This is a genomic window from Lysinibacillus sp. BF-4, from assembly GCF_000743635.1.
GTDB lineage: Bacteria > Bacillota > Bacilli > Bacillales_A > Planococcaceae > Metalysinibacillus > Metalysinibacillus saudimassiliensis.
Genome location: NZ_JPUW01000018.1, coordinates 1 through 45,446, shown reverse-complemented (window position 1 = coordinate 45,446; position 45,446 = coordinate 1). Strand labels below are relative to the sequence as shown.

At 41.3% G+C, this 45,446-nt stretch carries 42 protein-coding genes, 1 pseudogene and 2 riboswitches; of the genes and pseudogenes, 28 read left to right on the top strand and 15 right to left on the bottom strand.

The genetic code is table 11. The features are described from left to right. The first annotated feature begins 82 nt into the window (after positions 1 to 82). The 4 genes from CH76_RS07655 (at position 83) to CH76_RS07640 (ending at position 5,230) form a co-directional block, all read left to right on the top strand. Positions 83 to 1,063, top strand: a complete 981-nt coding sequence (locus tag CH76_RS07655) for a LacI family DNA-binding transcriptional regulator (protein WP_036144886.1) — start codon at positions 83 to 85, stop codon at positions 1,061 to 1,063. 163 nt (positions 1,064 to 1,226) lie between these two features. After that, a complete protein-coding gene (locus CH76_RS07650) occupies positions 1,227 to 2,627 on the top strand; it encodes a hypothetical protein (RefSeq protein ID WP_036144885.1) in 1,401 nt (466 codons plus the stop codon). Continuing rightward, on the top strand, positions 2,620 to 3,804 hold the full coding sequence (locus CH76_RS07645; protein ID WP_036144884.1) for an iron-containing alcohol dehydrogenase: 1,185 nt from the start codon (positions 2,620 to 2,622) through the stop codon (positions 3,802 to 3,804). Before CH76_RS07650 ends, CH76_RS07645 begins: the two co-directional genes overlap by 8 nt. 1 nt (position 3,805) lies before the next feature. Further along, on the top strand, positions 3,806 to 5,230 hold the full coding sequence (locus tag CH76_RS07640; protein WP_036144883.1) for an NAD-dependent succinate-semialdehyde dehydrogenase: 1,425 nt from the start codon (positions 3,806 to 3,808) through the stop codon (positions 5,228 to 5,230). A gap of 165 nt (positions 5,231 to 5,395) precedes the next feature. On the opposite strand, the gene CH76_RS07635 is transcribed toward CH76_RS07640, so the two are convergent. After that, positions 5,396 to 5,839, bottom strand: a complete 444-nt coding sequence (locus CH76_RS07635) for a Dps family protein (RefSeq protein ID WP_036144882.1) — start codon at positions 5,837 to 5,839, stop codon at positions 5,396 to 5,398. A gap of 277 nt (positions 5,840 to 6,116) precedes the next feature. Here CH76_RS07635 and acnA point away from each other — a divergent pair, with 277 nt between their 5' ends. From acnA to panF, 10 genes and pseudogenes are all read left to right on the top strand, one after another. Continuing rightward, positions 6,117 to 8,816, top strand: a complete 2,700-nt coding sequence (gene acnA, locus CH76_RS07630) for an aconitate hydratase AcnA (RefSeq protein WP_036144881.1) — start codon at positions 6,117 to 6,119, stop codon at positions 8,814 to 8,816. A gap of 139 nt (positions 8,817 to 8,955) precedes the next feature. Continuing rightward, entirely contained in the window at positions 8,956 to 9,939 is a 984-nt protein-coding gene (locus CH76_RS07625; protein ID WP_036144880.1) for a diaminopimelate dehydrogenase, read from the top strand. Positions 9,940 to 10,103: 164 nt separating this feature from the next. Continuing rightward, positions 10,104 to 11,789, top strand: coding sequence for a methyl-accepting chemotaxis protein (locus CH76_RS07620; RefSeq protein WP_051910281.1), 1,686 nt, complete (start codon positions 10,104 to 10,106; stop codon positions 11,787 to 11,789). Between the two features lie 371 nt (positions 11,790 to 12,160). Beyond that, positions 12,161 to 13,903, top strand: a complete 1,743-nt coding sequence (locus tag CH76_RS07615; RefSeq protein WP_036144877.1) for an ABC transporter ATP-binding protein — start codon at positions 12,161 to 12,163, stop codon at positions 13,901 to 13,903. Further along, a pseudogene (locus CH76_RS07610) lies at positions 13,900 to 15,638 on the top strand (ABC transporter ATP-binding protein). The gene CH76_RS07615 and the pseudogene CH76_RS07610 overlap by 4 nt, the downstream one beginning before the upstream one ends. Beyond that, positions 15,631 to 16,062, top strand: coding sequence for a hypothetical protein (locus CH76_RS07605; protein ID WP_036144876.1), 432 nt, complete (start codon positions 15,631 to 15,633; stop codon positions 16,060 to 16,062). The pseudogene CH76_RS07610 and the gene CH76_RS07605 overlap by 8 nt, the downstream one beginning before the upstream one ends. Further along, a complete protein-coding gene (locus CH76_RS07600) occupies positions 16,041 to 16,340 on the top strand; it encodes a GNAT family N-acetyltransferase (protein WP_036144875.1) in 300 nt (99 codons plus the stop codon). The genes CH76_RS07605 and CH76_RS07600 overlap by 22 nt, the downstream gene beginning before the upstream one ends. Positions 16,341 to 16,410: 70 nt before the next feature. Continuing rightward, positions 16,411 to 17,514 carry an S-layer homology domain-containing protein gene (locus CH76_RS13480; RefSeq protein ID WP_051910280.1) on the top strand — a complete coding sequence of 368 codons (1,104 nt, stop codon included), beginning with the start codon at positions 16,411 to 16,413 and terminating at the stop codon, positions 17,512 to 17,514. An 85-nt stretch (positions 17,515 to 17,599) separates the two neighbouring features. Next, complete coding sequence (locus tag CH76_RS07590; RefSeq protein WP_036144874.1) at positions 17,600 to 17,863, top strand: YhdT family protein; 264 nt, start codon at positions 17,600 to 17,602, stop codon at positions 17,861 to 17,863. Next, entirely contained in the window at positions 17,863 to 19,311 is a 1,449-nt protein-coding gene (gene panF / locus CH76_RS07585; RefSeq protein WP_200877341.1) for a sodium/pantothenate symporter, read from the top strand. Before CH76_RS07590 ends, panF begins: the two co-directional genes overlap by 1 nt. Before the next feature lie 90 nt (positions 19,312 to 19,401). Here panF and CH76_RS07580 read toward each other — a convergent pair whose 3' ends face one another. Next, complete coding sequence (locus CH76_RS07580) at positions 19,402 to 20,442, bottom strand: NAD(P)/FAD-dependent oxidoreductase (protein WP_036144891.1); 1,041 nt, start codon at positions 20,440 to 20,442, stop codon at positions 19,402 to 19,404. 223 nt (positions 20,443 to 20,665) lie between these two features. On the opposite strand from CH76_RS07580, the gene CH76_RS07575 reads away from it, so the two are divergent. Next, the gene (locus tag CH76_RS07575; protein WP_051910279.1) at positions 20,666 to 21,250 is read left to right on the top strand and encodes a GTPase domain-containing protein; all 585 of its coding nucleotides are present in this window, start codon (positions 20,666 to 20,668) and stop codon (positions 21,248 to 21,250) included. Beyond that, entirely contained in the window at positions 21,234 to 22,343 is a 1,110-nt protein-coding gene (locus tag CH76_RS07570) for a GTPase (RefSeq protein ID WP_036144872.1), read from the top strand. Before CH76_RS07575 ends, CH76_RS07570 begins: the two co-directional genes overlap by 17 nt. Before the next feature lie 17 nt (positions 22,344 to 22,360). Here the strand turns inward: CH76_RS07570 and CH76_RS07565 are convergent, their stop codons facing one another. Both CH76_RS07565 and CH76_RS07560 read right to left on the bottom strand, forming a co-directional pair. Beyond that, positions 22,361 to 23,287 carry a bile acid:sodium symporter family protein gene (locus tag CH76_RS07565; RefSeq protein ID WP_036144871.1) on the bottom strand — a complete coding sequence of 309 codons (927 nt, stop codon included), beginning with the start codon at positions 23,285 to 23,287 and terminating at the stop codon, positions 22,361 to 22,363. Between the two features lie 45 nt (positions 23,288 to 23,332). Continuing rightward, on the bottom strand, positions 23,333 to 23,707 hold the full coding sequence (locus CH76_RS07560; protein ID WP_036144869.1) for a nucleotide excision repair endonuclease: 375 nt from the start codon (positions 23,705 to 23,707) through the stop codon (positions 23,333 to 23,335). Positions 23,708 to 23,817: 110 nt separating this feature from the next. Beyond that, a riboswitch (SAM riboswitch) is annotated at positions 23,818 to 23,909 on the top strand. 72 nt (positions 23,910 to 23,981) lie between these two features. Between CH76_RS07560 and metA the strand changes: the two genes are divergently transcribed. Then, the gene (metA, locus tag CH76_RS07555; protein WP_036144868.1) at positions 23,982 to 24,890 is read left to right on the top strand and encodes a homoserine O-succinyltransferase; all 909 of its coding nucleotides are present in this window, start codon (positions 23,982 to 23,984) and stop codon (positions 24,888 to 24,890) included. 43 nt (positions 24,891 to 24,933) lie between these two features. On the opposite strand, the gene CH76_RS07550 is transcribed toward metA, so the two are convergent. Continuing rightward, a complete protein-coding gene (locus CH76_RS07550; protein WP_036144867.1) occupies positions 24,934 to 25,221 on the bottom strand; it encodes a HesB/YadR/YfhF family protein in 288 nt (95 codons plus the stop codon). Between the two features lie 10 nt (positions 25,222 to 25,231). Further along, complete coding sequence (plsY, locus tag CH76_RS07545; protein WP_036144866.1) at positions 25,232 to 25,837, bottom strand: glycerol-3-phosphate 1-O-acyltransferase PlsY; 606 nt, start codon at positions 25,835 to 25,837, stop codon at positions 25,232 to 25,234. Positions 25,838 to 26,042: 205 nt separating this feature from the next. Here plsY and parE point away from each other — a divergent pair, with 205 nt between their 5' ends. The 8 genes from parE to CH76_RS07505 all read left to right on the top strand — a co-directional run bounded on the left by parE (position 26,043) and on the right by CH76_RS07505 (position 34,945). Then, positions 26,043 to 27,995 (top strand): DNA topoisomerase IV subunit B, encoded by a 1,953-nt coding sequence (gene parE, locus CH76_RS07540; RefSeq protein ID WP_304412723.1) that lies wholly within the window; start codon positions 26,043 to 26,045, stop codon positions 27,993 to 27,995. A 2-nt stretch (positions 27,996 to 27,997) separates the two neighbouring features. Next, entirely contained in the window at positions 27,998 to 30,403 is a 2,406-nt protein-coding gene (gene parC, locus CH76_RS07535) for a DNA topoisomerase IV subunit A (protein ID WP_036144865.1), read from the top strand. Between the two features lie 35 nt (positions 30,404 to 30,438). Beyond that, positions 30,439 to 30,544, top strand: a riboswitch (TPP riboswitch). A gap of 58 nt (positions 30,545 to 30,602) precedes the next feature. Further along, positions 30,603 to 31,604: an ABC transporter substrate-binding protein gene (locus tag CH76_RS07530; RefSeq protein WP_036144864.1), complete on the top strand. Its 1,002-nt coding sequence runs from the start codon at positions 30,603 to 30,605 to the stop codon at positions 31,602 to 31,604. An 11-nt stretch (positions 31,605 to 31,615) separates the two neighbouring features. Further along, positions 31,616 to 31,906 (top strand): thiamine-binding protein, encoded by a 291-nt coding sequence (locus CH76_RS07525; protein ID WP_036144863.1) that lies wholly within the window; start codon positions 31,616 to 31,618, stop codon positions 31,904 to 31,906. After that, the gene (locus tag CH76_RS07520) at positions 31,906 to 32,661 is read left to right on the top strand and encodes an ABC transporter permease (RefSeq protein WP_036144862.1); all 756 of its coding nucleotides are present in this window, start codon (positions 31,906 to 31,908) and stop codon (positions 32,659 to 32,661) included. Before CH76_RS07525 ends, CH76_RS07520 begins: the two co-directional genes overlap by 1 nt. A gap of 2 nt (positions 32,662 to 32,663) precedes the next feature. Beyond that, complete coding sequence (locus CH76_RS07515; protein WP_036144861.1) at positions 32,664 to 33,404, top strand: ABC transporter ATP-binding protein; 741 nt, start codon at positions 32,664 to 32,666, stop codon at positions 33,402 to 33,404. Further along, on the top strand, positions 33,401 to 34,132 hold the full coding sequence (locus CH76_RS07510; RefSeq protein ID WP_036144860.1) for a TatD family hydrolase: 732 nt from the start codon (positions 33,401 to 33,403) through the stop codon (positions 34,130 to 34,132). The genes CH76_RS07515 and CH76_RS07510 overlap by 4 nt, the downstream gene beginning before the upstream one ends. A gap of 12 nt (positions 34,133 to 34,144) precedes the next feature. Next, positions 34,145 to 34,945: a GNAT family N-acetyltransferase gene (locus tag CH76_RS07505; RefSeq protein WP_036144859.1), complete on the top strand. Its 801-nt coding sequence runs from the start codon at positions 34,145 to 34,147 to the stop codon at positions 34,943 to 34,945. Between the two features lie 273 nt (positions 34,946 to 35,218). Here CH76_RS07505 and CH76_RS07500 read toward each other — a convergent pair whose 3' ends face one another. The 6 genes from CH76_RS07500 to CH76_RS07475 form a co-directional block, all read right to left on the bottom strand. Next, on the bottom strand, positions 35,219 to 36,760 hold the full coding sequence (locus CH76_RS07500; RefSeq protein ID WP_036144857.1) for a cation acetate symporter: 1,542 nt from the start codon (positions 36,758 to 36,760) through the stop codon (positions 35,219 to 35,221). Next, positions 36,757 to 37,098 (bottom strand): DUF485 domain-containing protein, encoded by a 342-nt coding sequence (locus CH76_RS07495; RefSeq protein WP_036144856.1) that lies wholly within the window; start codon positions 37,096 to 37,098, stop codon positions 36,757 to 36,759. The genes CH76_RS07500 and CH76_RS07495 overlap by 4 nt, the downstream gene beginning before the upstream one ends. A 419-nt stretch (positions 37,099 to 37,517) precedes the next feature. After that, on the bottom strand, positions 37,518 to 38,240 hold the full coding sequence (locus tag CH76_RS07490) for a hypothetical protein (RefSeq protein ID WP_036144854.1): 723 nt from the start codon (positions 38,238 to 38,240) through the stop codon (positions 37,518 to 37,520). Further along, on the bottom strand, positions 38,227 to 38,703 hold the full coding sequence (locus CH76_RS07485; protein WP_036144853.1) for a hypothetical protein: 477 nt from the start codon (positions 38,701 to 38,703) through the stop codon (positions 38,227 to 38,229). Before CH76_RS07485 ends, CH76_RS07490 begins: the two co-directional genes overlap by 14 nt. 81 nt (positions 38,704 to 38,784) lie before the next feature. Beyond that, complete coding sequence (locus CH76_RS07480; protein ID WP_036144852.1) at positions 38,785 to 40,338, bottom strand: cation acetate symporter; 1,554 nt, start codon at positions 40,336 to 40,338, stop codon at positions 38,785 to 38,787. After that, entirely contained in the window at positions 40,339 to 40,683 is a 345-nt protein-coding gene (locus tag CH76_RS07475) for a DUF485 domain-containing protein (protein WP_036144851.1), read from the bottom strand. It abuts the gene before it with no gap. Between the two features lie 488 nt (positions 40,684 to 41,171). Here CH76_RS07475 and CH76_RS07470 point away from each other — a divergent pair, with 488 nt between their 5' ends. Continuing rightward, positions 41,172 to 41,756 carry an alpha/beta hydrolase gene (locus CH76_RS07470; RefSeq protein WP_036144850.1) on the top strand — a complete coding sequence of 195 codons (585 nt, stop codon included), beginning with the start codon at positions 41,172 to 41,174 and terminating at the stop codon, positions 41,754 to 41,756. Between the two features lie 9 nt (positions 41,757 to 41,765). Here CH76_RS07470 and CH76_RS07465 read toward each other — a convergent pair whose 3' ends face one another. The 3 genes from CH76_RS07465 to CH76_RS07455 all read right to left on the bottom strand — a co-directional run bounded on the left by CH76_RS07465 (position 41,766) and on the right by CH76_RS07455 (position 43,827). Further along, positions 41,766 to 42,374, bottom strand: a complete 609-nt coding sequence (locus tag CH76_RS07465; protein WP_051910277.1) for a pentapeptide repeat-containing protein — start codon at positions 42,372 to 42,374, stop codon at positions 41,766 to 41,768. Between the two features lie 181 nt (positions 42,375 to 42,555). Beyond that, on the bottom strand, positions 42,556 to 42,939 hold the full coding sequence (locus tag CH76_RS07460; protein ID WP_036144849.1) for a PH domain-containing protein: 384 nt from the start codon (positions 42,937 to 42,939) through the stop codon (positions 42,556 to 42,558). Positions 42,940 to 42,981: 42 nt separating this feature from the next. After that, positions 42,982 to 43,827 carry a patatin family protein gene (locus CH76_RS07455; protein WP_036144848.1) on the bottom strand — a complete coding sequence of 282 codons (846 nt, stop codon included), beginning with the start codon at positions 43,825 to 43,827 and terminating at the stop codon, positions 42,982 to 42,984. Between the two features lie 128 nt (positions 43,828 to 43,955). On the opposite strand from CH76_RS07455, the gene CH76_RS07450 reads away from it, so the two are divergent. Both CH76_RS07450 and CH76_RS07445 read left to right on the top strand, forming a co-directional pair. Next, the gene (locus tag CH76_RS07450; RefSeq protein ID WP_036144847.1) at positions 43,956 to 45,005 is read left to right on the top strand and encodes a 2,3-butanediol dehydrogenase; all 1,050 of its coding nucleotides are present in this window, start codon (positions 43,956 to 43,958) and stop codon (positions 45,003 to 45,005) included. A 123-nt stretch (positions 45,006 to 45,128) separates the two neighbouring features. Further along, positions 45,129 to 45,425, top strand: a complete 297-nt coding sequence (locus CH76_RS07445) for a hypothetical protein (protein WP_036144846.1) — start codon at positions 45,129 to 45,131, stop codon at positions 45,423 to 45,425. Positions 45,426 to 45,446: the final 21 nt, after the last annotated feature.

Genomic DNA, 45,446 nt, shown 5'->3' with positions numbered 1-45,446 from the left:
ATACCAAAATAGAGCTCTCTTTTTTGTAGGCAAATCCTTTAGGGTCGTAGTATACTTAACAAATAGAGAGGGAGGGGTATTTATGGTTTCATCTAAAGATGTAGCGACCCAGGCAGGTGTCTCGCAGGCGACTGTGTCACGCGTGCTCAATCACCCTGACCGCGTGCAAGAAAAAACACGTCGCAAGGTAGAGGCGGCTATTGAAGCATTAAAGTATGTGCCTAACGCTCATGCGCGTTCGCTCGTACAGGACACAACCAAGCTGATTACCTTATTATCGGGTCCGTTATACAATCCATTTTTTGTTGAGACAACATCAGCGATTGTCACGTATGCTAATGAGCGAGGCTACCAAGTGAATGTGCAGTTTGTACAGGATGATGAATTAGCCGAGGCGTACGCTACGGCAATTCAAACGAAGATGGCAGGGATGATTTTATCCTGCGTATTTTTAGAGGATGCGATTTTTGAGCAGCTTACGCACATGTCTATTCCGTTTATTACGTATAACCGTAAGCATGCGCGCAATGAGTATTTTGTGGAAATTGATAATGTGCAAGCGGGGTATTTAGCTGCAAAGCATTTGCAGGACTTAGGTCATACGCGTATTGCCTTTATTGGTGGCTCACAAAAGGTGAGTACTTTTCGTGACCGCTTCATAGGCGTACAGCAAGCATTAGGTGAATTACCACAAGAGCTTATTGTTCATGATACGGCTTCTAAAGCCGAAGTGTTAAAGGCACACGCCAAACTCAAGACGTTAAGTGCGCCGCCAACTGCCATTGTTTGTGGTGCTGATTCTATCGCGTTAGAGGTGATGGATGTTGCGTATAAGGAGCGCATTCAAATTCCAGAGGAGTTAAGTATTATTGGGATTGATAATGTGGAGCGCAGTCGCCATGGGGCAATTGAACTAACTACAGTAGGTAGTATTTCGGAGCGTAATTTAGGGCTTGTGGCCATTCAAGAGCTGATTAAAATGATTGAAAGTGAAAAAAAGCCTTGCATCCAAATTACGGAGTCTGTTAAAGTATTTTGTAGAAGCACGACGCAACCTTGCTGAGTTGCTTCTACTTTTTACCATCGAATGTATACGTATTCATTTCGTGACATTATTTTTTTGTTGTGAAATGTATACGTATTCATTTGCGTAGATTTTTCAGAAAAGTGGAAGTAGTGTAGCAGTAGCCACGTGTGGATTAGCTATTCATTAAGGGGGATAACCTATGTTGTGGAAGAAAAGGGAGTATGGCCAGGAGGCACCACATATTCCAGCAGGACCGTTCAAAATTCGATTACCGTTTATTCATTATCGTTTTGAGTGGCCCGATTATGTACAAGGGCTGTTAATGTGTGCAGTCGATTTATCGGCGATTCCGTTATTAACAGAGTTACTCGGCATGCCATTTGAAGTGGCATTAGCTATTGTTATGTTGAATGGTTTATTTTACCTACTACATCACTTACTCGGCGACCCAGCCGTGCCAGGTTGGATTACACCAGCCGTACCATTAATTATGCTGTATGTACAGCAGTTCCCTGAAGGACCAGAGCGCGTCCATGCGTTGATAGCCTTTCAGCTGACCCTCGGGATATTGTCCTTGTTCTTAGGAGCAACCGGACTTGCCAATAAGGTCATTCGTTTAATTCCACCAGCGCTTAACTCAGGTATCATTTTAGGTGCAGGTTTTGCGGCAATTATATCAGTATTCCAATTAGGCGGACGTTTTGACCAATTCCCTTGGACAATTACTATCGCAGTTGGCTTAGGTTTTTATTTAATGTTCTCGAAGCATTTTGCACAAGTGCAAACGCGTCATCCACTGCTTGGCTTAGTAGCAAAGCTTGGCGTATTCCCTGTAATTATTTTAGCGGTAGTGATTGCGCCACTATTTAAAGAGGCAGCATGGCCAACAATTGAGTGGGGCTTTTCAAAACCTGACTTTGTAACATTATGGAATGAGTACACAGTATTTGGTTTAGGCTTACCGCCACTTATGATGTTTATTTCGGCACTACCTACTGTATTTGCGGCTTACATTGTACTATTTGGTGACGTAATTCAAACACGCATCTTAGTAGAAGAAGCTGACGCATCACGCGATGACGAAAAGCTAGATTATAGCCCAAGTCGCGCACACTTAGTATTTGGTTTCCGTAACGCAGCTATGAGTATTTTAGGGCCAGACGTTACAATGGCAGGTCCATTATGGTCAGCTATGCAAGTTGTTATGGTTGAGCGCTACAAAAAAGGGCGTGCAGCAATGGATTCATTCTTTGGCGGTGTTGGTTCATTCCGCTGGGGTACAAATACAGGTTTATTATTATTACCGATTGTTGGGCTTGTACAGCCAATCCTTGGTGTAGCCTTAGCTTTAACTTTATTAATTCAAGGTTATGTAAGTGTTAAAGTAGGTGTGCTTGAGGCACGTAGTCAACGCGACCTTGGGATTGCCGGTATTATCGGCGGTGTGCTAGCGATTAAAGGCGCAGCATGGGGCTTCGGCGTTGGTATCTTATTAGTATTCTTAATTTATGGTAAAGACTTCTTCCGCGGTGAAGTAGACGATACCTTCGTAAAAAATCAACCAGAATTTAACGCAAGAAAGGAAAATGAAAATGTCTGAAAAAATTACATTACCACCACTTAGTTATACAGGATGGGGTGCAATGGAGCACCTACCAGCAGAGCTAAAACGTTTTAATGCACGTCATATTTTAATCGTGACAGATCCATTTTTACACCAAATCGGCTTAACAAACCATGTGATTGCCCCGTTAGAGGAGCTTGGCATGACATACGAGGTCTACACAGAAGTAGTACCTGAGCCGCCACTTGCGGTTGGTGAAAAACTTGTAGCGTTTACACGCGACAATAATTTTGATGCCGTTATCGGTATTGGTGGCGGTAGCGCCCTAGATTTAAGTAAACTTGCGGGTGTACTATCACAGCATGAAGGTTTAGTAGCGGATTACTTAAACTTAACAGGCTCACGTCAAGTAACGCATAAAGGTTTACCAACAATTTTAATTCCTACAACATCAGGTACTGGCTCTGAGGTAACAAATATTTCGGTATTAGCGCTTGAAACAACAAAAGACGTTGTGGCACATGATGCATTAATCGCTGACGTCGCAATTGTTGACCCTGAGTTAACAATGTCTTTACCACCTAAAGTAACAGCAGCTACAGGTGCAGATGCGCTAACACACGCAATTGAGGCGTATGTATCAAAATTTGCGAGCCCTGTTTCTGACGCATTAGCACTACAGGCGATTCGTTTAATTAGCTCATCTATCCGTACAGCTGTACACCAAGGTGACAATAAAGAAGCGCGTACAAAAATGAGCTATGGTAGCTACTTAGCAGGTCTTGCTTTCTTTAACGCAGGCGTTGCAGGTGTACATGGTTTAGCTTACCCATTAGGTGGTCAATTCCACTTAGCGCATGGTGAGTCAAACGCGGTATTATTACCATATGTAATGGGTTATATTCGTTCAAGTTGTGAGGAGCGCATGAAGGATATTTACGAAGCAATGGGCTTCAGTCCATCAGGCATGTCACAAACCGAAGCATCACAAGCTTGTGTGCGTGAGCTTAAGCGTTTAGTAGAGGATATTAATATCCCTTCAACATTACAAGAATTTTCGATTCCTAAAGAAGCCATCCAATCATTAACGGATGATGCGATACTGCAAACGAGAATTTTAGCAAGAAGTCCGTTAAAATTAGAGTTGGAAGATATTTTTACCATCTACGCAGCAGCTTACGAAGGTAAAGTTGTTGAAAAGGGAGAGAAGTAAAATGAAAAACTACGAACTTTTAATTAATGGTGAATGGGTAGGTAAGGACTGGAAGCAATACGAGGTCATTAACCCAGCCACAAAACAACCAATGGCATCTGTACCATACGGTGGTGAAGCGGAAGCAAAAGCAGCAGTAGATGCAGCAGCTGAAGCTTTCACAACATGGAAAAAGAAAACCGCACAAGAGCGTTGCGACATTTTATATCGCTGGTACGAGCTTGTAAAAGAAAACGAACAAGAAATTGCGGCTTTAATGACAGAAGAACAAGGTAAACCATTAGCAGAAGCACTAGGTGAAGTACGCTATGCGAATGCTTATATCCAGTGGTATGCCGAAGAGGGTAAACGCGTATACGGCGAAACAATCCCAGCTTCTGCACCAGATAAACGCATGCTTGTACTACGTCAACCAATCGGTGTTGTAGCGGCAATCACGCCTTGGAACTTCCCAGCGGCAATGATTACACGTAAAATCGCACCAGCTTTAGCAGTAGGTTGTACAGCTGTACTTAAACCTGCTAGTCAAACACCACTAACAGCGATTAAATTAGTGGAATACGCAGAGCAAGCAGGCGTACCAAAAGGCGTTATTAATATCGTAACAGGTTCGGCACGTGAGATTGGCGGTGCTTGGACAAGCGATAGCCGCGTACGTAAATTAACATTTACAGGCTCAACAGAAGTTGGTAAACAGTTAATGAAGGACTCGGCAGATACAATGAAAAAGGTATCACTTGAATTAGGCGGTCACGCACCATTTATCGTACTAAAAGACGCTGATCTTGAAGTAGCCGTTGCAGGTGTACTGGCATCTAAATTCCGTAATGCGGGTCAAACATGTATTTGTACAAACCGTGTTTATGTGCATAAAGATATCGAAGAAAAATTTGTAGCATTAGTAGCAGAAAAAGTAAAAGCAATGAAGGTTGGTAACGGTTTAGATAAAACAACAGACATCGGTCCGATGATTGATGAAAATGCAGTTGACAAAGTAAACGAACACGTAGAAGATGCACGTGCTAAAGGTGCAGTCGTTGAAACAGGCGGTAAGCGTGCAACAGGTGATGGTTATTACTACGAGCCAACCGTAATGTCTGGTGTAACAGACGACATGCAGTGTATGTCAGAAGAAACATTTGGCCCATTACTACCAATCGCTACGTTTACAGATGTTGATGATGCCATTGCGCGTGCTAATAACACACCATTTGGTTTAGCAGCCTATGTTTTCACAACTAATCTTTCTGAGGCGTTTTATGTAAGTGAAGCGCTTGAATACGGTATCATCGGTTTAAATGACGGTGGTCCTTCAGCAGCACAAGCACCATTTGGCGGTTGGAAAGAAAGCGGTACAGGACGCGAAGGCGGACGTCAAGGTATGGAAGACTACCTTGAAACAAAATATATTTCGATTAAATTATAAGAGCAGAACAGTCACTTCGGTGGCTGTTTTCTTTTGTACTAATACAACAAATTAAGCGACATTACTTTTATTAAAAATAAAACAAACAAGCTACTAAAAAATTATACCTAAGCCCAACAAAAAAGCAGCGTCCTCATTTAAAAGGAACACTGCTTTTCATCAAATTTATTTGCCTAAGTAGGCGTTTAACATCCACGTATGTTTTTCTAAACTTTGGAACTGGGCATTTAATAAGTCTTCTGTGCGATCATCACCAGCATCTGATGCAAGCGTCATACCATTGTCTAACGCCTTCATAATTGTTTTAAAGTCAGCGACTAGTTTTTCAACCATCTTCGTTGCATCCTCTTTACCTGATGCCTCTTTAATTAGTGACAACTCAAGGTGCTCTTTTAATGTAGCAACAGGCTTGCCACCTTTTGATAAAATACGTTCGGCTAAATCATCCAAGTTTAATGTTACTTCATTATATAACTCTTCAAATTTAACATGCAGTGTGAAAAATGATGGGCCACTTACGTACCAGTGATAATTGTGTAGCTTGGTATAGAGTACTGACCATGTTGATACTAACTCATTTAACTGTTTGTCTAAGTTTTCCGTTTTCATTAGTAAATCACTCCGTTTCATAATTAACTTTACCCTTACAAAATCGTGCATAAACCTATTTTTATGCTAAAGATTAATAAATTAACGCAATAAGAAATTATCATACTATTGAGAACGTTTCGCAAGTGTAATTTATCATCAGTGATAAGTTTAACTTATAGTAAAATATAAAATTAATGTAATTTACTTATGTCGCAAAATCGGGTATCATAGGTGTTGGAGGAAAGTAGCTGAGACATCAGCCTTTTCAATAAGAATTATTAGGGGGAAACCGTAAATGGCAAATTTACACAACAGCCGCGCTTCATTTGATGTAAACGGCAAAACGTATAACTACTTCCGTTTAGGCGCAATCGAAGAAGCAGGTATCGCAAAGGTATCAAACCTTCCTTACTCAATTAAAGTATTATTAGAATCAGTTTTACGTCAATATGATGGTTATGTAATTAATGAGGCTCACGTTGACAACTTAGCAAAATGGGGTAAAGACGCTGACGCAGAAGCAGAAGTTCCTTTCAAACCATCTCGCGTAGTATTACAAGACTTCACTGGTGTACCAGTAGTAGTTGACTTAGCTTCATTACGTTCAGCAATGAAAGAAATGGGCGGAGATCCAGCTAAAATCAACCCAGCTATCCCAGTTGACCTTGTAATTGACCACTCTGTACAAGTAGACAAGTATGGTAACCAAGCAGCTTTACAAGCGAACATGGACTTAGAGTTCGAACGTAACGCTGAACGTTATAACTTCCTTAAATGGGCGCAAACTGCTTATGATAACTTCCGCGCTGTACCACCTGCAACAGGTATCGTACACCAAGTTAACTTAGAGTATCTTGCACCAGTTGTACACGTTTACGAAAATACTGACGGTACTTTCGAAACATTCCCAGACTCAGTAGTAGGTACTGACTCACATACGACAATGATCAACGGTCTTGGCGTACTTGGATGGGGCGTTGGTGGTATCGAGGCTGAAGCAGGTATGCTTGGTCAACCATCTTACTTCCCAATTCCTGAAGTAATCGGTGTTAAATTAACTGGCGACCTTCCTAACGGAACAACAGCTACTGACTTAGCACTTAAAGTAACTCAAGTTTTACGTGCTAAAGGTGTAGTAGGTAAATTCGTAGAGTTCTTCGGTCCTGGCGTTCCACAATTACCATTAGCTGACCGTGCTACAATTTCAAACATGGCGCCTGAATATGGTGCTACTTGTGGTTACTTCGCAATTGACGAAGAATCACTTAACTACATGCGCTTAACTGGCCGTGACGAAGAGCACTTAGCAGTTGTTGAAGCTTACCTTAAAGCTAACGACATGTTCTTTGATCCAGCATTAGAGCCTGTATACACTGACGTAGTAGAAATTGACCTTGCTGACATTGAGCCAAACCTTTCTGGCCCTAAACGTCCACAAGATTTAATTCCACTTTCAGAAATGCGTGCACGCTACAAAGAAGCAGTTACAGCGCCAATGGGCGTACAAGGCTTCGGTTTAACTGAAGATGAGTTCGCTAAAACATCTACAGCTAAATTCGCTGAAGGCGACGTAGAAATCCCAACAGGTGCAGTAGCAATCGCTGCTATTACATCTTGTACAAATACATCTAACCCATACGTTTTAATCGCTGCAGGTCTTGTAGCTAAAAAAGCGGTTGAGTTAGGCATGGAAGTTCCTAAATGGGTTAAAACTTCTTTAGCACCAGGTTCAAAAGTTGTTACAGGTTACCTAGAAGATTCAGGTCTTCAAGAATACCTAAACAAAATTGGCTTTAACACTGTAGGTTACGGCTGTACAACATGTATCGGTAACTCAGGTCCTTTACTTCCAGAAATCGAAGACGCGATTAAAGATAACGACTTATTCGTAACTTCTGTACTTTCTGGTAACCGTAACTTCGAAGGCCGTGTTCACCCACTTGTAAAAGCTAACTACCTTGCTTCACCACCATTAGTAGTAGCATACGCATTAGCTGGTACTGTAGACATCGACCTACAAACAGATGCTATTGGTAAAACAGCTGACGGTAAAGATGTATTCTTCAAAGACATCTGGCCTGCAACTGAAGAAGTAAACGAAGTATTAAACAAAGTAGTTACTCGTGAATTATTCCAAAAAGAATATGAAACAGTATTCACTGCTAACGAAGCTTGGAATGCAATTGAAACGTCAACTGAATCTCTTTACACATTCGATGACAAATCAACTTACATCCAAAACCCACCATTCTTCCAAGGTCTTGCAAAAGAGCCAGGCTCAATCCAAAGCCTTGACAACATGCGTGTAATCGCTAAGTTTGGTGACTCAATTACAACTGACCATATTTCTCCAGCTGGTGCAATCGGTAAAGATACACCTGCAGGTAAATATTTAATCGAGAATGGCGTTGCGATTCGCGATTTCAACTCATACGGTTCACGTCGTGGTAACCACGAAGTAATGATGCGCGGTACATTCGCTAACATCCGTATCCGTAACCAAGTTGCTCCAGGTACTGAAGGCGGCTTCACTACGTACTGGCCAACTGGCGACGTAGAGTACATCTACGACGCTTGCATGAAGTACCAAGCAGACGGCACTGGCTTAGTAGTATTAGCTGGTAACGACTACGGTATGGGTTCTTCACGTGACTGGGCTGCAAAAGGTACTAACCTTTTAGGCATTAAAACAGTTATCGCACAAAGCTACGAGCGTATTCACCGTTCTAACCTTGTAATGATGGGTGTTCTACCTCTTCAATTCATGGCTGGCGAATCTGCTGAAACTTTAGGCTTAACTGGTAAAGAAGAAATCTCTGTTAACATCGCTGAAGGCGTTAAACCTCGTGATATCCTAACAGTAACTGCTAAATCTGAAGACGGTACAGTTAAAGAATTCAAAGCTTTAGCTCGTTTCGACTCAGAAGTAGAAGTAGACTACTACCGTCACGGTGGTATCCTACAAATGGTTCTTCGCGCGAAAGCTGCAGAATAAGCAACCAATTAAAGAAGAGCTGTCCTTTATGGACGGCTCTTTTTTTGTTTAAAAATACAGAAATTTTTGTATTCTGCGCATAAAGTATTGTGAATTTTTTGTATACACCGTATGATACTAACGTAGAGGAGGCGTTAAGATGAGTAAAATTAAAGTAGGCATTGTCGGATACGGCAATTTAGGTCGCGGTGCAGAGCAGGCGATTACACAAAACGATGATATGGAGCTAGTGGCAGTATTTACACGTCGTGATCCTTCAAGCGTAGCTATTGCGACAGATAGCGCGCAGGTTTGCCATTTAGATGAGGCCGTACAATTTAAAGGTGAAATTGACGTAATGTTATTATGCGGTGGCTCAGCAACTGATTTACCAGAGCAAGTACCTGCATTAGCTAAGCACTTTACAACAGTAGATAGCTTTGATACACATGCTCTAATCCCAAAATTCTTTGATGAGGTGGATGCTGCTGCGCAAGCAGGTGGCAATGTATCCGTTATTTCAGTGGGTTGGGACCCAGGTTTATTTTCATTAAATCGCTTACTAGGCGAAACCGTACTGCCACAGGGCGAGACATACACATTTTGGGGTGAGGGCTTAAGCCAAGGTCACTCTGATGCTGTACGACGCATTGAGGGCGTTAAACGCGGTGTTCAATATACATTACCAATCGAAGAAGCAGTTAACCGTGTGCGCAACGGTGAAAACCCAACGCTTAGCACGCGTGAAAAGCATGCGCGCGTTTGCTATATTGTAGCTGACGAAGGAGCGGACCAAAAGGTTATCGAAGAAACAATTGTGACAATGCCAAACTACTTCGCAGATTATGATACTACGGTTCATTTTATTGATGAGACAACGTTCGAAGCAGAGCATACAGGCATGCCACATGGTGGTTTTGTCATTCGTAGTGGTGAAAGCGCACAAGGAGACAAGCAGATTGTCGAGTTTTCATTAAAACTTGGTAGTAACCCTGGCTTTACCTCAAGCGTACTTGTAGCATACGCACGTGCAGCTCACCGTTTAACGCAAAAAGGTGCGACGGGTGCACATACCGTATTTGATATTCCATTTGGTTTATTATCACCTAATGACCCTGCAGAACTTCGCAAGCGTTTATTATAAAATTTTTAGCATATTACCTCGTGTAATGTGCTTTTTTTGTGTCTTTGTTTTATGGTTATTTTGTAAACATCCGTAAATGTATTGAATTAATATACCTAATAATGTTAAATGAAGTTATAGGTACTTTTTCATACATTTTGTTCAATGAGAGGATGCAAAAGCGGATGTCATTACGTATTAAACTGAACGCGCTAGTCATGTCATTTATTTTACTTATCAGCTTAATTTTAGGCGTAGTAACCTATATACAGTCTGACAAACTTATGCGAAACAGTTACGAATCAAGCGTCACTAAGCTTTCTACATTAGGCTATAGCTTGCTTGACGCAAAGCTACCAGGTGACTGGTCAATTAAAAATAACGAGCTTTATAAAGGCACAGAAAAAATGACCGACCATGTTGATATAATCGACGATCTAGGCAAACAAATGGACGGTGGGGTTACGGTCTTTCAAGGGACTAAGGGATTAGTAACCAATTTACAACTTGAAGGCAAGCGCCTAACAGGGAAGGATGCCGACCCTATTGTGATTGAGGCCGTTATGGCTCATGGCGAGACCTTTGTAGGCGAAGCTGATGTTGTAGGCACTAAATACTTAACACTCTACACCCCTATTAAAAATGCTGAAGGTGAGATTATTGGTATGTGGTTCGTTGGCGAGGGTATTGACGAAATCCGCGGAGTACTGATTAGTTTCATTACAAAAATTGTGCTGATTATGCTTGTTGTACTAGCCATTGGTTTTGTGGTGAGCTCACTATTAACAGCGCGCATCATTAGCCCGCTCAGCCGCATGAAAGAACAAATCCAAACCATTGCAGCAGGTGAGGGCGACTTAACCAAACAGCTTGATAGTACGTCAAAAGATGAGATTGGCGAAATGGCTCAAAGTTTTAATCAAATGCTTACTAGCCTACGCACAATGATGACACAAATTGCACAAACGGCAACGACGGTTACTACTGCATCACAAAGTTTAACAACAAGTGCCTCGTCTACTTCTCAGGCAACTGAGCAAGTTACGACTACGATGCAACAAGTCGCAGGGGGTGCAGAGCAATCTGTAACGAGTATTGCAGAGAGTGTAACTGCCCTGCAAGAAATGGCGATTGGTGTACAACAAGTTGCCGAAACTACCTCAACCATTTCAGATGCTACAAGCGTTACAAGTGAGGAAGCACAAGAAGGTAACGAAGCGTTAAATCGCGTGATGCACCAAATGAGTGCAATTAATACCTCATCTAATGAAGTTACCAAAGCGATTGGTAAATTAGATGAGCAATCCATTGAAATTGGTGCGATTGTTGAAGTTATTACAGGCATTGCTGATCAAACTAATTTACTCGCGTTAAATGCGGCAATTGAAGCAGCGCGTGCGGGTGAGCAAGGTAAAGGCTTTGCCGTTGTAGCAGATGAAGTACGCAAATTAGCGGAGCAATCTAAACATTCTGCTGACCAAATCTCACAATTAATTGGGCATATCCAAGCAGATACTACTTCTGTAATCCAAGCAATTGAGGGTAATGCACGTGAGACAGCAGCAGGTATGAAGGTCGTGGTGGAAACACAACAAGGCTTTGCTAAAATTAAAAATTCGATTGATAATGTTAACACACAAATCCATGAAGTATCAGCCGTGACAGAACAAATGTCTGCAGGTGTAGAAGAAATTACCGCATCTACAGAAGAAGTCTCACGTATTTCTGGTACGATTTCTGATAACATGATTCATGTTGCATCTGCTTCTGAGGAGCAGTTAGCAGCCATGACAGAAATTGACGAGGCCGCAAAAGAAATGGCTCGTATGTCTGCCGAATTACAATCATTAATCAATCGCTTCACTTATTAAAATGAAAGGGGTAGTGCTAAGGCGCTACCTCTTTTTTAAAAATAGATTGACAATTTTCAAAATATTGTGGTAGCCTAAGGGAGCATTATAAAACGAGGAGGTAAGGGACATGACAAACATCACAGCACACACAACTACGAAACTTCATACACTTACCACACGTTTATTACTCCGTTAAATTACAGATAGGATAGGTGTGGAAGCTTATCCTTTTTTACGGCGCATGCTCTAAAAGAGTATGCGTCTTTTTTATTCGTTTTTTCGGAATAATGCTAAAAATAAGAGAAGGAGTGCGTGTTATGAACATCACAGTACAACGTAAAACATTACAAAAGGAATCTACAGACGACGGTTAGTGAAGGAGCAAATGTATGTTTGAAGTATTAAGGAAGCTCAGTTGGTTTTACAAAGCCTCATGGAAAAAGTATACGATCGCCGTATTACTACTTTGTATTGCCAACGTTTTAGGGATACTACCACCCTTATTGGTAGGTAAAACGGTAGATGCCATTCATCAAGGTACACTGACACAAGGATATTTAACACAACAAATTGTCATTTTAGGTATGGCAATTATTGTGATGTATAGTGTGAGCTTTGTGTGGCAATACCAATTATTTAGCGGGGCTAACAGCTTAGAGAAGCAATACCGCTCACGCTTAATGAAAAAATTTTTAGCGATGACGCCCTCTTTTTACGAAAAAAATCGTACAGGGGACTTAATGGCGCGTGCTACAAATGATTTGACTGCAGTAGCTGATACGGCAGGCTTTGGGATTTTAACGCTCGCAGACTCCACCATTTATTTATTAACGATTATTGTGACGATGGGGCTTATGGTGTCATGGAAGCTAACATTACTCGCGATTTTACCACTACCTATCTTAGCGTTTGCGATGAAGGTGCTAGGTAAAAAAATACACGAGCGCTATATGAAGGCACAAGCAGCGTTTGGTGAAATGAATGATGGTGTACTAGAAGCAGTTGAGGGCGTGCGCGTTGTACGTGCCTACGTACAAGAGCGTGACATGGAAGCGCAATTTGCCCAAATGACGGAGGATGTATACCAAAAAAATATTCAGGTTAAGCGTATTGAGGCGCTATTTAACCCGCTTACTAAAATTGTCACGACACTTAGTTATATGATTGGGCTTGGCTACGGGGCAGTACTCGTTTCTCGTGGTGAAATGACCGTTGGTGGACTTGTGATGTTTAACGTTTACCTTGGCATGATCGTATGGCCAATGTTTGCGATTGGTGAGCTTATTAATGTTATGCAAATGGGCAATGCCTCACTTGACCGTGTAGAGGAAACCCTCAACACTAAAGAAGTAGTCGTTGACCCAATGGACACTATCCTAACAGGTGCACCACAAACGATTGATTTTACTAACCTTGCGTTTACCTATCCACAATCTGACCGTGTAAACTTAGCGGCTATTAATTTGCGTATCGCACGTGGCGAAACCATTGGCGTTGTAGGTAAAACAGGCAGTGGTAAAAGTACATTTGTTAAACAGCTACTACGTGAGTACCCAAAGGGCAGTGGTGACCTTGCCTTTGGTAACCATACAATTGAAGCCTACGCTAAATCACAAGTACGTGATTTGATTGGTTATGTACCACAAAGCAATGTGCTATTTTCACGTACCGTACGTGAAAACATTTTATTTGGTAAACCTTCTGCTACAGAGGAAGAACTACAGGAAGCTGTGCGCCTAGCAGACTTTGACAAAGATGTTGAGCGTTTACCTGAAGGCATGTACACGCGCGTAGGTGAAAAGGGTGTAGCGTTATCAGGCGGGCAAAAGCAACGGATTTCTATTGCACGTGCTTTAATTCGTGAGCCAGAGATTTTATTATTAGATGACGCGCTTTCAGCAGTAGATGCTAAAACCGAAGCACGTATTATTACTAATATTCGTGAGGTGCGTGCGCATAAAACAACAATCATCGTTACGCACCGTCTTTCTGCCATCCAACACGCAGATACCATTATCGTACTAGAGGATGGCAAAATTATAGAGCAGGGCACACATGCATCACTGCTTGCGCTAGGTGGTTGGTATAAAGACCAATATGACCGCCAGCAACTAGGGGAGGTGACGTCATGACAACGACACAGCGTTTAATCAAGTACGCCCTTCTGTATAAAAACACATTACTACTCGGTATTTTTTTATTACTGATTGCCGTTGCAGCGGATGTATCAGGACCATTTATTGCAAAAAAAATTATTGACGAACATATCGTGGATGCTACGACAATACAAGCAAGACCGTTAATTATGCTACTTGGGCTGTTTTTCGGCTTAGCTATTATTGCCGCTATCTTCCGCTACTTTCAAGCGTTGCTACTACAAAAGGGCGCAAATCGTATTGTGCAAACAATCCGTAATGATGTATATGAGCATGTTCAAACTTTACCGATTCGTTATTTTGATAATTTACCAGCAGGAAGGTAGTATCTCGTATTACGAATGATACGGAGACCATACGTAACTTATTTGTCACAGTGCTCGCTAACTTTGCGGCAAGTGGCATGACGATCATTGGCATTTATATTGCGCTCTTTATTTTAGATTGGCGCATGGCAATGATTGCGCTACTGCTTATCCCAGTTTTACTTGTTTGGATAGTGCTTTACCGCAAAATTGCATCTAAGTATAACTATATCGTACGCAGTAAGCTTAGTGATATGAACGCACGTATTAATGAAGCCATTCAAGGTATGACGGTCATTCAAGCTTTCGGGCAAGAAGAAAAAATGCTAAAAGAGTTTGAGGACAGTAATGAGGAGCACTTCCGCTACCAAAATAAGCTCCTAATACTTGACTCAGCCACTTCACATAACTTGGTAGATACGTTACAATCACTCACTTTAATGGCGTTTATTATTTACTTTGGTAATCAAGCACTAGGAGCTGAGAGCGCCATTTCTGTTGGTTTACTATACGCTTTTGTGGATTATATTACGCGTATTTTTAGCCCTGTGATGGGGATTGTTAATCAGCTACCTCATTTAGAGAAGGCTAAAGTTTCGGCTGAGCGTGTATTTGAGCTCCTTGACGAAACAGGCGAGGCAGTAGATGACACAAAGTTACCGCGCTATGAAGGTAATGTACGCTTTGACCACGTATGGTTTGCCTACAACGAACCCGAATACGTCTTAAAAGATATTACCTTTGAAGCAAAAAAAGGTGAAACAGTGGCACTTGTAGGACATACAGGCTCAGGTAAAAGCTCTATTATGAATGTGCTCTTTCGTTTTTATGACCCTACCAAGGGGCAAATTACGATTGATGGTAAGCCAATTACAGCAAGCTCACGCCAAGCCATCCGCCAACATATGGGCATTGTATTACAAGACCCGTATTTATTTACAGGCACGATTGCGTCTAATATTAGCTTAAATGACCCACGCATTACGCGTGACAAAATCGAAGCAGCACTAACAGCAGTAGGTGGCGAGCGTGTAATTCAGACTTTACCAAATGGTTTAGACGAACCTGTAATCGAAAAGGGCAGTACGCTTTCAGCAGGGCAACGCCAGTTAATTTCCTTTGCGCGTGCACTTGCCTTTGACCCTGCGATTTTAATATTAGATGAGGCAACGTCTAATATTGATACTGAAACCGAACAAATTATTCAGCATGCGATGGATGTACTAAAACAAGGGCGCACGACATTTGTGATTGCCCACCGTCTATCTACCATTAAGCAAGCGGATAAAATACTTGTACTAGAAGCTGGCGAAATCGTAGAGAGTGGCTCACATCAAGCGCTACTTGCTCTTGATGGACGCTATGCCGAAATGTACAAGCTACAGGCAGGTGAAAAACATGATTGATTTTTGGTCCGTTAATCGCTATGGCACTGTTACAACTTGTACAGCGCGCTATAACCGCTTTATAGACAACGAAATGCCCAGCCGCTTCGATAGTAACGGTATGCTCATTAAAGAAAATATAAGTATACCCACGTTAGAAGCACTGGCTGCAGAACAACTACAAACACAAGCACATGCTAAATTTGTATTTGCACCTGAAGTAAATGTCCCAAGTTTAGCAGGCTTTACACTAGGCGAGTTAGAGGTGTATGAGCTCGTTGCACCGCAATTTAGAGTAAATGAAGCCGTAGAAGTACGCTTCGTTGACACTACAACGCAGGCTGACTTTTTACGTATTAAATATGAGGATGCACTTGCTTTTGGCGAACAATACGCTAAGGAACGTGACAGCTGCTACGCCGTGTGCTTACAACGCAAGAGTTAACAGCTGTTATCGCTTACCTTGATAACGAAGCGGTTGGTGCAGTGGAGCTGATTGTACAAGATACAATAGCTGAGCTTGATCAATTTTTTGTTAAGCCTGCGTATCAGCGTCGTGGCATTGGTAGTACCATACAGCACTTTATCGAAACTAAATACCCATTTCACGTGATTTTTTTAGTGGCAGATGCTGACGATACCCCGCGTAATATGTACCAACGCCAGGGCTATGAGCACCGCACTACCTTTTATGAACTAGTCAAACAGTCCCCTTCTTTGTGAGGGGCTGTTTTTTTATGCGTAAATCAGATATCATAAATTGGTAAAGAAAATAAATTTTAGGAGGATGAACATGAAGAAATTATACGGGGCAGTGCTAGCCTTCTTACTAGCCTTTGCTTTAACTGTAACACCTGCTAGTGCGAGTAACTTTAAAGACATACCGACTAACCATTCATTAAAAATTGAAATTGATTACCTTGTTCAGCAAGGTGTGATTGGAGGTTATCAAGACGGTACGTTTAAGCCGAATCTTTTCATTCAAAAAAAGCATATTGCGAAAATGATGGCTAAAGCACTCGATTTACCAAAAAATAATTTAAAACACCCTAACTATAAGGACGTTAGCCGTAACCACCCTTATTACGAAGACATCGCAGCACTTTATACAGCAGGTATTTTTAGTGACGCGCCTTACTTTAAACCTGACTCTTACATCTCACGTGCCTTTATGGCTAAAATACTAGCGGAAGCCTTTGACCTAAAGTCTATTGCACAAAACTCCGTTACGTATAAAGATGTCAATCAAAGCAACCCTTTTTATCGCTATATTCAATTAGTATCAATGAATCAAGTAGCGACAGGGTATACACATGGCTATAATGATATGAGTTTCCAACCAAATAAAATATTAACACGCGCACACTTCTCAGCCTTTTTAGCACGTGCTATGACATTAAAAAAGGATACTTATACGCCTAACCCATCTTATACGTACTATTACGATACAGGCTCATCTTCTCAAGAACGCCTTGTCTTTGAGTCTAATAATAGCGGAAGAGATAATATTGTAGAGACTTTTTGGAAAAGCTATCAAGGGTCTGAAGTTGGGAAGCGCGTATATAACGTACGTGATGGACAATGGGCTTATGGTATACCAAACACTGGTATAGGGACATTTATTCCTCACCCTTTCACAATAGGTGTGAAGCGTGATACGTTAAGATCTAATGGTTATTCAAACGAAAAAATCGAAGTACTTGAAACTAACGCTACCATTAAAGTAGGAAAAACAACATTTGATAATGTAGTTGTTATTCAAGAAACAACTTTAAATAACAATGGTTCATTAAATGCTATTAAAATATACCTTGCGCCAGACTATGGAGTTATTGGTTCTTCTTCAAACCGTACTAATAAATTCTTGCAATCATTTAGTCAACGCGTTGCACGTTAACTACCAAGAGCCGCTTCCTTTGTGAAGTGGCTCTTTTCTTTGCCCTCCCTTATTAGTACAATAAACAAATAAGGAGGGGGATGTTTTGCAGGATAAACGATTTAAAGTGGCTAATCGTGAGGCGCTTATTGGGGTAGGGCTAGTTGTGATTAACTTTGCCATTTGGTTTGGCTTTGCTTATGGGCTAGGGAGTGGCGATCCAACAGCGTACAGCTATGTACTAGGCTTCCCTGCTTGGTTTTTTTATAGCTGCATGGCAGGCACGATTTTTATGATAGTACTATTATGGTTTGTTATTAAAGTCTTTTTTAAAGATGTACCATTTGATGATGAGGAGGATGCACAATGATTCATTGGCAAGTCATTGTACCACTCGTCCTTTTTCTTATTGTAATATTTATGATTGGCATTTGGGCCAATCGCAAGGTACGCACGACTGACTCCTTTTTACAGGAATATTTTTTAGGTGGACGCGAAATGGGTGGCTTTATTTTAGCCATGACGATGATTGCCACTTATGGTAGCGCAAGTAGCTTTATTGGCGGGCCTGGGGTAGCGTATACCAAAGGCTTAGGCTGGGTGTTGTTAGCGATGGCACAGCTACCCGCAGGCTACTTTGTTTTAATGGTACTTGGTAAAAAATTTGCGATTATTGCGCGCAAGTTTCAAACCATTACCTTAATTGACTTTTTACGTGTACGTTATAAAAGTGATTTCATTGTCATTATGTCCGCAATTGCGATTATTGTCTTTTTATTTTCATCTATGATGGCACAGTGGGTAGGCGGTGCGCGCTTAATCGAATCATTAACAGGTCTTAGCTATACAACCGCACTCTTTATTTTCGCTAGCTCCGTACTTATCTATGTCGTTATTGGTGGTTTTAGAGCCGTAGCATTAACAGATGCCGTACAAGGCTCCATTATGGTCATTGGTACGGTAATTTTACTCATTGGTACGATTATTGCGGGTGGTGGTATTGACGCGATCATGAGTGCCCTCGTTGCCGAAAACCCTAACTTTATTTCGCCTTACGGAGCAGAAGGTGAACTAACTCCGTTATATGTATCCACCTTTTGGATTTTAATTGGGGTGGGCGTAGTGGGGCTACCTCAAATTGCGGTACGTGCGATGAGTTATAAAGATGCTAAAAGTATGCATAGCGCAATTTTAATTGGCACAATTGCTATTGGTACAATTATGTTTGGTATGCATTTAATAGGTGTACTTGCGCGCCCTGTATTACCAGGTGTGGAAATTGGCGATAAGGTAATGCCGCTTCTTACACTCAAAGTACTACCGCCAGCTGTTGCAGGTTTTGTACTTGCGGCTCCTATGGCAGCAACGATGTCTACCGTAAATGCGCTACTCATTTTAGTTAGCTCGACTGTAGTAAAAGACATTTACTTAAATTACATTAAGCCTGAAGCAAGTGATGCTCAAATTAAAAAGGCGAGCTTCATCGTAACAACAACCATTGGCTTAACCGTCGTGTTTTTTGCGATGAACCCACCTGATCTTATTGTATGGCTTAACCTTTTTGCCTTTGGTGGGCTTGAAGCGGTATTTATTTGGTCCGTAGTACTTGGGCTATATTGGCCAAAGGCTAACCGTTACGGGGCCATCGCCTCTATGATAACAGGGATGACCCTCTACATTGCGATAGACCGACTAGCACCTCATATTTTTGGGATGCATACTGTAACGCTGCCTATCCTCAGTTCACTTGTCGTTTTTGTACTTGTGAGCTTAGCAACCCATCATAAAGTAGCACATGAACCAAACTGGTTAGAGTAGAGATTGACATACGTCAGTCTCTTTTTATATGTATACAGCGCTTTAAAAAACCAGATGTCGTTAACTTATCGACATCTGGCTAATTAAAGCTTAAGCATTAACTAAGTATTTTTTTAAGACCTCTTTATTTTTTTCCTTAAACACTTCATTATGACTTGATACACGCCCGTTATCATACGCTTCTGGCTCAATATACTTTTTAGCTAAGTTAGCCGCATTCGCGCCGTCATTAAATGCGCTCGCAATTAAATGTACCTTTGCCTCATGCTTTAAAATATCACCACAAGCAAAAATGCCATCTACTGAACTACGTGCGTTACCTTGACCTTGAATATAAAAATCATCATGGCGGGCTAAACGTACTGTCGCATTATCCACCAAAGCAGAGTCGCGGTTAAAGCCGTGGCTAATAATTACTTCGTCTACTGCTAGCACTTCTTCTGTGCCATCCTCTGTACTTACAAGCACAACCTCTTTGATTTTTTTACCACACTCATCGCCAACTAATTGCTTAATCGCCGTTAGCTTTTTCTCTACAACGCCAAGTGCCGCAAGCTCGTCCTTCATATGTTCATGCCCCGAAATCTCGTCCTTACGGTAACAAAGCGTTAAGCTTTTGGCGTGGGGCGCAAGATCAGCTGCCCAGTCCAGTGCCGCATTACCAGCACCAGAGATTAACACATGTTTATCCTTATACTTTTGTACAGACTGCACGACATAATTAAGGTTCGCTACCTCATAGCGCGCTGCACCTTCAATATCAAGCGTCATTGGCTTAATAATACCGCCACCTACAGCAATAATAACTGCCTTTGAGTGAAACACTTCACCACTCTCAGTTTCTACAACAAAATGTTGCTCCTCTAGCTTTTTAATATCAATTACGCGCTCATTTAACTTAACCTCAGGGGAGAAGTGCAACCCTTGAGCTACAATATCTTGGATTACTTCATAACATGGTTTAGGTGCTACACCACCAATATCCCAAATGATTTTTTCGGGGTAAACGTGCATTTTACCACCCAATTTATCTTGAAACTCCACAATTCGTACGCTCATACCTCGTAAACCGCTATAAAAACTAGCAAACATCCCTGCAGGGCCGCCGCCAATAATTGTAATATCCTTCATGTTTTCCATGTTGTTGTCCTCCTAGTAATACCGCAATCTGTTCTGCCTCTACCTTAACGCAAATGAAAATCATTATCAACACAATTGAGAAACAACTGATAAAAGTCCATAGCCAAACGTTTACTTTTAGCGCCATTCATTATATGTTTAACAGTAGAGGGAGAGGGGCATTTAGGAGTAGATGGCCTGCCTTAATCTTACGAAAGTCTATAGGAGGGATTGGATGGCAAAGCAACAACACTTCCATATTGTAGTGCTTGGACAAACAGGTGTGGGGAAGTCTGAGCTCATTAATTACCTCACCAATGAGCCGCTTCGCGCAACAGGCGCAGGATTGCCTGTAACAGAGAAAGGCTTTCATGCGCTAGATACCAAGATAGAAGATATGGTAGTAACCATTACCGACGCATGGGGCATTGAGCAAGGGCGCTTAGCAGAATGGCAGAAATCCTTTAACAAATTTCAAAAAAATCATAGCATTGACCTTGTGTTGTATTGCATTGATGCAAGCACAGCGCGCGTACAGGCAACGGATCAGCACATCATAACTGAAATGACACAAACCTTACCTGTGATTGCTGTATTAACAAAGGCAAACACACTAACACAGCAACAAATTTATGATATGGCACAGCTTATACCATGTCGTACAATAGCCGTAAATAGTAAGGCAGAGCGCTATTTTGACGGTACAGCAAGCACTAGCTTTGGTCGCGAGCGTGTTATTGATGCCATACGTACATACTACCAAGCACCAACACAAAAACGCCGCTTTTTAGGAGGGATTCGATTTGGTAAAAACAAGTGATGTTATTGTTAATCAAGCAGTAGAAAAAGCGATGGAAGGCTTTTTAGAGGAACAGGGCAAGACTAATATATTAGTCGTAGGGGCAACAGGCAGTGGTAAAAGTACGCTTGTTAACCATGTATTTGGTGTAGACTTTGCGGCTACAGGTGTAGGTACACCTGTAACACAGGCAACAACGAAGTACGAAGTTGAGGATTTTCCGATTACGTTATTTGATACCAAAGGTTACGAGGTTGCAACAGAGGAGCATGAGCGCTTTATAGCCGAAATGGAAGGCTATATGAAGGATGCTACAAAGCATATTGAGCAACAAATCCATATGGTATGGTACTGCATCCCAGCAAGTGGGCATCGTATTACACCGATGGATATTGCGATGTTAAAAAAATTCCGTGCTACAAACAAACCCGTTTGTGTAGTGTTTACTAAAGGCGATATTGCCTCTGTCGAAACAGTAGATGCGTTAATGAAAGTTGTTGCGGATGAAGGTTTTGCGAGTTTTGTAGTATCGCAAAAAATGCCGCTTCAGCTACCTAAGCTAATGGAGTGGACATATAACCATCTCGACACAGCAGTACGCTTTTCGTTTTTACGCGCGCAGCAAGTGAATGTTGAGCTAAAGCGTAGCGAAATTAATAAAGCCATTCGTCAGCACGCTACAGTATCCTTTGGCGTAGGTTTTACACCCATTCCCTTTGCGGATGGTCCGATTTTGCTTGCCAATCAGGGTGTTATGATTAACCGTGTGCTAAAGGGCTACGGCTTAGACGGGCTATTTGGCAACTTCGAAAACTTAATCGGCACGCTTGGTATTGGCGAGATTGTTAGCCAACTTGGTCGCTACCTAGTTGCACAAGTATTAAAGTTCATTCCAGGTGTAGGGACTATTGCTGGTGGTATGATTAACGGCTCTGTCGCTACTTCTATTACAATCGCGTTAGGCTTAACGGTTTCCGAAATTAGTTACCGCGTAGCACTCGCTAAGCTACAAGACGAAAATCTCGATGTCGAAAGCTATATGAAAAACAATATCCCAATTGACGAAATCAAAGGACTTTTTGAAAAGTTTGTAAAAGAAGAATTAAAAAAATAGGATGCCCACGCGGCATCCTATTTTTTAGTGAGTTTACTAAAACTCGAAGCCAATACTTGCTGAAACAACATACCAAACACTACTGGCATCGCCACTTTAGCAGGGAAGTAACTCGTCGCAATGACCACACCAACGGAAATATTACGCATACCGCCAATAAACATAAAGGTCGTCGCCACATCCGTTTGCTTTTTATAGAGCAAACGCCCCAGCAAATAAGCAAACGTATACCCTGTAACAGATACAACAAATACCGTAGCAATAATACCAACAAGCTCCCATGTTGGTTCTTTAATATACGGCGAAATCGCACTACCATTAATCAACACCACTGCAAAGAGTGCTAATTTCGAAAAAGGTGCAAGTGTAGGCGACCACTTTTGTTGAATGCGCCCTTTGGTCACTTCGTTTAAGATAATCCCAAGCAGCGTTGGCAACACAATCATCCATAATAAATCAACTAGCAGCCCCATCGTATCCACACTAATCGTTTCGCCTACAGTAATGTGTAACAACCCTGGCATAATAATAGGTGCAAGCAATGTATCAATCAAAATAATCGCCAGTGCAAGCGGTAGATTACCTTTACAAACAGATACCCAAATCACACTCGTTACCCCTGTTGGTACAGCTACCGCCATTACAAAACCAACTGTTAGCATAGCATCGTTAAAGAGCGTTGTAGCAATAATATACGCCCAAAGTGGCATTAAAATATGTAAAAAAACAATACTGAGTAAAATGGTTTTAGGGTAGCGTGCAAATACTTTAATATCACGCGCGCGCATACCAAGGCTACCAACAAAAGTCATAAAGGCAAATAATAACGGCACCATAAATAATAGTTGTTCGCCTACTTGATGTACCATCACACCTATAATTAAGCTAAGCGGCGTTAAAATGGCAATATATTTTTGAAGAAAGACATTTAGCTTAGCAATCATCTTATACCCTTCTTTCTGCAAAAAAAGATGCCCTTAGAGGACATCTTAATCGCGATAAAATACTTTATCAATATTATATTTTGCTTGTAGCGTGTTAATCGCATACGTTTCGTAAATTTCACGATCCATTGGTGTTTCAACTTCAAACACTTCAATTTTGTGAATTTCGTCACGGTGCTTCACCATTAAGCCATTGTCATTAAAATGCTTTTTAATGCGTTGACGTAATTTACGTGCTTTACCTACAAATAATAAATCGTTTTCTTTATTGAAGAACATAAAAATACCGCCTTTTTCGCGTGTAATTTTATCTAAATCAATGAAGCCATAGATTGGTGTAATTTCTACATCACCGTCTTGCAATTTTTGCTCGCGTTGACGAATTACTAAGTCTGGTTTTGGTAATTCAATTTTAATCATTTTTTCACGTCCTCATTCTTTACTAAAGGTATATGCTACCACAAATTTACGCATAAAGCTATGCATTGCAATAAAATACCCTGCATGCTATTATAGCAATAATCTAAATATTCTTATCGAGAGAAGCCGAGGGAAAGGCCCTACGACGCTTCAGCAACCTCTTGCCTAGGCAAGAAAGGTGCTAATTCCTATGAGATAAGAGAGCAAACAACCTTACTCTCATTCTCTAAAAGAATGAGGGTTTTTTTATTACTTAGGAGAGGAAGACTGCATAATGCCAATAAACATCCCTAAAAATTTGCCTGTCGGTGAGCACCTTCGTGCGGAAAAAATCTTTGCTATGGAGGCAGACCGTGCTTCTACACAGGAGATACGCCCATTAAATATTATCATTTTAAATTTAATGCCCGAAAAGGAGAAGGCGGAGCTACAGTTGTTGCGCTTGCTAGGCAATACACCGCTTCAGGTGAACATTACCTTTTTAAATACGGCGACCTATGTGTCAAAAAATATTAGTAAATCGCATTTAGATGCCTTTTATACCACATTTGATGCTATTAAGCATAAGCGCTATGATGGCATGATTATTACAGGCGCACCTGTCGAAAAATTTGCCTTTGAAGATGTGGATTACTGGCCAGAGATGCAGCAAATTATGGATTGGTCAGAGACGAATGTTACAAGCGTACTGCACATTTGCTGGGGCGCACAAGCTGCACTCTACCACTATTACGGCATTGGTAAGTATGAGCTAGAAGAAAAGTGCTCAGGCGTTTATGACCATGTTATTACAGATTTTACCCATGACTTAGTGCGTGGCTTTAGTGACCATTTCACAGCACCGCATTCTCGCCATACATCTGTTTCTATCGATGAAGTACGCAACCACCCAGCGCTTGAGCTATTGTCCTACTCTGATGAAGCAGGTGTATTTATTGTAGCTTCTAAAAACCACCGCAATATTATGGTAACAGGGCATTTAGAGTATGATGCACATACCTTAGCTGAGGAGTATGCGCGTGATGTAGAGAAGGGCATGCATCCGCAAGTACCTGCACACTACTTCCCAAATGATGACCCAACACGTACACCGCAAAATACATGGCGTGCCCATACCCATCTTTTATTTTCGAACTGGTTAAACTACTATGTGTACCAGCTAACACCGTACGACTGGGCATAAAAAAAGTAAAACGTGAGCGTATCACGTTTTACTTTTTGTTTGGTTATTTATAAGCATACGCTAGCTCATCTAGCGCGGTATTTACAGATACATGGAGATCATGGTCATTAAAAAACCATAAGTCATCCTGCTCAATAAAGTACGTAATGTCATCAACTTGCTTTGTTACACCTGCATGTACAGGCTCATCACGCGTCATACCAAGCGAAAAACCTTCGTGAAAGGGACTTGATCCACCGTAGCGTGCATAAAAACGAATCGTGTCGCCCGCTTCAACTTCCATTTCTTCAATAAACCATTTTACGGCCTCATCTGTTACAATAATTTGCATGCTCTCACTCCTATAGCCATTTGACTTTTGGTTCTGTGCCGTCTTTAATGCGCTGAATATTGGCGCGGTGACGGTACATAATAAAGCTAAACAAAAAGAAAATTAAAATGAACAGCGCATAATCGCCTGTAACAAAATAATAAACGATACTGTAAATTAAAGCGACTGAAGCGGCTACCATAGAGGTAAGGCTCACAATTTTAGATAATTTGAGCGTTGTAAAAAATACAACAAACAAAATAGCAAACAAAATAGGGGCATAACCTAACACCACACCAGCTGATGTAGCAACTGCTTTACCACCGCGGAAACCTGCAAATACAGGGAACATATGCCCAGTTACTGCGATAATACCTAAAATGAGTGGGTGAACGCCTGTGTTTGCGAAGAACGGAATAAGGGGTAAGAGTACAGCAGCCGTCCCTTTGAGGACATCCATAATAGTGACCACAAGCCCAGCCTTTTTGCCGAGTGTACGAAATGTATTCGTAGCGCCTAAATTACCGCTACCATGTTCGCGTATGTCCGTATTAAAAAACAATCGTCCAATCCATAAACCTGATGGGATTGAGCCGATGAGATATGCACTAAGTAGTACAAGAATCGTGTTTACCATAGAAAACTCCTTTATTATGACGTGGTACTAAAATCTATTGTAAGCTACGGATGGCATTATGAAAAGGTGATAAGTGTAACTTCTTGCAGAGATTTTTGCTAAAATAGTGGCGGTATACGGATTTTCATTGACTAATGGTCATTGAGGGATTACGATTAATTGTAGGATTCAACAAGAACGAATGTTCTCTTTTGGAGGGATTTTTTTGACAAATAATTATAGTGATGATGATATTCAAGTATTAGAGGGGCTTGAGGCCGTACGAAAACGCCCAGGTATGTACATAGGTTCGACGGATAACCGTGGACTTCATCACCTCGTATACGAAATTTTAGATAACTCGGTCGATGAGGCGCTTGCTGGCTTCGGTAATCGCATCGTAGTAACAATTCATAATGACCAAAGCATCAGTGTGCGTGACTATGGACGCGGGATGCCTGTTGGTATGCATAAATTAGGTAAGCCTACACCAGAAATTATTTTAACGGTATTACATGCAGGTGGTAAATTTGGTCAAGGCGGCTATAAAACGAGTGGTGGTTTACATGGCGTTGGTTCGTCAGTTGTAAATGCACTATCTCGTTTTTTAACGGTTACCATTTACCGCGATGGGCAAATTTACGAGCAACGTTTCGAAAACGGTGGTAAGCCTGCCACTACGCTTGAAATCAAAGGTAAGACGCGTGAAACAGGTACGAACATTCACTTCCTACCAGATGACAGCATTTTTTCAACGACGAAATATAACTATGATACGCTAGCAGAGCGCTTACGCGAGTCAGCTTTTTTATTAAAGGGCTTAAAAATTGAGCTTATTGATGAGCGTGGCGACGAGGTTAAGCATGAAGTGTTTTTCTACGAAAATGGTATTGAAGCCTTTGTCGAATATTTAAACGAAGAAAAAGATACGTTGCACCCTGTGCGTTACGTTGAGGGCGAGCATCATGCGATCGAGGTAGAGTTTGCCTTCCAGTATAACGATGGCTATGCCGAAACCATTTTATCTTTTGTTAATAATGTGCGTACACGCGACGGTGGTACTCACGAAACAGGCGCAAAAGCGGCGATGACACGTGTGTTTAACGAATACGCGCGTAAAATTGGCTTATTGAAGGATAAGGACAAAAATCTTGACGGTGCTGATATTCGCGAAGGCTTATGTGCTATTGTATCTGTACGTATTCCTGAGGGGATTTTGCAGTTTGAAGGGCAAACTAAAAGTAAATTAGGTACATCTGAGGCACGCTCTGCCGTAGATACGGTAGTAGCGGAGCAAGTACTATACGTACTCGAAGAAAACGCCGAGTTATCCGCTTCATTGGTACGTAAAGCGATTCGTGCGCAACAAGTACGCGAGGCAGCACGTAAGGCACGTGAGGATGCACGAAGCGGCAAGAAAAATAAAAAGTCAACGCTCTTGTCAGGTAAATTAACACCTGCACAATCAAAAAATGCGGCAAAAAACGAGCTATATTTAGTTGAGGGTGACTCAGCAGGTGGCTCCGCAAAACAAGGGCGTGACCGTACTTTCCAAGCGATTTTGCCACTGCGTGGTAAAGTCATTAACACCGAAAAAGCTAAGCTTGAAGATATTATGAAAAACGAAGAAATTGCCACAATTATTCATACCATCGGTGCAGGCGTAGGTAGTGATTTTTCGATAGATGATGCAGCGTACGATAAAGTTGTGATTATGACCGATGCCGATACTGACGGGGCGCACATTCAAGTATTATTATTAACGTTCTTTTACCGCTATATGCGCCCATTAGTGGAAGCAGGTAAAGTATATATTGCACTGCCACCCCTTTATAAAATCAGTAAAGGTTCAGGCAAAAAAGAGGTTTTTGAGTACGCTTGGACAGAACGCGACTTAGAAGAGGCCATTGCACGCATTGGTAAAGGCTACGTCATTCAGCGTTATAAAGGTTTAGGTGAAATGAATGCACCGCAGCTATGGGACACTACAATGAACCCTGCAACACGTACATTAATTCGTGTACGTATCGAAGACGGCGCACGCGCAGAGCGTCACGTAACGACATTAATGGGTGATAAAGTAGAGCCTCGCCGTAAATGGATTGAAGCTAACGTAGATTTTGGTATGGAAGACGATGCCAATATTCTCGAAAACGAATTCATTAGTGAGGAGGACTAATTATGCAAGAGAAATTTCAAGATTTACCGTTAGAAGAAGTAATGGGTGACCGTTTTGGTCGCTATAGTAAATATATTATTCAAGAGCGTGCGCTACCTGACGCACGTGACGGGTTAAAACCTGTACAGCGTCGTATTTTATATGCGATGCATACTGAAGGCAACACACAAGACAAGCCTTTCCGTAAATCAGCTAAAACCGTTGGTAATGTTATTGGTAACTATCACCCACACGGTGACAGCTCCGTTTATGAGGCAATGGTGCGTATGAGCCAAGACTGGAAGGCACGTCATATGTTAATTGAAATGCACGGTAATAACGGTTCCGTTGATGGTGACCCTGCCGCAGCTATGCGTTATACAGAAGCGCGTCTTTCTTCTATCGCAGGTGAACTACTGCGAGATATTACGAAAGATACGGTTGATGTTGTACCTAACTTTGATGACCAAGATACAGAGCCAACCGTATTACCTGCGCGCTTCCCTAACTTATTAGTAAATGGCTCAACGGGGATTTCGGCGGGGTATGCAACTGACATTCCACCGCATAACTTGTTTGAAGCTATAGAAGCCGTACTTATGCGCCTAGATAACCCTAAGGTAACTGTTGATGAGCTAATGACGGTAATTAAAGGGCCAGACTTCCCGACGGGCGGTATTATCCAAGGTACAGATGGTATTAAAAAAGCCTACGAAACAGGGCGCGGCAAAATTGTCGTACGTGCCAAAACTGCGATTGAGCAATTAAAAGGTGGCAAAGAACAAATCGTTGTAACTGAGTTACCGTATGATGTTAATAAAGCTAATCTCGTAAAGCGTATTGATGAGCAACGCCTCGACAAAAAATTAGATGGCATTGCCGAAATCCGTGACGAATCTGACCGCACAGGGCTACGTGTCGTGATTGAACTAAAAAAAGATATCCCCGCACAAGGGATTTTAAATTATTTATTAAAAATTACGGACCTTCAAGTGACGTATAACTTTAATATGATTGCCATTCACCGTCGTCGTCCTACAATGATGACGTTACCACTGTTATTGGATGCTTATATTGAGCACCAAAAGGAAGTCGTTAAACGTCGTGCTACGTTTGATTTAGCGCGTGCTAACAAACGTATGCATCTCGTAGAAGGGTTAATCAAAGCATTATCGATTTTAGATGAAGTGATTGCGAAAATTCGTGCCTCTAAGGATAAACGAGACGCACGACAGGGCATCATGGACGCATTCGATTTCTCTGAGGCGCAAGCTGAAGCAATCGTTAGCTTACAACTTTATCGTTTAACGAATACAGATATTACAGAGCTACGTGCAGAGCATGAGGCATTACAAAAAGAAATCGCGCTATTAGAGGGTATTTTACAAAGCCCTGCCAAGCTTATCGCTGTCATTCGACGTGAGTTAAAAGCTACGCAAAAACAATTTGCTGAGCCACGCCGCTCTTTACTACAAGCTAAAATCGAAGAGCTAGAAGTAACGCTCGACGTACTAGTACCAAGTGAGGAAGTCATTGTAAGTGTAACGAAGGATGGTTATATTAAGCGGACTTCGCCGCGTTCATATAGTGCATCAAGCGGTAAAGATTTGGCGATGAAAGAGTCGGATTATGCGCTCTTTGAACAACCAATGAACACGCAACATCACTTACTGCTATTTACCAACCGCGGGCAATATATTTACCAACCTGTACATGAGCTACCTGACATTCGTTGGAAGGACCTCGGACAGCATATTTCAAGTATCGTACCACTTGAAGCTGAAGAAGAAATTATTGCTGTACATGGCTTTGCGTCAATGGATAGTACTACTGACTTTATGATGACCGTGACCGAAGCGGGGCAAGTTAAGCGTACCGTAGTAGCAGATTATAAAGTTTCGCGCTACTCACGTGCGTTAAAAACAATGAATGTTAAAAAAGAGGATGCTATGATGGCAGCCTTTATTGTAACGGATAAAGACGAGGTAACACTTGTCACAACAGAAGGACAAGCACTGCGCTTCCGTGTAGACGAAGTACCGCCAACGGGCTTACGTACTGGTGGGGTTAAAGGTATGACATTAAAAGACGAGCGTGTTATTTGGGCAGATACTGTAGATGCCAACGAACGTTTAATTATCGTAACGCAGCGTGGGGCAGTTAAAAAAATGGGCATCGAAGAAGTTACCACAAGCAACCGTGCTAAACGTGGTGTACAAATCCTAAGCATATTAAAATCCAACCCTCACCAAATTGTAGCTGTCGAAAAAGACCGCAAAGAAGCACTACTCGTTATTGAAACTGAAAAACATCAAGAAGAAATTGCGATGGGCGATTTACCGAAAAATGATCGCCTATCCAATGGTTCCTTTAAAGTAGATCCAAAAACAGACGGTGCTATCCGCGCAGTCTATCATAAAATGCCATAGTATAACGATGCTATAGCTGTTATAATGAACGTTGAATAGTAATGTAGGGGAGCTCAAACATGAGCTGAGAGACCGAATTGTAGGAATACCCTTAGAACCTGATATGGTAAAACCATCGTAGGGAACATGTACAAATGCCTCAGTAGGGTGATACATGCCTACTTGAGGCATTTTTTTATGCAGAGGAGGCGATTTTCGCGTGAAGAAATGGTTCGTTACACTAGTATTGGCAACGATGGTGCTTGCACTTGCAGCCTGTCAAGCCAAGGACAAACCAAAGGAAGATGCAGCGGAAGATAAGCTTGAAAAGGTAACAATGGTGCTCGACTGGACACCTAATACCAATCACACAGGCTTATATGTTGCAGAGGCACAAGGATTTTTTAAAGACCAGGGCTTAGACGTTGAAATCATTCAACCAGGCGATGCAGGTGCAGATCAATTGGTTGCATCAGGCAAGGCAGATTTCGGCATTAGCTACCAAGAGGGTATTACACTAGCACGTACGCAAGGTGTACCACTTGTATCAGTAGCCGCAATTATTCAACATAATACATCAGGCTTTGCCTCACCAAAGGCAAAGGAAATTACCACACCTAAAGATTTTGAAGGTAAAACTTACGGGGGCTGGGGCTCACCTATCGAAAAAGCAGTCATCGAAACCATTATGAAAGCAGACGGTGGCGATGTTGCCAAAATGGATATTATTAACGCAGGTGACGCAGACTTCTTTACAATGACTGAAAAAGACGTAGACTTTGCATGGATTTACTACGGCTGGACAGGTGTAGAGGCAGAGCTACGTGGCAAAGATATTAATATGGTCTATTTAACAGATTATAGCGATAAGCTAGATTACTATACACCTGTACTATCAACTAGCGAAAAAATGATTGACGAAAAATCAGACATCGTTAAAAAAATGGTCGCAGCTGTTGCAAAAGGCTACGAATATGCGATTGAAAACCCAGAAGACGCAGCAAATATTTTACTCGTTGCAGCGCCTGATTTATCGCAAGACCTTGTGATTAACTCACAAAAATGGCTAGCTGACAAATACCAAGACGACGCTGAGCAATGGGGCGTACAAAAACTAGACGTATGGAAAAACTATGCGGACTGGATGACAGAAAATGGCGTGCTAGAGGGCGATTTTGACCCAGAGCAAGCATTTACTAACGAATTTTTACCAAAAAAATAAGAGGTGACATCATGACAAACTCATTAATTAGTGTACAAATCATTCCTAAAACCGAGAACGTAGCAGATGTAATTCCAGCAGTAGACGCAGCAATCGCTGTAATTGACGCTTCGGGCGTTAAATACGAAGTACATCCACTCGAAACAACGATGGAAGGCGATTTAACAACATTGCTTGCTATCATCGAAAAAATGAATGTAAAAATGGTTGAACTCGGCTGCGTCAACGTTATTACACAGGTCAAAATCCTATACCAACCATCAGGCATTACGATGGATACATTAACGGAGAAGTACCGCTAATGCATAAGGTGATGAAACGAGGCGGAGCAGTAATGTTCCTCCTCGTTTTATTTATCATTTGGGAAGCTGTTGTATGGTGGCGCGACATCCCGATGTGGCTATTACCCGCTCCGAGTGCGATTTTAGCTGAAGGGTATCGTTCATTTGGCGACTTTTCTGTGCATATTTTAGCTACAACTAAACTTACATTGCTAGGGTTAGCCATTGGCGCAAGCATTGGTTTTATTATTGCGCTCCTTTTGCACCGTATGCCACTTGTTAATCAAATGGTATACCCCTTACTCATTTTATCGCAAAACGTACCAACCATCGTATTAGCACCACTATTAATCATTTGGTTTGGCTTCGGGCTATTACCTAAGCTTATTATTATTAGCTTAGTATGCTTTTTCCCTATTGTAGTGGCGATGATGGATGGCTTAAAAAATACCGACCCAACATTAAAGCACTATATGCAAATGATTGGCGCAAATCGCGGGCAAACCTTTTGGAAGCTAGAGCTACCTTATGCCATGCCATCTTTGTTTTCAGGCTTAAAAATCGCGGCTACGTATAGCGTAATGGGTGCTGTAATTTCCGAATGGCTGGGTGCTAAGCAAGGCATAGGCGTATATATGACCTATGCGCAGTCATCCTTCCGCATTGACCGTGTGTTTGTTGCCATCTTTACGATTATGTTGTTGAGTATGGCATTATTTGCGCTCATACAGCTACTCGAGCGTATTATTGTAAAAGGACAAACAAGGGAGGTATAATTATGTTACTGCAAATTACAGACTTATCTAAAAACTTCGGTGAGGTTGATGTGCTTAATCATATTTCCTTACAAGTAGCAGACGGTGAGTTTGTTGCTATTCTTGGCCCTTCAGGTAGCGGTAAAAGTACATTATTTCAGCTAGTTGGTGGTATTACCGCACCTACAGCAGGTGAGATTTTATTAAATGGCAAAAATATTAGCGGCGAAAAGGGGCATATTAGTTATATGCCACAGCAAGCGTCGCTATTTCCGTGGCGTACGGTTTTACAAAATGTAGTGCTTGCTCAAGAGGTGCAACATAAACCAAATTATGAACAAGCAACCGAGTGGCTTGAGCGCGTGGGGCTTTCGCAATTTGCCAAAGCCTACCCATCAGAGCTATCAGGCGGCATGAAACAACGAGTCGCTTTTATTCGTGCGTTGTTAAGTGACCAAAATTTGCTATGTCTTGACGAACCTTTTTCGGCATTGGATGAGTTTACACGTCTTGATATGCAAAACTGGCTGCTGTCTGTATGGGAGGAACATCGCCGCTCCGTATTATTTATTACACATAGCATTGAGGAAGCCATTTATTTAGCCGACCGCATTGTTATTTTATCCAAGCGCCCTGCACACATTAAAGAGGAGATTACTGTCCCTTTTGCGCGACCACGTAATCAAGCAATGTTAGCAACGCCAGAATTTGTGGCGTTAAAGCAGCATATTTTCAGTCAAATGGAAACGAGGGATAGTGAATGATTGACGCACATATCCATTTAGATCAATACAACAAGGAAGAGCAAGCAACCTTGCTTGCGAGTGGTGCGTCGTTTATTACAGTATCTACAGATTACGCATCTTGCTTAGCTAATTTACAACTGGCTAAGCATCCTGCCGTACATAGTGCCCTTGGTTTTCACCCTGAGCAACCTGTCGCAAGTGCTGAGCAACAAGCGGCAATTTTTACACTTATCCGCAAGCATGCCTTTGATATCGTAGCGATTGGCGAAGTGGGCTTGCCCTATTATGAGCAAGTTGACCGCGATGCGCATATCGCTTTACTTGAGCGCTTTATTGCGTTAGCAAAAGAGCTAGACAAACCAATTATTTTGCATGCTGTCTATGAAGATGCGCAAGTAGCTTGTGATCTACTCGAAAAGCATCAGCTAACACGCGCGCACTTCCACTGGTTTAAAGGCGATGCTGCAACTATCACACGTATGATTGAAAACGGTTACATGGTATCGATTACGCCTGATGTATGTTATGAGCCTGAAATACGTAGCCTTGTTGCACGTTACCCGCTCTCACAGCTCATGGTCGAAACAGATGGTCCGTGGCCTTTTGAGCAGGAGTTTTCGGGTCAACTCACAACACCTGCTATGATGGCACGTAGCATTGAAGAAATTGCACACATTAAACAATTGCCAAAAGAACAAGTCGCAACACAACTTTACAACAACACCACAACATTTTACCGACTATAGGGAGGGTTTAGCATGGCATTTTTATCACTACAACAATTACCATTACCACAGGTTACTAAGCTATGGAACGGAGCCTTTGTTAATTATATGAAGCCAATGGGCATTACAGAGGATGTATTACAAGCGCGTATGAAACAGTACGCTATTTCGCCAGAGTATTCCACAGTAGCGACGATTGAGGATGAGTATGCGGGAGTAATGCTGTTTGGCTTAAAAGGCAATCTTGCTTGGATTGGTGGCATGGCAACATTACCAAATTACCGAGGCTATGGCATTGGCCGCTCATTAGTGGCACATGCGATTTCCTTAGCACAAAGCTTACATGTTAAAGAGTTACGTCTAGAGGTTATTGTAGGTAACGAAAAAGCCGAGAACCTTTACCGTTCGACAAACTTTACGATCATTAATACACTAGCTGTAGCTAAAGGCACGCTAGCGCATTACCGTGAGTCACCCATTCAATTAAAGCCAACACGCGTCAATGATTGGCATTTAGCTACGCAACCTAATAGCACCTCGTGGGAAACACGACTAGAGGCTAGCGATAATGTACATGACATTTATTTAAAGGAGCAGCGCCTTGGTTATATTTGTTTCCGTGAAGAGGGGAAGGGGCTATACATCCAGCAGTTTGTACTAGTAGAGCCAACACAAGCGCTTGTAGAAGCGGTGCTTACTGAGCTTCACACACTCTATGGCAATGTAAGTTGTAAAGTGCACCAAATGGATGCAGAGAGTGAGCTCTATAGTTATTTACAAACGCTCGGCTTTGAAGAACTGTACCAGCAACGTCAAATGACTTATCAATTATAATAAAAAAGGCATTCCGCTCATCATAATGCTTGAGGGAATGCCTTTTGTGTTTAGTAAATTGTTTACGTTCTTTACCTTGCTTTGTTAAGGTTGTGCGTTCATGCAAGCTCATACTTGCTGTGCCGCGTGCTTTTGTTACATCTTTACCTGTCGTACGTAAACGCGCACGACGTTTTTTTAGCTGCTTGTGATAATGCCATCATCATCCACTCCTTTATCCTAGTGTAGCAAATGATAATAAAAAGCGCACCGATAACGGCGCGCTTTTTTGTATTAATGTGATACGTCTTGTACTGAAATCCCTGTGTTTGCTTTAACATTAACTTCGCGGTATTTTTTATCGTCTGATTCTTTAGATAATAATGTACCTACGATACCTGCAATAAAGCCAAGTGGTACAGAGATTAACGCTGGGTTAGATAGCATAAATAATGGCTCGCCTACAAAGATAGCTTTACCTTCAGGACCCCAAACGTTTGGTGAAGCGGCAACTAATACTAATGCGGAAATTAAACCTGTAAGCATTGCCGCAATTGCGCCTGTTGTATTGAAACGTTTCCAGTAGATTGTGTAAATGATTACTGGAAGGTTAGCCGACCCTGCGATACAGAAGGCTAATGACACTAAGAACGCTACGTTAAGCGTTTGTGCACCAAGTGCTAGTACGATAGATAACACTGAGATTGTGATAGAGCCAATACGAGCGGCTAATACTTGCTCGCGGTCAGTCATTTTACCTTTTTTAATAATTTCGCCGTAAATGTCATGTGATAGGGCAGATGCGCCTGATAGTACAAGACCTGCTACTACAGCTAAAATTGTTGCGAAGGCTACAGCTGATACGAATGACATTAAAATGTCGCCGCCTAGTGCTTCAGCTAATAATGGTGCTGCCATGTTACCTGCTGGGTTTTCTGCAATAATTGCGTCAGCGCCAACGAAAGCTGCAGCTCCAAAGCCTAAGAAAATTGTTAAGATGTAGAAAACACCTACAATCCAAGTTGCCCAAATAACAGAAGAACGTGCTGTTTTAGCATCCTTAACCGTAAAGAAGCGCATAAGGATATGTGGTAAGCCCGCTGTACCAAATACTAGAGCAATCATTACTGAAATTGTATCTAAGCCATTTGTATAACGTAGACCAGGGTTTAAATAAGCCTGACCATGTTCTGTTTCTGTTGTCATTTGTGTAAACATTTGTGAAATACTGAAGCCAAACTCTTTTAAAACTAAGAAGGAGATAATAACCGTACCAAGCATTAATAAACATGCTTTAACAATTTGTACCCAAGATGTTGCGGTCATACCACCAAATAATACGTAGATTGTCATCATAAAGCCTACAAGTAATACGGCAATCCAGTAGTCAATGCCAAGTAGTAATTTAATTAGCGCACCCGCACCTACAAGTTGAGCAATCATATAAAATAAAACGATAGTAATAGTGCTTAAAGCTGCTGTGCCACGAACTTTAGATGTGTTAAAACGCGCTGTAATCATGTCCGCTAATGTAAATTTACCAAGGTTACGTAATGGCTCGGCTACGATGTAAAGTACCACTAAGTAAGCAACCAGATAACCAATAGAGAAGAAGAATCCGTCAAAACCGAAGAGGGCAACAGCGCCCGCGATACCTAGGAATGAAGCGGCTGATAGGTAGTCACCTGCGATAGCCAGTCCATTTTGCCAGCCTGTTAAGCCGCCACCTGCTGTATAGAAATCACTTGCAGAAGAAGTCTTTTTTGACGCCCACCACGTAATAACTAGTGTTAAACCTACAATCCCTACGAAAAACGAAATCGCAACAATGCTCATACGCGTCCGCCTCCTTCTTTATACTCTGCAATAATAGCTTGCGCTGCCTTATCGTAGCTATTTGCTTTGGCTACGTATAGGTGGCATAAACTCCACGTCATAATAAATAGTCCTGCTGAGTAGAGCCATACTGCTGTAATATCACCAATCACTGGCTGGTGAAGAATTTTTGTGTACGATGTCAAAATTGGTAGTGTGATGTAAGCGATTAAGAAAATTGCTGTTACTGACCATAAAAATGCATTTTTACGTTTCACTAGCGCTTTGAATGACGGTAGCTCCGCAATTGCGTCGTAGTCAATGACATCGACTTTGTTATTATTTGCTGCCATAGTCATTACCCCTCTCTGTTTCAGTTTATTTTTTTCTGTTTAGTGTCTCCTAAATGCTCACTATGTTGCATTTGGTAATTTCATTCTATGAGAGTGTTCACAAAATTGCAATAGTTTTTTATAAAATTATTCGGAAAATTTATATAAAAAAGTAGTTTTAAGAACAGAAAAAACAACATTTTGCAGAATTATTCTACTATCATATCGTCATAAACCTTGATTTGACAACGTTTCAAGTACTAAATTAATGACATAGGCGACAAGATTATGTTGTGTAATTTTTACGAGAAAAAATAAAATAATTTTTTGTAACATAACTAAAAAAACAAAATCTTTATGCTGGGATATGTTTTTTTGCTATCAATTGTCAGAAAACTGGAGAGAAAAACGTAAAAAAAGAGGCCTAACCCATAGGTTAAACCTCCTTACATTTGTATAAATCGTAGCGTTTCTCGCATTTTTTCGTTGGCTTTTTCCAATTGTTGCGTATGTTGTTGTGCGCCAATATGTGCAATCGCTTCGTCCATACGGTTAAGCGCAATACGAATGAGTTGCAACGTATACGTATGAGCTTCGGTTGGCTTGCGCGGAAAACTATTAGGTAACGACAAGGCACGCTCTGTAAACTCTGCTCCGTGCACTAAATGACTATGCAACATAGTTACTACACCTAACGCCTCTGCAATCAGTAAATCAGGGCTTGTACGATAAGCTGTAGAGAGGGTATGATACTGCGTTTTTGCCTGTAACATGAGTTTATAAAAGTCGTTATTCTCCTCGTTTTCGGCTAAAAACAGCGCAGCTAGTTGTTGTTTACTAGCAGTAGCCATTATAAATTTTCCTGCTTTACAATCTAATGTCACCTCAGCCATCAAGGATTGCTGCTCATTATCAAAATTATAAACCGTAACAGCTGCCTTGCTTTCAATAGGTAAAAAGTGTGCTGGTGATGTTAACTTTTTCGTATAGTAGAAGGTTAATAAGGTAATGCCAACAAGGGCAAGCACAGCCATAGGGATGCTGTCCGTCAATAAAGTCGCTAACATAACGTTAATAAAGCATACGACATATAATAAGGAAAAAACACGATATTTGTATAGCGCTTGCTTTTGAAGTGCTATGCGGATAAAGGTATTAAAGAATCGCATGTGTTTGCTCCTTCCATAACATATGTACATCACGATAATACGTGCGGAACAACGCATGCTCTTGCTGTGCGTCATAGTCCTCAGGACGACGATAGTTTTTGCGTACTTCTGTATGTTCCTTTACAAAGCGTTGTGTAATGGCGAGAAGCGGCTCATGTGCCATTACTTGTAGGGTAGCTGTATAACGTAAAAAGTCGTCTGCTTCTTGCTCGCTAAGCGCTCCCTCTGAGATAAAGCGGGGGATGCGCGGTAAAATATAACTTACAACTTTATGGTGGGATTGCAATTGTACATCCGTAGTGACTTGCATTCGCATTAACAAATCACGCAGTAGCTCACTTTGTACGTCGCGCTGGAGTTGCAACTGTAAACGTAGCATGATGCGTTGCCATACAGCCAGTGACTTCCGTGCTAATAGAACGGGGAGTAGTATGCTTAAAATGATTAAGGCAATGGTATACATAAATAACCTCCTTGAATCTTTAGTATAGCAAATGACTAGACAACAAAAAAAGCGCCACTCCTAAGAGTAGCGCCTCATGTATTAATGTGATACGTCTTGTACAGAAACACCTGTGTTTGCTTTTACGCGGATTTCTTTGTAAATGCGCTCTGCGTCTGCTGTGTTATGTTTACGCGCACCAATCATTGTACCCACATAGCCTGCAAGGAATCCAAGTGGGATAGTGATAATAGCTGGTACTGCTAAGTTAACAAGTGGCTTACCAACGAAGATGGCTGCGCCTGGTACTTCTGACCAAATGTTTGGTCCCATTGCACCTAAGATTAAGCAAGATAGTACACCTGTTGTAATTGCAGCTACAACGCCTGTTGAGTTAAACTTCTTCCAGTAAATTGTGTAGAGGATAACTGGTAAGTTAGCCGATGCACCAATACAGAAGGCAAAGGATACTAGGAAGGATACGTTTAAGCTTTGTGCGAATAATGCTAAGAAGATTGAAATAATCGCAATTGAGATTGAACCAATACGAGCCGCTAATACTTGTTGCTTCTCTGTTAGGTTACCATCTTTAATGATTTCGCCATAAATGTCATGCGAAATTGCTGATGCACCTGTTAATACTAATCCTGATACTACAGCTAAAATTGTAGCAAAGGCTACTGCACTAATGAATGACATTAATACATCGCCACCTAAGTACTCTGCTAATAATGGTGCTGCTGTGTTACCAGCTTTACTCTCAGCCATAATATTTTCTGCGCCTACTAGGTGTAGGGCACCTAAGCCTAAGAAAATCGTTAATGAGAAGAAGATTGCAGTAATCCAAGTTGTCCAAGAAATTGAAGAACGTGCTGTTTTAGCATCTTTAACGGTAAAGAAGCGCATAAGGATGTGAGGTAAGCCTGATGTACCTAATACTAGTGCCATCATCATTGATACTGAGTCAATAGAGCTTGAGTACTTCATGCCTGGCACTAAGTATTGCTCTCCGTGTTCAACTGCAATTGTGTCAAACATATTCATAATCGAGTAATCAAATTTTGCAAAGACAAGTACAGCAAGTAGCCCTGTACCAAAGAGTAACAGTCCTGCTTTAATGATTTGTACCCAAGATGTTGCAGTCATACCACCAAATAATACGTATGTCGTCATCATAACGCCTACAATTAATACAGCGATCCAATATTCAATACCAAATAATAATTTAATAAGTGCGCCTGCACCTACAAGCTGTGCAATCATATAAAGGATAACGATAACAATCGTACCTGTTGCTGCTACGCCACGTACGCGCTTTTCATTAAAACGAGCCGTTAACATATCTGCTAATGTGTATTTTCCTAAGTTACGCATTGGCTCTGCAATGATATAAAGTAATACAAGGTTAGCTACAACATAACCTACAGAGAAGAAGAAACCATCAAACCCTGTTAATGCAATCGCACCAGATACCCCAAGGAATGCCGCTGCTGATAAGTAGTCACCCGCAATAGCAAAACCATTTTGCCAGCCTGTTAAACCGCCACCTGCTGTATAGAAGTCACTTGCTGATGAAGTACGTCTTGCCGCAAAGTACGTAACAATTAACGTTAGACCTACAATACCTAAGAAGAAACCAACTGATACTAAATTCATTTAATTACCACCCTTCGCACGGTACTCCGCAATTACGGCTTCCGCTTCTTTATCAAATTTTGCTGCGCGTTTAATATAAATCGTACAAAGTACAATTGTCATAATAAACAGCCCTGCTGAGTACACCCAAACCCCTGTAATATTTCCGAACCACTTTTGTTGTAGAACAGGTTTGAACGCCAAGATTGGAAGTAAGATATAAAAGAATAGGAAGCCTGCTGTCATCGAGAATAAAAATGTGTTTTTCTTACGTACAAAGGTGTTAAAGCTGTCCATTGCTTCAATTGCCGCGTAGTCCTTACTGTCGAATGTAGGTGACTGCGCCTTGCCCTTTTGCTCTGTCATAGAATTTCCCCCTAACGATTAATATTTCTGTTTTAAACATGATATTACTGTTCCTCTTTGTGAGGCATGTCATCATTCTATGCAACAAAAACCTATAATGCAATACTAAATTTTTAGTTTTTAGAAAATTCACCCTTCGTAAGCGATGTGGAAATAGCGAGAAATAACAAGCTTTATGTAGAGAAATTCGCTATGAATAAAAAACAATATTATATACTCATACTATTACTCAAATAACTAATTAAAGAGATTTTGGTTTAATCGACAAGAATCTTACAAGAGCGATAAAAGCAAATTATGTGTAGAAAAGTGATAATTGGTAAGTTAACATTTATGCCCAGCAGGAAGTTGTTATATAACATAGCGGAATAAAGCTGGGAAATAATTAAACTAATTTCAAATTTTTTTTTACGAAAAGTCGTTTTTATTGCAAATTTTGTAGGGTTTTGTATAATTACTTTGAATTCGAGATAAAAGGGGCGTTGAAAATGGAGCACATTTTTCATAAAGGTACGGGTACACGTACGTTCATATTTTTACATGGCACAGGTGGCAATGAGCATGATTTGCTTGGTTTAGGGGATATTATGGATCCTACAGCTAATCGCTTAGGCATCCGCGGGGAAGTGCTAGAGAATGGTATGCCGCGCTTTTTCCGACGTTTGGCTGAAGGGGTATTTGATGAGGCTGATTTACGTGCACGTACAGCATCGCTTTATACGTTTATCCTAGAATCGGCTAAACGTTATGACTTTGATATGGAGCAAGCGGTAGTTGTTGGGTACTCGAACGGGGCAAATATTGCGGCAAGTATGCTGTTTCATTATAGTGATGCGTTTGCAGCGGCGATTTTACATCATCCTATGGTGCCACTGCGTAATCATGTTTTACCACAGCAGGCAACACGCGTGTTTATTGCGGCAGGGGACAATGACCCACTATGCCCTAAAGAGGAAGCAATTGAGTTAGCCTCGTTATTAACGGCGGTAGGCGCTCAGGTTACAACCCACTGGGAGCATAATGGACATCAGTTAACGCGTAGTGAGGTCGAAGCGGCTAGAGATTGGCTATAATGCCAGTCTCTAGTTTTTTATATGGAGTTGTAATAATTGAAGGAATTGTTGGGCTTGCTGTTCATTAACGGTACAGCCACGCAAGTTGTCAATTTCGAGTGTCAGTTGCTCAAATTGAGATTGGTGTAAATCAACACCAGCTAAAGGCGTTTTGCTAAAGTTAGCACCTGTTAGCTCACAAGCTATAAAATTTACGTCCTTACAAATGGTTTCGGCAAAATCAGTATCACGCAGCAAGCAATCCGTAAAATTTGTACTTTGCAATTTGCTAAAAGCAAACGAGGCATAGTGCATATGGCAATCTTTAAAATGCACATGCTTAAGTGTAGCTTCACTGAGATTGATACCTGTTAGGCGACTAGTGACAAAGCTGCAACGTAGTAAACCAGCGTCACGCAAAGTAGCATTAGCAAGGTCACAGTTTTCAAATACACAGTCACTAAAATAGTAGGCGCTGTCTTCAAAACGCACATTTGTAAAGCGCACACGATGAAACTCTTGTAAATGTGTGCTTGTTGGTATGACTTCATTAATTAAATGAACATCTTGTACAAAGCCATCATCCGTTGGTATAAAGCGTTGTTGTTCAAGTTTTGCAGGTAATTTAGGTTGCAACATATCATCAGCCACTTTCTATAGAAGATACTATGTAGTGTAACATAAAGAAAAATGGCTATTTTGTCTCACTATTAATAGTTTACTATTCAATGAGACATAACTTCCAACAATCTATATTATGTAAACTAAAATATTTTTAAAAAGAAAAGGTGCTAAAATACACCTCCTCTTCTCTTACATTTTATACGTGCAAAAGATGCTCTCCAATTAATTGCCCTACTTCTTTAATATTGGAGCCTTTTTTAAACTCTTTTTTTAGTGGTTCAGCTTGACCAGAAATATAAATTTTAAGCTCAGAATCAAGATCTAATGTGCCTGCGGTTTCAATTTCATAAGACACAATACTCTTATAAGGAATGGAATGGTAAGACACTTTAGAACCCGTCACACCTTGTACATCAATTAAAATAATACGCAAGTTAGTAAAAACAATCGCATCTCTAAAAATTTTAAAAGATTTTTCTACCGTTTCATTTGAAACTAATAAATCTTTTAATTTTCTTGCCGCTTCGTTTACTGTGCTTTCGGACATATTGCCCGTCAAATTATTTAAAAAGTTTTTCATAGTAGTACCCATCTCCTTTTAGTATAGTTGTAAACCGCTTCGTCAGCCTTGTAAAAATACCTGCAACTCATCTTTACGCGATAACATCTGACGATAACCTAAATCATAAGTGATTTTCATAATCTTAGGGTTCTTCTCAAAACTTGCGACTGGCACAGGTGGACGAAAAACAAACGCTTTGCCATCCGCTTCAAGCTGCTCAATATAATCCATCGTTGCATTATAGCGCTCCGCACGCGTAGCAAGACTTTTAGCAATCTCAGGATAGCGCTTTTTAAAGGCACGCATTACCCATTTAGATTGACCGTCTAGCGACTTACGATAACCTGGTGGACGCGTTAAAATAATAATATGTTTAGCATAGCCTTTTCCCTCTGCACGTTTAATAGGAACAGCATCCGCTAAACCACCGTCAAAGTACGGAGTATCATTAATTTTAATTTCGGGAAACAATACAGGTAGCGCACATGTCGCACGTAACATCATACACTCATCATCCATCGTTAATGCGTCTAAATACTCTGCCTCACCCGTTAAGGCATTTGTTACCCCAAACTCTACTTCCCCATCAAATTTACGGAACGTTTGCCAATCAAAAAAATCAAGTTTGTTAGGTAAAATATTATAAGAGAAATTAAGTCCAAAATAGCTTTTTTCCGTTAAAAAATTACGCCACCCCATATAACGAGGATCATTACGATAGGTCGAAATGGTACGAAACGTACGCTCAGGTTGCTTAGAAACATACGAGCAAGCATTAATTGCGCCCGCTGAAATCCCTATCACATAAGGCATCTCGATGTTATTTTCTAAAAAAGCATCCAATATGCCTGAGGTAAAAATTGTACGAAACGTACCGCCTTCTAATACTAAGCTTGCATTATTCATTCACTTCGCCTCCATTACATAAGTATAGCATTTTATAAGGCTTTCGCTAGACTTGAATAATGAACGGTGATACGATAGTTGCGGTAGTAAAGTTACTACTAGTTGACCATTATGGGAGGACACAAAACATGAAAGCAGCAGTATGGTACGGTCAGAAGGATATTCGCGTGGAGGAACGTGAATTAAAACAACTGAAAGACAACGAAGTTACAGTACGCGTAGCTTGGGCAGGCATTTGTGGCTCAGACTTACACGAATACCAAGAGGGACCTGTATTTGTTCCAGTTGGCGAGAAAAACGACTTAACAGGCGAAGTAGCACCATTAATCATGGGTCACGAATTCGCAGGTATCGTTGAAACAGTTGGTAAAGACGTAACAAAATTTAAAGTTGGCGACCGTGTGGCAGTTAACCCTACACTTACATACGGAAACAAACCAGAAGACTTAGATTGCTATGATGGCTTTAGCTTCATCGGCCTACATGGTGACGGTGGTTTCACTAAATTTGCTAACGCACCAGAGAGCAACGTTTACCTATTACCTGAAGGCATGTCTTTACAAGACGGCGCTTTAGTTGAACCTACAGCAGTAGCTGTACAAGCCATCAAAGAAGGCGACGTACGCTTAGGCGACAACGTAGTAATCTTCGGTGCAGGCCCAATCGGTTTAGTAACAGCAAACGCTGCAAAAGCAGCAGGTGCTACTAAAATCGTAGTACTTGACCTTTCAGACGAACGTCTAGAAAAAGCAATGGAACTTGGCGCAACACACGTAATTAACTCAGGTAAAGTAGACCCAATCAAAGCGGTTTATGAGTTAATCCCAGAAGGCGCTGACGTAACATTTGAAGTAGCTGGCGTTGCACCAACGTTTGAACAAGCCATCGAAGTAACACGCGCACGTGGTACAATGGTTATCGTTTCAATCTTTGCTCGTCCTATTAACTGGAACCCAATCCAGCTTACAAATAAAGGTGTTAAAGTAACATCAACAATTGCTTACACACCATCTTCATTCGCTCAAACTATCCACTTAATGGGTACAGGTCAATTAACACCACAAGGTATCATTACAAGCCAAATCGAGCTTGACGATATTGTTGACCAAGGCTTTGAAGCGTTAACAAACGACAAAACACAAGCTAAAATCTTAGTTAAACTAAGCGGCGAAAAATAAACATGATAAAAGCTACCCATTGCGGTAGGCTTTTTTTGTACATAACGTGACAAATTCGTAAGGTTTGCCTAAGCGCATAATCGGCAAAAGATAGTTATCACAAAGAAAAGGTGGTAATACATTATGAAAAAATGGATAGCTCCAACACTATTAGCGTCAATGCTAGCACTAGCCGCTTGCGGTACAGATGAGGTGGATAAGGATGACGCCCCAGCAGTTGATGACGACAATAACGTAGAAACACCTCAAGTGGATACCGAAACAGATACGCAGGTTGACGACATGGATAAAGATGAAGATAAAGACGCTGAAGTTGAAACAGACGACGATAAAGACGGTAATACAAATGATGTCGAAGGATCGGACGACATCAACGATAGCGAAACAAATGATGACGACGATGCAACTGATACAAAATAATAGTAACTTCCCTCCCCCTCT

Bases quoted from the DNA above. Each gene is read 5' to 3' on its own strand.
- CH76_RS07635 (WP_036144882.1), bottom strand. From the start codon at position 5,839: ATGAAAACGGAAAACTTAGACAAACAGTTAAATGAGTTAGTATCAACA.
- CH76_RS07605 (WP_036144876.1), top strand. From the start codon at position 15,631: ATGATTGATTTTTGGTCCGTTAATCGCTATGGCACTGTTACAACTTGT.
- CH76_RS07550 (WP_036144867.1), bottom strand. From the start codon at position 25,221: ATGCAAATTATTGTAACAGATGAGGCCGTAAAATGGTTTATTGAAGAA.
- CH76_RS07495 (WP_036144856.1), bottom strand. From the start codon at position 37,098: ATGACTATGGCAGCAAATAATAACAAAGTCGATGTCATTGACTACGAC.
- acnA (WP_036144881.1), top strand. From the start codon at position 6,117: ATGGCAAATTTACACAACAGCCGCGCTTCATTTGATGTAAACGGCAAA.
- CH76_RS07505 (WP_036144859.1), top strand. From the start codon at position 34,145: ATGGCATTTTTATCACTACAACAATTACCATTACCACAGGTTACTAAG.
- CH76_RS07620 (WP_051910281.1), top strand. From the start codon at position 10,104: ATGTCATTACGTATTAAACTGAACGCGCTAGTCATGTCATTTATTTTA.
- CH76_RS07615 (WP_036144877.1), top strand. From the start codon at position 12,161: ATGTTTGAAGTATTAAGGAAGCTCAGTTGGTTTTACAAAGCCTCATGG.
- CH76_RS07650 (WP_036144885.1), top strand. From the start codon at position 1,227: ATGTTGTGGAAGAAAAGGGAGTATGGCCAGGAGGCACCACATATTCCA.
- CH76_RS07485 (WP_036144853.1), bottom strand. From the start codon at position 38,703: ATGTATACCATTGCCTTAATCATTTTAAGCATACTACTCCCCGTTCTA.
- CH76_RS07580 (WP_036144891.1), bottom strand. From the start codon at position 20,442: ATGAAGGATATTACAATTATTGGCGGCGGCCCTGCAGGGATGTTTGCT.
- parC (WP_036144865.1), top strand. From the start codon at position 27,998: ATGCAAGAGAAATTTCAAGATTTACCGTTAGAAGAAGTAATGGGTGAC.
- CH76_RS07465 (WP_051910277.1), bottom strand. From the start codon at position 42,374: ATGTTGCAACCTAAATTACCTGCAAAACTTGAACAACAACGCTTTATA.
- metA (WP_036144868.1), top strand. From the start codon at position 23,982: ATGCCAATAAACATCCCTAAAAATTTGCCTGTCGGTGAGCACCTTCGT.
- CH76_RS07645 (WP_036144884.1), top strand. From the start codon at position 2,620: ATGTCTGAAAAAATTACATTACCACCACTTAGTTATACAGGATGGGGT.
- CH76_RS07515 (WP_036144861.1), top strand. From the start codon at position 32,664: ATGTTACTGCAAATTACAGACTTATCTAAAAACTTCGGTGAGGTTGAT.
- CH76_RS07470 (WP_036144850.1), top strand. From the start codon at position 41,172: ATGGAGCACATTTTTCATAAAGGTACGGGTACACGTACGTTCATATTT.
- CH76_RS07560 (WP_036144869.1), bottom strand. From the start codon at position 23,707: ATGATTAAAATTGAATTACCAAAACCAGACTTAGTAATTCGTCAACGC.
- plsY (WP_036144866.1), bottom strand. From the start codon at position 25,837: ATGGTAAACACGATTCTTGTACTACTTAGTGCATATCTCATCGGCTCA.
- CH76_RS13480 (WP_051910280.1), top strand. From the start codon at position 16,411: ATGAAGAAATTATACGGGGCAGTGCTAGCCTTCTTACTAGCCTTTGCT.
- CH76_RS07445 (WP_036144846.1), top strand. From the start codon at position 45,129: ATGAAAAAATGGATAGCTCCAACACTATTAGCGTCAATGCTAGCACTA.
- CH76_RS07640 (WP_036144883.1), top strand. From the start codon at position 3,806: ATGAAAAACTACGAACTTTTAATTAATGGTGAATGGGTAGGTAAGGAC.
- CH76_RS07450 (WP_036144847.1), top strand. From the start codon at position 43,956: ATGAAAGCAGCAGTATGGTACGGTCAGAAGGATATTCGCGTGGAGGAA.
- CH76_RS07575 (WP_051910279.1), top strand. From the start codon at position 20,666: ATGGCAAAGCAACAACACTTCCATATTGTAGTGCTTGGACAAACAGGT.
- CH76_RS07460 (WP_036144849.1), bottom strand. From the start codon at position 42,939: ATGAAAAACTTTTTAAATAATTTGACGGGCAATATGTCCGAAAGCACA.
- CH76_RS07525 (WP_036144863.1), top strand. From the start codon at position 31,616: ATGACAAACTCATTAATTAGTGTACAAATCATTCCTAAAACCGAGAAC.
- CH76_RS07625 (WP_036144880.1), top strand. From the start codon at position 8,956: ATGAGTAAAATTAAAGTAGGCATTGTCGGATACGGCAATTTAGGTCGC.
- CH76_RS07480 (WP_036144852.1), bottom strand. From the start codon at position 40,338: ATGAATTTAGTATCAGTTGGTTTCTTCTTAGGTATTGTAGGTCTAACG.
- CH76_RS07510 (WP_036144860.1), top strand. From the start codon at position 33,401: ATGATTGACGCACATATCCATTTAGATCAATACAACAAGGAAGAGCAA.
- CH76_RS07475 (WP_036144851.1), bottom strand. From the start codon at position 40,683: ATGACAGAGCAAAAGGGCAAGGCGCAGTCACCTACATTCGACAGTAAG.
- CH76_RS07455 (WP_036144848.1), bottom strand. From the start codon at position 43,827: ATGAATAATGCAAGCTTAGTATTAGAAGGCGGTACGTTTCGTACAATT.
- CH76_RS07520 (WP_036144862.1), top strand. From the start codon at position 31,906: ATGCATAAGGTGATGAAACGAGGCGGAGCAGTAATGTTCCTCCTCGTT.
- CH76_RS07500 (WP_036144857.1), bottom strand. From the start codon at position 36,760: ATGAGCATTGTTGCGATTTCGTTTTTCGTAGGGATTGTAGGTTTAACA.
- CH76_RS07490 (WP_036144854.1), bottom strand. From the start codon at position 38,240: ATGCGATTCTTTAATACCTTTATCCGCATAGCACTTCAAAAGCAAGCG.
- CH76_RS07565 (WP_036144871.1), bottom strand. From the start codon at position 23,287: ATGATTGCTAAGCTAAATGTCTTTCTTCAAAAATATATTGCCATTTTA.
- CH76_RS07655 (WP_036144886.1), top strand. From the start codon at position 83: ATGGTTTCATCTAAAGATGTAGCGACCCAGGCAGGTGTCTCGCAGGCG.